At 62.2% G+C, this 48820-nt stretch carries 39 protein-coding genes, 1 tRNA gene and 1 pseudogene; 30 read left to right on the top strand and 11 right to left on the bottom strand.

Annotation, left to right across the window (positions count from 1 at the left end):
* The 12 genes from QGG57_05540 to QGG57_05595 all read left to right on the top strand — a co-directional run.
* Positions 1-1258 (top strand): 2-oxoacid:acceptor oxidoreductase subunit alpha (locus QGG57_05540; protein MDP7007630.1); only part of this gene is annotated, 1258 nt, incomplete at its 5' end.
* On the top strand, positions 1258-2283 hold the full coding sequence (locus QGG57_05545; GenBank protein MDP7007631.1) for a 2-oxoacid:ferredoxin oxidoreductase subunit beta: 1026 nt from the start codon (positions 1258-1260) through the stop codon (positions 2281-2283). The genes QGG57_05540 and QGG57_05545, both read left to right, overlap by 1 nt.
* 108 nt (positions 2284-2391) lie before the next feature.
* Positions 2392-3684 carry a M14 family zinc carboxypeptidase gene (locus tag QGG57_05550; protein MDP7007632.1) on the top strand — a complete coding sequence of 431 codons (1293 nt, stop codon included), beginning with the start codon at positions 2392-2394 and terminating at the stop codon, positions 3682-3684.
* 140 nt (positions 3685-3824) lie between these two features.
* Positions 3825-4115, top strand: a complete 291-nt coding sequence (locus QGG57_05555; protein MDP7007633.1) for a 4Fe-4S dicluster domain-containing protein — start codon at positions 3825-3827, stop codon at positions 4113-4115.
* On the top strand, positions 4115-5272 hold the full coding sequence (locus tag QGG57_05560) for a 2-oxoacid:acceptor oxidoreductase subunit alpha (GenBank protein MDP7007634.1): 1158 nt from the start codon (positions 4115-4117) through the stop codon (positions 5270-5272). The genes QGG57_05555 and QGG57_05560 overlap by 1 nt, the downstream gene beginning before the upstream one ends.
* Entirely contained in the window at positions 5272-6171 is a 900-nt protein-coding gene (locus QGG57_05565) for a thiamine pyrophosphate-dependent enzyme (protein ID MDP7007635.1), read from the top strand. Before QGG57_05560 ends, QGG57_05565 begins: the two co-directional genes overlap by 1 nt.
* The gene (locus QGG57_05570; GenBank protein MDP7007636.1) at positions 6168-6713 is read left to right on the top strand and encodes a 2-oxoacid:acceptor oxidoreductase family protein; all 546 of its coding nucleotides are present in this window, start codon (positions 6168-6170) and stop codon (positions 6711-6713) included. The genes QGG57_05565 and QGG57_05570 overlap by 4 nt, the downstream gene beginning before the upstream one ends.
* Positions 6713-10141: a hydrogenase iron-sulfur subunit gene (locus tag QGG57_05575; GenBank protein ID MDP7007637.1), complete on the top strand. Its 3429-nt coding sequence runs from the start codon at positions 6713-6715 to the stop codon at positions 10139-10141. The genes QGG57_05570 and QGG57_05575 overlap by 1 nt, the downstream gene beginning before the upstream one ends.
* On the top strand, positions 10138-11298 hold the full coding sequence (locus QGG57_05580; protein MDP7007638.1) for a (Fe-S)-binding protein: 1161 nt from the start codon (positions 10138-10140) through the stop codon (positions 11296-11298). Before QGG57_05575 ends, QGG57_05580 begins: the two co-directional genes overlap by 4 nt.
* Complete coding sequence (locus QGG57_05585; GenBank protein MDP7007639.1) at positions 11298-12299, top strand: electron transfer flavoprotein subunit alpha/FixB family protein; 1002 nt, start codon at positions 11298-11300, stop codon at positions 12297-12299. The genes QGG57_05580 and QGG57_05585 overlap by 1 nt, the downstream gene beginning before the upstream one ends.
* Positions 12296-13090 (top strand): electron transfer flavoprotein subunit beta/FixA family protein, encoded by a 795-nt coding sequence (locus tag QGG57_05590; GenBank protein MDP7007640.1) that lies wholly within the window; start codon positions 12296-12298, stop codon positions 13088-13090. The genes QGG57_05585 and QGG57_05590 overlap by 4 nt, the downstream gene beginning before the upstream one ends.
* Before the next feature lie 56 nt (positions 13091-13146).
* Entirely contained in the window at positions 13147-13305 is a 159-nt protein-coding gene (locus tag QGG57_05595) for a hypothetical protein (protein ID MDP7007641.1), read from the top strand.
* Here the strand turns inward: QGG57_05595 and QGG57_05600 are convergent.
* A complete protein-coding gene (locus QGG57_05600; protein ID MDP7007642.1) occupies positions 13302-14210 on the bottom strand; it encodes a DMT family transporter in 909 nt (302 codons plus the stop codon). The two genes, QGG57_05595 and QGG57_05600, sit on opposite strands and share 4 nt — an antisense overlap.
* A gap of 67 nt (positions 14211-14277) precedes the next feature.
* Here QGG57_05600 and folE point away from each other — a divergent pair, with 67 nt between their 5' ends.
* From folE to QGG57_05620, 4 genes are read left to right on the top strand one after another with little or no spacing between them, the layout of a single operon-like run.
* Complete coding sequence (folE, locus tag QGG57_05605; protein MDP7007643.1) at positions 14278-14835, top strand: GTP cyclohydrolase I; 558 nt, start codon at positions 14278-14280, stop codon at positions 14833-14835.
* The gene (gene msrA / locus QGG57_05610; GenBank protein ID MDP7007644.1) at positions 14825-15298 is read left to right on the top strand and encodes a peptide-methionine (S)-S-oxide reductase MsrA; all 474 of its coding nucleotides are present in this window, start codon (positions 14825-14827) and stop codon (positions 15296-15298) included. The genes folE and msrA overlap by 11 nt, the downstream gene beginning before the upstream one ends.
* Before the next feature lie 40 nt (positions 15299-15338).
* Entirely contained in the window at positions 15339-16958 is a 1620-nt protein-coding gene (pruA, locus tag QGG57_05615) for an L-glutamate gamma-semialdehyde dehydrogenase (GenBank protein ID MDP7007645.1), read from the top strand.
* A 5-nt stretch (positions 16959-16963) separates the two neighbouring features.
* Positions 16964-17602, top strand: a complete 639-nt coding sequence (locus QGG57_05620; GenBank protein ID MDP7007646.1) for a LysE family transporter — start codon at positions 16964-16966, stop codon at positions 17600-17602.
* 7 nt (positions 17603-17609) lie between these two features.
* Here QGG57_05620 and QGG57_05625 read toward each other — a convergent pair whose 3' ends face one another.
* The 6 genes from QGG57_05625 to QGG57_05650 all read right to left on the bottom strand — a co-directional run bounded on the left by QGG57_05625 (position 17610) and on the right by QGG57_05650 (position 25193).
* Entirely contained in the window at positions 17610-18524 is a 915-nt protein-coding gene (locus QGG57_05625) for a DMT family transporter (GenBank protein MDP7007647.1), read from the bottom strand.
* A gap of 72 nt (positions 18525-18596) precedes the next feature.
* The gene (gene fsa / locus QGG57_05630; GenBank protein MDP7007648.1) at positions 18597-19241 is read right to left on the bottom strand and encodes a fructose-6-phosphate aldolase; all 645 of its coding nucleotides are present in this window, start codon (positions 19239-19241) and stop codon (positions 18597-18599) included.
* Positions 19242-19303: 62 nt separating this feature from the next.
* Complete coding sequence (locus QGG57_05635; protein ID MDP7007649.1) at positions 19304-20023, bottom strand: ABC transporter ATP-binding protein; 720 nt, start codon at positions 20021-20023, stop codon at positions 19304-19306.
* Positions 20020-20799, bottom strand: a complete 780-nt coding sequence (locus tag QGG57_05640; GenBank protein MDP7007650.1) for an ABC transporter ATP-binding protein — start codon at positions 20797-20799, stop codon at positions 20020-20022. The genes QGG57_05635 and QGG57_05640 overlap by 4 nt, the downstream gene beginning before the upstream one ends.
* A complete protein-coding gene (locus QGG57_05645; protein MDP7007651.1) occupies positions 20796-23915 on the bottom strand; it encodes an ABC transporter permease in 3120 nt (1039 codons plus the stop codon). Before QGG57_05645 ends, QGG57_05640 begins: the two co-directional genes overlap by 4 nt.
* 129 nt (positions 23916-24044) lie before the next feature.
* The gene (locus tag QGG57_05650) at positions 24045-25193 is read right to left on the bottom strand and encodes an ABC transporter substrate-binding protein (protein MDP7007652.1); all 1149 of its coding nucleotides are present in this window, start codon (positions 25191-25193) and stop codon (positions 24045-24047) included.
* A gap of 222 nt (positions 25194-25415) precedes the next feature.
* Here QGG57_05650 and QGG57_05655 point away from each other — a divergent pair, with 222 nt between their 5' ends.
* The 12 genes from QGG57_05655 (at position 25416) to QGG57_05710 (ending at position 43235) form a co-directional block, all read left to right on the top strand.
* A complete protein-coding gene (locus QGG57_05655; GenBank protein MDP7007653.1) occupies positions 25416-25961 on the top strand; it encodes a YkgJ family cysteine cluster protein in 546 nt (181 codons plus the stop codon).
* Positions 25958-26638 carry a DUF120 domain-containing protein gene (locus QGG57_05660; protein MDP7007654.1) on the top strand — a complete coding sequence of 227 codons (681 nt, stop codon included), beginning with the start codon at positions 25958-25960 and terminating at the stop codon, positions 26636-26638. The genes QGG57_05655 and QGG57_05660 overlap by 4 nt, the downstream gene beginning before the upstream one ends.
* A 38-nt stretch (positions 26639-26676) precedes the next feature.
* Positions 26677-28677: a (Fe-S)-binding protein gene (locus QGG57_05665; GenBank protein MDP7007655.1), complete on the top strand. Its 2001-nt coding sequence runs from the start codon at positions 26677-26679 to the stop codon at positions 28675-28677.
* A gap of 26 nt (positions 28678-28703) precedes the next feature.
* Complete coding sequence (locus QGG57_05670; GenBank protein ID MDP7007656.1) at positions 28704-29465, top strand: electron transfer flavoprotein subunit beta/FixA family protein; 762 nt, start codon at positions 28704-28706, stop codon at positions 29463-29465.
* Positions 29462-30367 carry an electron transfer flavoprotein subunit alpha/FixB family protein gene (locus QGG57_05675; GenBank protein ID MDP7007657.1) on the top strand — a complete coding sequence of 302 codons (906 nt, stop codon included), beginning with the start codon at positions 29462-29464 and terminating at the stop codon, positions 30365-30367. Before QGG57_05670 ends, QGG57_05675 begins: the two co-directional genes overlap by 4 nt.
* Positions 30368-30404: 37 nt before the next feature.
* On the top strand, positions 30405-30596 hold the full coding sequence (locus tag QGG57_05680) for a hypothetical protein (GenBank protein MDP7007658.1): 192 nt from the start codon (positions 30405-30407) through the stop codon (positions 30594-30596).
* A gap of 46 nt (positions 30597-30642) precedes the next feature.
* Positions 30643-30720: transfer RNA gene (locus QGG57_05685), tRNA-Asp, on the top strand.
* 44 nt (positions 30721-30764) lie between these two features.
* On the top strand, positions 30765-38747 hold the full coding sequence (locus QGG57_05690; GenBank protein ID MDP7007659.1) for a transglutaminase domain-containing protein: 7983 nt from the start codon (positions 30765-30767) through the stop codon (positions 38745-38747).
* Entirely contained in the window at positions 38735-40003 is a 1269-nt protein-coding gene (locus QGG57_05695) for a DUF4350 domain-containing protein (protein MDP7007660.1), read from the top strand. The genes QGG57_05690 and QGG57_05695 overlap by 13 nt, the downstream gene beginning before the upstream one ends.
* Positions 40004-40059: 56 nt before the next feature.
* On the top strand, positions 40060-41028 hold the full coding sequence (locus QGG57_05700) for a MoxR family ATPase (protein ID MDP7007661.1): 969 nt from the start codon (positions 40060-40062) through the stop codon (positions 41026-41028).
* Positions 41029-42279 carry a DUF58 domain-containing protein gene (locus tag QGG57_05705; protein ID MDP7007662.1) on the top strand — a complete coding sequence of 417 codons (1251 nt, stop codon included), beginning with the start codon at positions 41029-41031 and terminating at the stop codon, positions 42277-42279. It abuts the gene before it with no gap.
* Positions 42276-43235 (top strand): hypothetical protein, encoded by a 960-nt coding sequence (locus QGG57_05710; protein MDP7007663.1) that lies wholly within the window; start codon positions 42276-42278, stop codon positions 43233-43235. Before QGG57_05705 ends, QGG57_05710 begins: the two co-directional genes overlap by 4 nt.
* Here QGG57_05710 and QGG57_05715 read toward each other — a convergent pair.
* The 4 genes from QGG57_05715 to QGG57_05730 form a co-directional block, all read right to left on the bottom strand.
* The gene (locus QGG57_05715) at positions 43214-44458 is read right to left on the bottom strand and encodes an MBL fold metallo-hydrolase (protein MDP7007664.1); all 1245 of its coding nucleotides are present in this window, start codon (positions 44456-44458) and stop codon (positions 43214-43216) included. The two genes, QGG57_05710 and QGG57_05715, sit on opposite strands and share 22 nt — an antisense overlap.
* 4 nt (positions 44459-44462) lie before the next feature.
* Positions 44463-47096 carry a hypothetical protein gene (locus QGG57_05720; protein ID MDP7007665.1) on the bottom strand — a complete coding sequence of 878 codons (2634 nt, stop codon included), beginning with the start codon at positions 47094-47096 and terminating at the stop codon, positions 44463-44465.
* A gap of 49 nt (positions 47097-47145) precedes the next feature.
* Positions 47146-47433, bottom strand: a complete 288-nt coding sequence (locus QGG57_05725) for a UPF0147 family protein (GenBank protein ID MDP7007666.1) — start codon at positions 47431-47433, stop codon at positions 47146-47148.
* A gap of 73 nt (positions 47434-47506) precedes the next feature.
* Positions 47507-47968: a pantetheine-phosphate adenylyltransferase gene (locus QGG57_05730; GenBank protein ID MDP7007667.1), complete on the bottom strand. Its 462-nt coding sequence runs from the start codon at positions 47966-47968 to the stop codon at positions 47507-47509.
* Positions 47969-48039: 71 nt separating this feature from the next.
* Here QGG57_05730 and QGG57_05735 point away from each other — a divergent pair.
* Both QGG57_05735 and QGG57_05740 read left to right on the top strand, forming a co-directional pair.
* Positions 48040-48222 (top strand): annotated as a pseudogene (locus QGG57_05735) (heavy metal-associated domain-containing protein).
* Between the two features lie 114 nt (positions 48223-48336).
* On the top strand, positions 48337-48762 hold the full coding sequence (locus tag QGG57_05740; GenBank protein ID MDP7007668.1) for a DUF4396 domain-containing protein: 426 nt from the start codon (positions 48337-48339) through the stop codon (positions 48760-48762).
* Positions 48763-48820 lie beyond the last annotated feature (58 nt).

The raw sequence follows: 48820 nt of genomic DNA on the forward strand, positions 1-48820 counted from the left end.
GGGTCGCGAACATGTGCGCGAGAAACTCGAGAAGCGCGACCCCTATCGCGTCGAGCCACTGGAACGGGACGAAACAAAATTCCTGATCGAGGGTAACGACGCGGTCGCGCTCGGCTCACTCTATGGTGGCGTCGCGATGGTCTCGTGGTACCCGATTACGCCCTCGTCGTCGCTCGCTGAGACAATCGAGAACTACCTGCCGCAGCTGCGTACGGGTGATGACGGTGCAACCTGTGCAGTCATCCAGGCCGAGGACGAGATTGCCGCAATCGGGATGGTCGTCGGTGCCGGCTGGGCTGGTGTACGCGCAATGACCTGCACCTCCGGACCGGGGATTTCACTCATGTCAGAGATCATCGGGCTCGCCTACTACGTCGAGGTGCCGGCGGTTATCTGGGATGTGAACCGCGTCGGCCCATCGACCGGGATGCCGACACGTACCCAGCAGAGTGACGTTATCAGTCTCTATAGGGCAAGCCATGGCGACACACAGCACCCGGTGCTAATTCCCGGCACCGCTGAGGAGTGCTTCGAGTTCGGCTGGCGCGCTCTTGACTGTGCCGAGCGGCTCCAGACGGTGGTCTTCGGCTTCAGTGACCTTGACTTGGGAATGAACCACTGGGTTTGCTCCAACTTCACGTATCCAGAAAAGCTGGACCGCGGCAAGGTGGTGCGGACGCAGGAACAGCTTGACGCCTTCGAGGAGTACGGGCGATATCTCGACGTCGATGGCGACGGCATCTGCTGGCGCACTCTCCCCGGTAGCGGGCTGGCCCCCTACCTCGCCCGCGGTACTGGCCGCAATGAGAAAGGCGTCTACTCCGAACGGCCTGAGGACTACCGCAAGAACATGGTGAGGCTGAAACGCAAGATCGAAGGGGCTCGTGACACGTTGCCGAAACCTGTCCTGCGGGAAGAGCCAGAACTGCAGCTAGGTATCATCTACTACGGGTCAATGGAGAACAGCATCCAGGAGATTGATGCCATGCTCGAGGCTGATGGCCTAAAAGTGAGCCAGTGCCGCGTCCGCGCACTGCCACTGCACTCCGAGGTGGAAGAATTCGTAAGGCGACACGAAATGATTATAGTACTTGAGATCAACCGAGATGGGCAAATGTACAAACTCATGCGTGCCGAGCTGCCGAGCGAGCTGGTGCCACGTCTGCGCTCGGTCGCCTACAGCGACGGCATCCCGCCGCGCGCGCAGGTCTACACTGACGCAATCTGCGCTGAGATACAGAAATTCGAGGCGGCTTGATGGTAAAACTCAACGTGCTTGGCCGGCCTCTCGACGACTACCGCGGATTCAAGTCGACACTCTGCTCCGGCTGCGGCCACGACGCCGTCTCGAGTGCGATAATCTCTGCAGCATGGGCCAACGGGCTGCCGCCCGAGTCGCTGGCCAAGATGTCCGGCATTGGCTGTTCATCGAAGACGTCAGCCTATATCCTGGGGCGGAGCCACGGCTTCAACACCGTCCACGGACGGATGCCATCGGTAACGACTGGCGCGGCCATGGCGAACCGTGACCTCAGCTTCATCGCTGTCTCAGGAGATGGGGATACCGCTGCAATCGGCATCGGCCAGTTCATCCACGCCATCCGGCGCAACCTGAACATGGTTTACATCGTCGAGAACAACGGCGTTTACGGCCTGACGAAAGGGCAGTATTCGGCAACCGCCGAGGAAGGCTCGCAAAAGCGCAAGTCGCCGCCGAACCAGACACAGCCGATTGACCTTTGCAAGCTCGCGATTACGCTCGGCTGCTCGTTCGTCGCACGCTCGTTTTCGGGCTCGCGCCAGCAGCTGGTGTCTCTAGTGCGCGCCGCACTGTCACACCGCGGGATGGCGGTGATAGACGTTATCTCGCCCTGCGTGACATTCAACAATAATGAGGAGTCGCTCAAATCCTACGGCTACGTCAAGTCGCACGACGAGGAACTGCACATCGTCGACTACATTCCGCACTTCGAGCCGATAACAGAGGTAGATGTACCGGCGGGCGAATTCCGTAAGGTGCAGCTGCACGACGGCTCGTTCATCCGGCTCGAGACAATTGATGAGGCACACGACCCTGCCAGCGAGATAGCTGCACTCAATGCACTCCACCGCGCCGAGAACGCGCAGAAGCACGTCACCGGGCTGCTCTATTTCAATCCCGGCAAGCCGACACTCGACGAGACGCTCAACTTGGTCGAGACTCCACTGGCTGACCTACCGGACAAAATGTTGAGACCTCCCAAGAAAACCCTGGATGAACTATTAGCTAATTTCAGGGCTTGATCTACTCTCAACACTCATGTCTTTTTATGAAATGAACCCCTGACTTTATCTATCCCTATTATCTCAATCCAACAGGCAGAAATGAACCGAATTATTCCGATTGGACTGATGATTGTGCTGGCTACAACCGGATGTACCGGTCCCGGGGGATTGTTTGGCGATGATGAGGAAAGAGACGAACCTTTTGTTTATGACCTGACCATTGATGACCTCTGGGCCGATATTCCTGGAAATATGACCCCGGCTTCTGATATTGTCAATATGACTTATGGACTTGAGAAAAGTCCAAGAGTAACGAACTTCACTGAGATTGGATACAGTATCAACGGCCAGCCATTGTTATTGCTTGAATTTGGGGATTATGATCCCTCAGTTCCAACTGTCTATTTCGTTGCCGCCCAGCATGGAAACGAGCCAGCATCAGTTGATTCAGCCTATCTTATGGTTCGCCATTTTGCAAGAGGAATACCTGAAGAGATAGACCCAATTCTGGATGAGATTAATCTGGCAATCCTGGTAATGGTCAACCCCGACGGACGTGATAATGGAACACGAGGAAATGCGAACGGTACTGACCTGAACCGTGATCACATGAAATTGATGGAACCAGAGGGAAAGGCAATGCATCGTGCATTTGACAGTGTGCATCCCTCGGTCACAGTGGATATGCATGAATTCGGAGGAGCTGGAACGGTCATTTTCCAGGTAGCTGCTCCCCAGAATCCAGCAACCCATCACGATGTTATTTTCGCTTCCTACAACTTGGAAACGACTGTCATAGACTCGATCAGTGAGGAATGGGGAATTGGTAGCGTTACGAATTATCCGCCCACAACCAGTTCACAGGATTCCAGTATCCATCGTAATCACTTTGCGGTACACGGTTCTACAAGTTTACTTTTTGAATCTGCAGTCTCCGAGGAATACTCGGAAAGAGTCAGGCTCCAGGCCTGGGCTGCACTGGCTGTGATCGGTGAAGTGGCTGAAAACCCAGATTACTATCTGGAGGCGCGTGAATCTTCAGATGAGGAAGGTCAAGAAGGAAATAATTTTGTTTATGCCTATCTCTTTGAATGCAGCGATCCTGCAGCTGTGGAGACAATCCGGATCCTGAAGGATCATGGATTCTATCTGGGTGTAAAGTCAGATAACGAAGGGGTTTCCTCAATCCATTATGAGACCTTCGTGCCAAGGAGCAATTTTCCAAATGGCACTATCGTAGTTCCCATGAACCAGATTGGATGGAGGTCCCTTAGTGAACTGATGGAATATACTTCAGAAAAAGACCAGCATTATACCAATTCACCCAAAGATAGAGGAATGGACGCTTGGCGTGCCCTCAACTCCGTGGAATTCAATGTCCAGACAGTGTCCTGTCTGAACCCCGAGAAACTCCTTTAATGGGTGGTGAAATACCTATAGTAATGGTACGACATATCAGTTTGTTTCACATGTTTGCCTCCCGGGCCGAGTGGGTTATTTCCCTGTATCCTGGAGAGACTGTAACATGGCTTGCTCACAACCCACATGGATGTGCCTGATTGTCAACCCTGCGTACCCCTCTCGACCGGAAGCAGGTCCGGCTACCTCTGGGACAAGTGCATATCATCTCCGAGCGCTGCAAGGAGTGTGAATTCTGCTGGGAATACTGCCCCAAGGGTGTGCTCGAACCCTCGACTCGCCGCAACGCCAAGGGTTACCACTATCCCCAAATCGTAGAGGGTAAACTCTGCGTCGATTGTGGTATGTGCAATGTAATCTGTCCCGAATTTGCCATCTACACTGTTGAGACTAGCGATGAATTGGCCGAAGCTACTCAGGAATCAGCCTAATGGTCATCGGCGCCGAAACGGGAGCAGTGCTCACTGGCACCCACTTCCTGAAGGGTGACTACGCTGCCGCCGAGGGTGCTATTGCCTCCGGTTGCCGCTTCTTTGCCGGCTATCCCATCACTCCCGCCACCGAGGTCGCTTCGCGCATGGCTGCGCGACTCGACCAGCTGGGGGGCAACTACATCCAGATGGAAGATGAACTGGCATCGATGGCCGCCCTGCTCGGTGCTTCCAACGCCGGTGTTAAGTCCATGACTGCCACCAGTGGCCCAGGACTCTCACTAATGCTTGAGAACATTGGCCTTGGCTTCATGACCGAAACACCCTGCGTAATCATCAACGTACAGCGTGGGGGGCCGTCGACGGGACTGCCCACGCTGGTGGGTCAGCAGGATATGCTTCAGGCACGCTGGGGCAGCCACGGCGACTATGAGACCGTGGCCTATGTCCCTGCCAGTGTACAGGAAATGTTCGACCTGACGGTGAAAGCCTTCAACACATCCGAGGCACTGCGGCTGCCAGTCTTTGTGCTCGCCGACCAGGCCGTAGGTCACATGACAGGGCGCTTGGTCATACCGCCCGCCGATGATGTAGAAGTGGTGAATCGCGCCACACCTACTGGCAAATCCAACCGTGACTTCAAACCTTTCGACGCCAGCCAAGGCGACATACCACCTATGGCCCACGCCGGCGAGGGGTACGGGATCCACGTCACCGGACTCACTCATGATGAGCGTGGTTACCCCGCAATCACCTCCACAGCGCAAGCACGCTTGCAGCAGCGACTGCTGGGCAAGGTGCGTAACCGTGTCGACGAACTGGTAATGGTCGAGGAGATACAGACAGACGATGCAAAGCTCATCGTAATTGCCTATGGCTCGCTTTCACGCTCGGTGCTCCAAGCTATCAACATTGTGCGCGAAGAAGGACTTAAGGTTGGGATGTTGAGACTCATCGCCGCCTGGCCTTTCCCCAGTGCCATCGTCCGCGCCGCTGCCGAGCGGGCACAATCGCTGCTGGTGGCCGAGATCAATATGGGGCAGATGATACATCCAGTACGTGAGGTTACTAGCTGTCCGGTCCATTCCTATCACCACGCCGGAGGTGAGCTATCGACGCCACAGGAACTGGTTGCGCGTATCCGGGAGGTGTACTAGTGGACACCAGTCCCAACCAGCTTGCCCACGCACTCGAGACCCACCACCATCCTGTCGATGAGGTGTTGCGCAAGGAGCGTATACCCCACATCTGGTGTCCTGGCTGCGGCCTGGGTCCCGTCACCAGCGCTTTCACACGCGCCCTCGAACAGGCAGACACCCCTCCGTCAAAACAAGTAGTAGTCTCAGGCATCGGTTGCAGCGGACGCACCGCCGGCTACGTCAACATCGACTCCTACCATACCACCCACGGCCGTGCAGTGGCTTTTGCCACCGGCCTCAAGCTCGCCAAGCCGGAGCTTGGCGTCACGGTTTTTTCAGGTGACGGCGACCTCTTCAGTATAGGTGGCAACCATATCATCCATGCCGCACGACGCAACCTGGACCTCACTATCCTCTGCAACAACAACTTCATCTATGGCATGACTGGAGGCCAGATGGCAGCAACAACTCCCCACGAGGCACGCTCGACCACCTCACCTCTGGGGAACTTCGAATATCCCTTCAACCTACCCCAGATCATGTCTGCTCTGGGTGCCACCATGGTCAGCCGCTGGACCTCACTTCATGTCCGGCAGCTTACCGACGCTATGGTCAGTGCCCTCAACCACGACGGCCTCGCATTCGTCGAGATCGTTTCACCCTGCCCCTCGGGCTACGGCAAGCGCAACGAATTTGTCGACGGCCTGAGCCATATGCGCCACTTCCGCGAGTATGCGCATGTCGACCATGATGCCGATTTATCAACCATCGACCTCGACTTCGCCTCCGACAAGCCAGTGGTACTGGGCAATTTCGTCAAGCTCGATAAGCCGTCGTACCTTGTCGTAAAAAACCGCATGCTCGAGGAACAGGGCATTGACAGACAGACTTCCTCGCGATTGCGAGAATCTGCATGACTCGGCACGAACTACGATGGAGTGGCTACGGTGGCCAGGGAATTGTCACAATGGGTCTCGTTTTTGGCCGTGCCGCCGTAATGGAGGCGCAGTGGGACGCGGTGATGACCGAAGCCTATGGTCCTGAAATTACTGGTGGGTGGTCACGCGCCGATCTTGTCATGAGCTCTGATACAGTCGAGTACCCATTAGTGACGCGCCCCGAGGCGCTGGTAGTGATGTCACAGGACGGCCTCGCGCGCTTTACCGATGAAGTGCGTGATGACGGGCTGATCCTGGGTGAGATTGATCTGGTAAAGTGTGATGATCCACGCTACCACCCGGTACGCGCGTTATCACTCGCAGAAGAACTTGGTAAACGCGTGGTGGCCAATTCGATTATGATTGGTGCGCTGGCAGCAGCGCTGCCCATCCTGCCCCTTGAATATGTGCGTACCGAACTTTTGGCAGGGGTACCTCCAAAGACCGTCGAGCTGAATGAAAAAGCCTTTGAAGAAGGTGTTGCGCAGGGAGAGGCCATCCGGGCCAAGCTGGAGGCCTGATGCCTGTAGCGCGTTCCACCGTGATGGTGATTGGCGGCGGTATCGCCGGCATCCAGGCTGCTCTTGACTGTGCCGAAGCCGGGGCCAAAGTGGTGATGGTCGAGAAGTTCGCCTCTATCGGCGGCAAGATGGCTGCTCTTGACAAGAACTTCCCGACACTTGACTGTTCAGTCTGTATCGAAGCCCCTCGCATGTCTGAGGTGGCTGAACATCCACATATCGAAATCTTGGCACAGGCCGAACTAGTAAAACTCAAGGGCGAGGCGGGGCACTTTACCGCTACCGTCCGCCAGCATGCCAGTTATGTCACAGACGCCTGCACACGCTGTGACGACTGCTCAGATGCCTGCCCTGAAGCCCAGCCCAACCTCTTCGACGAAGGACTTGCTACGCGCAAGGCGATTTACACTCCATTCCCCCAGGCGGTACCAACACCCTACGTCGTCGATATGGAAAGCTGTCTCAACGCTCCACCCAACTACCTACCGTGTGACCGCTGCATGCGCGCCTGCGAGGCAGACGCCATTGACTTCAGCATGCCCGCAGGGCGCGTGGTACAGCGCCAGATAGCATCAGTGATCGTGGCAACTGGCTTCGCCATGCAGGACCCCCGGGCGGTGGACGAGTACAGCTATGGCAGTCATCCCGACATCCTGACTGCGATGGAGTTCGAGCGACTCGTAAGCGCTGCCGGACCCACCGAAGGCGAAATTCTGCGGCTGTCAGACATGCAGCACCCCAAATCACTTGCCTTCATCTACTGTGTGGGCTCGCGCTCGACCAGGCATGCTGCCTACTGTTCGCGAGTCTGCTGCATGTACTCCACAAAGCAGGCTATTCAGGCCCTCGATCATGGCGTAGCCAATGTCACAGCCTACTACATGGACATTCGCGCCTTTGGCAAGGAATTCGATGAATTTCACCAGCGCGCCATCGAGATGGGGGCGCACTATATCCGCGGCCGGCCAGCACGCGTTTATCACGACGGAAAGAAGCTGAAAGTACGTTACGAAGATACCGAAACTGGCCGTGTCACCGAAGCAAACCATGATCTGGTGGTGCTCGCCAACGCACTGGTTCCGCCAGCAGGGCTCGAAGAGCTTGCCACAGTACTCGGGCTGGAGCTGGGTGACGATGGTTTCCTGGCGACTCCCGAACAATGGGGCGATCATGTGCTGAGCCTGCGCGACGGGATCTACTTTGCTGGCTGCGCCACAGGTCCACGTGACATCCCTGATTCGGTAGCCGAAGGGTCAGCGGCAGCGGCAGCGGCGCTGGCACATCTTGGTAAACGGATCTGGCCAGTGGAAGAAGAAGTAGAGCCCATCCCGGCCGATGGCGAGCTGCGCACAGGCGTCTTTGTCTGCGACTGCGGTTCCAATATCGCTGGTGTGGTTGACGTGCCGACGGTGGTCGACTACGCCTCCGGACTTCCAAACGTGGTCCACGCCGAGGAGGTCATGTTCGCCTGTGCCGGAAATACTCAGGGTGACATCACCAACCGTGTCAAGGAACTTGGACTCAATAGACTCGTTGTAGCGGCCTGTTCGCCTAAAACTCACAATAATACTTTCGAAAAGGTCTGCTCCAGGGCAGGTCTCAACCCCTACCTGCTCGAGATGGCAAATGTTCGCAATCACAATTCCTGGGTTCATAAGAAGGAGCCGGAGGCCGCCACTGCCAAGGCCCAGGACCAGGTGCTCATGGCAGTACACAAGGCCAAGGAGCTCAGGCCCCTCGAGCCGTCCAATCACAACGTCACCCAGACTGCTGTGGTCATCGGTGGCGGTATTGCCGGCATGACTGCTGCCACAGCCCTGGCGAAACAGGGGCACGAAGTGCATCTTATCGAGCGTGAGAGTGCCTTGGGTGGGAGACTGCAGCAACTTGATCGAATTGCTCCCGCAGACCTGCCAGCGTCGGAGCTGCTGGCGCGCCAGCAGCGCGCGCTGTCCGATGCCGGTGTAGAGATCCATCTCTCCACCACTGTGTCCGGAGTCGATGGTTTCATCGGCAATTTCGATGTTACCCTCAGCGACGGTGTCACGCTTCCAGCCGGCGCCATCATACTCGCTATGGGCGCCCGCGTCCATCAACCTGCCAGCTTCGGTTACGGCGATGACCCCAAGGTCATCACGACCCTCGAACTAGAGGACGGGCTCGAACAGCGGAAGGAGGAGCGGATCACCTTCATCGCTTGCGTTGGGTCACGTAATGAAGAGCGTGGGTGCTCACGCTTCTGCTGCACCGCCATGGTACATCAGGCACTGCGGCTGAGGCGACTTGGCAAGCAAGTGCGCATACTCTACCGCGACCTACGTACTTTCACTCGCCAAGGAGAGGAGCTCTACGCCGAAGCCTGTAGCGCCGGTGTCCAGTTCTTCCAGTGGCCCCAGTCCACCATCACCGAGGAGGCGGTGCGCTGGGAGCGGAATGAAGCAATCTTCTACGATGAACTTGTGGGTCACGAGGTGGCACTGCCCACCGACCTGCTGGTGCTCGCTGTAGGCTTGGTACCTGACACCTACTCCGAGGCACAGATGGTAAAGGTGGCCACATCACAGGACGGTTTCCTGCTCGAATTGCATCCCAAACTGGGACCGGTCGAAACCCAGGTACAGGGCGTCTATCTCTGTGGCACAGCCCAGTACCCCAACGACGTGCGTGGTACCGTAGCTCAAGGGCTGGGTGCCGCCGCCCGTGCAGGAACGCTGCTCGCTCGCGATGCCATCCAGGCCGAGCCCTACACCGCACGTATCGTTACAGATCGCTGTACAGGCTGTACGCTCTGTGAACGCGTCTGTCCTTACACTGCCATCGAGATGGTACCATGGGAGGAGAACCGCGCCGGCAAGGTGGCACACGTCATCGAGGCTGCCTGCACCGGTTGCGGTGCCTGCGCTGGCGGCTGCCCTGTCGGTACTATCGACATGCCTGGTTTCACCGATGAACAGATTATGGCACAGGTCGATGCCGCCACCGCCACGCATCCCGAAGAGAAGGTGGTTACCTTTGCATGCAACTGGTGCTCCTATGGCGGTGCTGACACAGCAGGTATCGCCAAGCTTCAGTACCCCCCCTCATCGCGGCTTATCCGTACCATGTGCTCGGGGCGCGTCGCTGAAAAATTTGTCATGCGTGCCTTTGAACGTGGCACTGCGGCAGTACTGATCACCGGATGCCACCTCAGCGATTGCCACTACATCAATGCCAATCACCAGACGGACAAGCGAATAAAAATATGGAGACGCAAACTCGAACGCAGGGGTATCGACCCCCAGCGGCTCCAGCTCAAGTGGATCAGTGCCTCCGAGGGACCGCAATTTGCCGCCAAGATGCGTGAGATAGATGACTTCATCCATACCCTGGATGCCTCCGAACTCGACTCAACACAGGAGAAAATGGGTGGAGGGAAGACGGCCGCATGAGTGAGGGTACACCTCTCCGACTCGATGACCAGCTCTGGGAGCAACTCAACGCTGTCACCGATGGTGCAGCCAACGCCTGCTACCAGTGCGGGACCTGTACTGCCACCTGCCCCTGGCCTGAGCTTAGCCAGGTCAATCTTTCAGTGCGCTACCACCTGCGCCGCGCCCATCTCGGACTCACTACGGGAGGTGAAGGGCTCTGGCGCTGCACAGCATGCAAGGAATGTGAGGCAGGCTGTCCCCGTGAGGTCCCAATCGTCGACGTCCTGCGTGGATTGCGGGGCCTCGACCTGCATAATCGCCAAGCCCCGTCCGTGCTGGTTGACTCACTCTGGTCCATCTATGAGAACTACAATCCATATGGCCAGCCACGACTGGAACGCCATGCCTGGGCAAAAGGGCTGGACGTGCCCATCCTGGACGCAGGTGAGACCATCCCCGTACTCTACTATGTCGGGTGTGCTGCCTCCTACGACAGGCGACTGCAGGCGCTACCTCGCGCTGTCGCACGCCTGCTCAATGCCAGCGGTATCGAGTGGGCCACCCTCGGTCCTCGCGAGCGCCATGACGGCGACCTCATCGCCAGTACCGGGGATGACGCATTCTTCGACTGGTATGCCCAGCGCAACATCTCACTGCTGGAAGCCACCGGCGCCAAGGTCATTGTAGCCACTTCACCCCACACCGTCGAAGCCCTCAAGCGCTACCCCTGGAAGAAACGACCAGAGATAATGCATTACACTAAATTCCTTAAAATACAGGTCGACGACAAAAAACTCGAGTTCAAAACTGGCGGCGGCCCTCTTGTCACCTATCACGATCCCTGCTATCTGGGGCGCTGGAACCAGGACTACGATGCCCCGCGCGAACTACTCGCTGCAGCAGGGCTCCAGCTGCGAGAGATGGAGCACACCCGTGGTGATGCACTCTGCTGTGGTGGTGGCGGCGGCCGCATATTCCAGGATTCCCTGCCCGGAGAGCGCTTCAGTGAACCGCGCATGGCTGAAGCTGCCACGACCGGGGCAGAAGTGATGGTCACCACCTGTCCATTCTGCATCCAGAACTTCGAGGATAGCGGTCGCACCCACGCACCTGACATGCAGGTGCGGGACCTGGCCGAGATACTCGCAGAAGCGCTTCCGCTAGGAGAAGCCTGATGGCCCATGAATCTTCATGTGATGGTGACCTGTGGGTCTATCTCGAACGGACACCCCAGGGCACACTGGCCCCAGTGTCGCTCGAACTGCTGGGTCGAGGTCGCGAGCTGGCGGCCGAGCTCGACTGTGGCGTAGCAGGGGTCCTGCTCGGGTGCGATAAACTGGAACCACTGACCAAACAGGCAATTGCAGGAGGTGCCGACACCGTCTTCGTCGCCACCCACGAACTGCTTGCAGAGTATTCCACTGATGCCTGGACCATGGTCCTTGACAACCTGCTGGGCGAACATCGTCCCGCTATCCTGCTTATTGGTGCCACTTTCAACGGCCGTGACCTGGCCGGGCGACTCGCCGTACGCACTCATACCGGGCTGACGGCAGACGTAGTACGCCTCGAGATCGACCCTAAAACAAAACTGCTGCTCTCTGGTGTTCCGGGCTTTGGCGGCTCGATTATAGCTATGATCCTCTGCCCTGAGCACCGCCCTCAGATGGCCACCGTGCGTCCCGGCATCTTCTCTGCCCGTGACCCTGAACCCCGGCGCAAAGGCGACATTGTTCCGGTGCAGGTGGAGCTCCTTCCGGACAAGATCCATACCACCCTGCGCCAGCGCGAACTGCAAGAGACCATTGACATCACCACCGCCGACCGTGTGGTGGCAACTGGAGTGGGAGTTGCAGGACGCTTTGCACAATGGCAGGAACTGGCGGAACAGCTTGGCGCTGCGGTAGGTGCCACGCGACCGCTGGCTGACGAGGGTATCGTTGACCGTGCGCAGCAGATTGGCTCCACGGGCGTCTCGATAAAGCCTGAACTGCTGATCTGCGCCGGCATCTCAGGCGCGGCCCACTTCACTGCAGGAATTGCTGACGCTGGCACGGTAGTGGCCATCAACACCGACCCTGATGCTCCGATATTCGAACATGCGGACTACTGCTTGGTGGGCGATGCCGACGAAATACTGCCGCCATTGCTCGCAGCGCTGACGGAGGACGCGTGAAGCAGATCGTGGTCTGTTTGAAAGTGGTGCCCAAGCCGGGCGAGGTCAAGTATGACCAGGAGACCAACACGCTTGACCGCTCCGCTGCTGAGAATCAGGTCAATCTCTCAGACAAACACGCCCTCGAGGCGGCTCTGACGCTCAAGGCTGTCGAGGATGCAGATGTGACCGTGATCTCGATGGGGCCTCCAATGATCGACTCCGAGCTCAAGCTGATGCTGGCCATGGGCGCTGACCGCACCATCTTACTCTCCGACCGCGCCTTCGCCGGCGCAGATACCTACCCCACCTCACGCACCCTCGCTGCTGCTATCGGCAAGCTCGCACCGGTGGACCTGGTGCTCTGTGGTGAGGAGTCTTCCGACAGCAGTACCGGACAGGTGCCTCCCGGCATCGCCGAATGGCTCGACTGGCCCCAGATTACCTACGCCACGACCCTGGCTGTGGAGGCGAATGACCTGGTCGCGACACGGGAGATCGAGGGAGGGCATGAGATCCTGGCTGCGCCGCTGCCTGCTGTAGCGTCAGTGGTGCAGGGTTCGCAGCAGGTGCGCTTCCCTGACTTTGGGCGATTCGCTGAACTGGAGAGTCATGATATCGAGATATGGTCGGCAGCTGACCTGAAACTCAAAACAGAAGAGGTGGGACTTCCCGGTTCCTGTACTACTGTTGGAGATCTTGTGGAGACCGCCCCCCCAGAACGGAAACGGGAGTTCATCACTGGCAGTCCGCCGGAGATGGTGTCTCAACTGGTGGAAAGACTGGCCGGACTTTTTGCCCCGCGAGTGTAGTAACCCATACTCATACTAGTGGTAAATGTTAAATAATGGTGGAATTCGGGCCCGGCATGGCCGATATCAACTGCGATATCGAAATCCTTCGCACCGGAGGCGAGTTTGAGGCACGCATCGAGGGCGCCATGCCCAACATCATCTCGCTCAAGAGCGACAACCTGGAGGAGCTGCTCGAGCAGCTCTCGCTCGAGCTGGAAGACAAGCTCGTCTAGGAAAGACCGCTCTCTTCCGCATCGTCGCGGTAGGAAAGGGCAGTCAGCGCAATCCCGCCCAGGATGAGCGCCGCCGCGAGCAGTAGCCGCGGCGACAGCACGTCGCGGCCGACGGCGATGCTGGTCGAGGTCGCAATCAGCGGCTGCAGGTAGATGAACAGCGCCACCTGCGATGATGGCACCCTACCGAGCGCGTAGTAGTTGAGGCTGTAGGTAACGACGGTCGCGAGGATGATGGTGTAGACGGCCGCGAGCAGCACATGCTGCGGCAGCGCAGTCCACGCGTCAGCATGCGTGACGCCGCTCCAGAGTGCCAAGGGAGCCATGGCAACCGCGCTGCCACCCATCACCAGCGCCGTGAGGCCCATTGCACCGTGGCGGTCGACCGCTTGGCGGGAGAGCGCAAGGAACAGCGCGAATGAGGTGGCGTTGATGAACACCAGCAAGTCCCCGATAAGGTATGCTCCCGTAAGGCGGAAGCGGTCCGCCTCGAGAAGCACCAGCGCTCCCGCCAGCGCCAGGCACAGCGCTGCCTGCTTGGCGCGGCTGGCGCGCTCATATCCAAGCGCGATGGCGAAGGTGAGCGTCAGCACCGGTACCATGCACATGATGAGCGCGCCATGCGCCGGGGTAGTGCGCTCCATACCCATCGCGAAGAATACCATGTTGACGACTACGCCGAGCGCCGCCAGCAGGGCGACCTGCCGCCATTCGGCGCCGACCGGCCAATGCATGATGCGGTGACGGTGCAGCAGCAGCAGGATTACCCCGGCGATAGAGATACGCACCGCCGCCCACTCAACCGGGTTGATGCGCTCGACCACCAGCTGCGTCGTCAGGTAGTGCAGCCCGAACAGCAGCTGGACCAGCAGCAGTGCACCGTAGACGCGCAGCAGCGGAGCCATTGGGCGGCGATGGGGCGGGGTTATGAAGGGGGCCGGCGAGGCTAATATATCGGCGACGCTCCGCGCCGTGGACCGCAAAGCCCTGGAGCAGGCCGTCGCCGACTTCCTGAAGGCAACCGGAGTCCCGCCGGAGGAGCACCATCCCGAGACGCCGGTGCTGGTCGCCGAGGCGTGGGAGCAGGAACTGCTCGCTGGCTACGCGCAGTCGCCCGCGGAGGCGCTGGGCGAGCCTATTGGCTCTGCAGAAGAGGAGTTGGTGCTGCTGAAAGGCGTCGAATTCCACTCAATGTGCGCGCACCACCTGCTGCCGTTCCGCGGCACCACGCACGTCGGCTACCTGCCCGGCCCGAGCGGAATAGTTGGCATCGGTGCACTGGCGCGGCTGGTCGAGTGCTTCGCGCGCCGGCTCCAGACGCAGGAGCGGCTGACGGCGCAAATCGTCGACGCGCTCGAAACGCATCTCGCCCCGAAGGGCACCGCCGTTGTCATCGAGGCGGACCACGCCTGCATGCAGGCGCGCGGTCCGCGGTCGGCGGCGACGACCATCACGTCGCAGTTCCGCGGCGAATTGCAGGCGCGCAGCGGCGAGTTCCTGACGCTGGCGGGGGTCGGCGATGGCGACTGAAACCGCCATATTCGCCGCCGGCTGCTTCTGGGGCATCGAGGCGCACTTCGGCGCGCTGGCGGGCGTCACGGCGACCGAAGTCGGCTACAGTGGCGGGGAGACGCGCCAGCCGACCTACCGGCAGGTTTGCACCGGCGCGACCGGCCACGCCGAGGTGGTGCGGGTCGCGTTCGACCCCGTGGCCATCGGCTACGGTGAGCTGCTCGCCGCCTTCTGGGAGTGCCACGACCCGACGCAGCTGAACCGGCAGGGGCCCGATTCCGGGACGCAATACCGCTCGGCCATCTTCTGCCACGGCAAGCAGCAGCTCGCCGCCGCGAGTGCGTCGCTCGCGGCGGCGCAGCCGCGCTTCGGCGGGCGCATCGCCACGCAGGTCGAGCCGGCGGGCGAGTTCTGGCGCGCCGAGGAGTATCACCAGCGCTATTTCGAGAAGAACCCGGCGGCGGCCGCCTGCCACACCTGAGCCTGCAAAACGCTATTCATAGGCCTTCGCTGGGGCCGCCATGAGCGGCCATCCGGCTAACGAGCCGATACTCGACTACGCCCCCGGCAGCGACGAGCGCGCGGCGCTGCAGGCGGAGCTGGAGCGACAGCTGGCGACGGTGGTCGAGGTGCCGTGCATCGTCGACGGCGAAGCGGTCCTGACGGGAAACACCGTCGAGCAGGTCGTCCCGCACGACCACGGCCACGTGCTGGCGCGGGTGCACCTGGCTGGCAAGGCCGAAATCGAGCGCGCCTGCACGGCGGCGGTCGCGGCGCAGGGGGACTGGATTGCGCTCGGGCTCGAGGCGCGTGCGGCGATTTTCGAGCGCTGCGCCGACCTGCTCGCGGGCGACTGGCGCTACCGCGTCAACGCCGCGACAATGCTGAACCAGTCGAAAACGGTGTTCCAGGCCGAAGTTGACGCAGCGTGCGAGCTCATCGATTTCTGGCGCTTCAACGCCCACTACGCGCGCGAATTTCACGACCAGCTCCAGCCGCTCGTTTCCCCGGAGGGGGTCGAGAACAGCACCGAAATTCGCCCGCTGGAAGGCTTCGTGCTGGCAATCACACCGTTCAACTTCACCAGCATCGCCGGCAACCTGCCGAGCGCGCCAGCACTCGTGGGCTGCACCGCAATCTGGAAGCCGAGCCGCAACTGCTACTACTCCAACTACGTCCTGATGCAGCTGATGCTCGAGGCGGGGCTGCCGCCCGGCATCATTAATTTCCTGCCGGGGTCAGGAGCCGAAATCTCCGACGTGGCGCTCGCGAATCCCGACTTCGCAGGGCTGCACTTCACCGGCTCGACGCCCACGTTCCAGGGCTTGTGGCAGCGCATCGCCGATGCGCTGCCAGGATTGCGCAGCTACCCCCGTATCGTTGGCGAGACCGGCGGCAAGGATTTTGTTGTGGCGCACCCCGAGTGCGACGAGCGGGGGCTGCTCGTAGCGCTGCTACGGGGTGCGTTCGAATACCAGGGGCAGAAGTGCAGCGCGGCGAGTCGCGCCTACATTCCGCGCTCGGTCTGGGCCCGCATCGGCCAGCCGCTCTGCGACGAGGTTGCCAAGATTGCGATGGGCGACGCGCGTGACTTCTCGAACTTCATGACCGCGGTAATCGACCAGCGCGCCTTCGACAAGATTACCGGCTACATTGAACGTGCGAAAGCGAGCGATACCTGCGAGGTCGTCGTTGGTGGCAGTAGCGATGACTCGGAGGGCTGGTTTATCGAACCAACTATCATTGTCACCAGCGACCCGAAGGCGGAATCGATGGTCGAGGAAATCTTCGGTCCGGTGCTGACCGTCTTCCTCTACGAAAACGATGACTTCAAGGGCGCGCTGGAAATGTGTGACGAGGGGAGCCTCTACGCGCTCACGGGCTCCATTTTCGCGACGAAAGAAGCGGATATCCAGACGGCCTGCGATGCACTTCGTTTCACCGCCGGCAACTTCTACATCAACGACAAACCGACCGGTGCCGTCGTCGCCCAGCAGCCGTTCGGCGGCGCGCGGGCGTCGGGCACGAACGACAAGGCGGGCGGCCCGCTCAACCTGCTGCGCTGGATTTCGCCGCGCTCAATCAAGCGCGCGCTCGACATCCCGCAGGAATGGGGCTATCCCTTCATGGCACCCGACTAACAGGGATGGCGGCTGAACTGATAATTTCGCTCGCGGCGATAGGGGCGACGCTCGGCATCATCGAGGGGGTGAAGCCGGGGCCGCTGCTGACGGTGGCAATTCGCGAAACGCTCTCGGGCGGCCTGCGGGCAGGTGCCCGGGCAGCCGCGGCGCCCATCTTCAGCGACGGCCCGCTGATTGTCGCCAGCCTGCTGGCGGCGGGCTGGATTGCGACACAGCCGGCGGTGTTGTTGCTGATTTCGGTGCTCGGGGCACTGTTTCTGGTGAAGATGGGGGGCGAGTGCTTCTCAATCGAGCCGCCCGAAGTCGAACTTTCCGGGGCGGAGGCGACCGGCTCGTTCCGGCGTGGCGTCCTGACCAACCTGCTCAACCCCAATGTCTACGTCTTCTGGTTCCTGATTGGCGGGCCGCTAATGGCTTCTGCCGCGGCGGAGGAGCCGCTGGCGCCGGTCGCCTACGCGCTGGCGTTCCTGTTGACAATAATCATGGTCAAGGTTGCCATTGCGTGGCTCTTCGACTGGTCGCGCGGCCAGCTCTCGACGCGGGGCTACCGCCTGGCGCTGGGCGGCTGCGGCATCGCGATGCTGGTGTTCGCGGCCGGCTTCGCGTACCGGGCGTTCCTGCTCTACCCGCAGGTCGCCTGACGGGGAGTCAGTCTATTCCTTCGGGCGGCTGCGTGTTGACCAGCCTGACGCCGGCGTAGACCAGCGCGAAACTGGCGACGTGCGCCAGGCCGAATTGCTCGTCGAGCGCCGGCCAGAGGACCGCGGTGGCGATGCCGAAAATCGGGACGAGGTTGATGAAGCTCGCCGTGCGGGGGGCGCCGATAGCGGCGACGCCCATGGCGAAGAAGGCGTAGCAGACGACGGTTGAGAGCACGCCGAGGTAAGCGAGGAACGCCCATTCGGCGGTCGTCCAGTCGTGCTGCCACGGCTGCTCGGCCAGCATCGGCGGCAGCAGCAGCAGCGTCCCGATGAGCGACGCCCAGGTCAGCGCGCCGAGCGGCGACTGCGAGCCGCCGCGCAGCAGGTAACCGCGCAGCGTGACGGTGTAGATGCTGTAGGCGGCTGCGCCGAAGAGAATCAGGCCGTTGCCGTAGAGCCGCTGCTCGAAGGGAATATGCTCGTTGGGCGACGCGAGAAAAATCAGCGCCACGCCCGCAAAGCCGCTCGCCAGCCCGATGCTCGCGTTGCGCGTCAGGCGGTAGCCGAGCAAGGGCACGGAGAGCAGCGCGACCATCACCGGGTTGAGCGCAATCACCAGCGACGCGTCGGAAGCGACGGTCTCGCGCATGCCGAAGATGAAGCCGACCTGATAGAGCACGACTGACGTAATACCCATCAGCGCCAGCGCGCGCCATTCGCTGCGCGGCGGGAGCCGCACGCCTTCCGCGAAGTGGAGCCACGCGAAGAGCAGCGGAACCGCGAAGCAGTAGCGCAGCGCCATCGCCGACCACGGCGGCGCAGCCAGCGCCAGCGCGCGGCCGACCGGCCACGCCGCACCCCATGTGACGGCGACAATTAGCAGCATCGTGTAGGTCGTCCAGACCGGCCGCTGCTGCTCCATGCCGCGCCAGCCTGCCGGGGGATTAACCGCTGCCGCCCGATGGGAGCGTCAGGGAGCTTCAGTCCCCACCGCTCACTGCTTGCGCTTTTCCCAGTCGGCGAGGAATTTCGCGAGCCCGATGTCGGTCAGCGGATGCTTCACCAGCTGGTTAAAGACGCTGAAGGGGATGGTCGCGACGTCCGCGCCGGCAAGGGCGGACTCGAGCACATGCACCGGGTTGCGAATCGAGGCGGCCAGGATTTGCGTCCGGAAGCCGTAGTTGTCGAAAATCAGCCGCATGTCCCGAATCAGGTCCATCCCCACTTCGGAGATGTCGTCGAGCCGCCCGATGAAGGGCGAGACGTAGCTCGCTCCCGCCTTCGCTGCCAGCAGCGCCTGGTTGGCCGAGAAGCAGAGCGTGACGTTGGTGCGTGTGCCCTTCCCTTCGAGGGTCTTGCACGCCTTGAGCCCGTCGGGCGTCAGCGGCAGCTTGATGACCGCGTTCTCGCCCCAGCTCGCCAGCTCCGCCGCTTCGGCCAGCATTCCGGCCGTGTCGAGCGCGGTGACTTCAAGCGAGACAGGGCCGTCCACCAGCTCAAGGATTTCGCGCGCGACTTCCTCGAAGTCGCACCCGCTCTTCGCTACGAGCGAGGGATTGGTCGTGACGCCGTCGAGGATGCCCAGCGCCTGCGCTTCGCGGATTTCCGCCACGTCGGCGGTGTCGATGAAGAACTGCATGCGGCCCGCAGCAGGGGCGGATTAAAGGCAGGTTGGTCGAAACCGGGCGTCGCAGAAACGGATCAGTCGTGCAGGGTGCCGAGGAAGTATTCGTTTATATGTGGGTCGTCGAGAATCTCGGAGGCTAGTGCGGTGTGGACTACTTCGCCATTGGCAAGGATGTAGCCGCGGTCGGAGCGCGCCAGCGAGAGCCGCGCGTTCTGCTCCACGATGAGGATGGTGATGCCCTTCTCACGTAGCGAGTCGATACGCTCGATAATCTGTTCCTGGTAGAGCGGGCTGAGCGCCGCGGTGGGCTCGTCCAGCAGCAGGAAGGTTGGGTTCGAAATTAGGGCTCGTGAGATGGCGAGCATCTGGCGCTCGCCGCCGGACAGTGATGCCGCTAGGTCATGCACCCTGTTGCGCAGGTCGGGGAACATCTCCAGCGCGCGCGAGATGCGCTCTTCCAGCAGGCTCGGCGGCAGCCGCACGCCGCCCATCTCGAGGTTTTCACGCACGTTCAGCCCGGGAAAGACGTTGTCGACCTGCGGCACGTAGGCGATGCCGCGCTGCACCAGCTGGTCGGTGCGCCAGCCGGCGATGCTCTCGCCGCGGTGCTGGACCGTGCCGCGGTAGTGCGTCGCGATGCCGAAGATTACCTTGATGAAAGTGGACTTGCCGCAGCCGTTGGGGCCGATGATGGTGACAAACTCGCCTTTGTCAACGTGGAGCGAGATGTCCTTCAGGATTTGCACCGAGCCGTAGCCGCCGTCGAGCCCCGCGACGTCGAGCACCCGGCTCATCCAGCGCCTCCGGCGCGGCCGCCGAGGTAGGCCTCGATTACCTCGGAGCTCGCCTTGACCTCGTTGGGGGTGCCCTCCATCAGCACCCGGCCGCGGTCCATCACCACGATACGGTCAACTCCCTGCCGCAGGATGAAGTCCATGTTATGCTCGATGATTACCACCGAGATGCCGGTCTCGTTGACGATGCGGTGCAGGTCGTTGAAAATCTTGTCGGCCAGCGGCCCCGCGACGCCTGCGACCGGCTCGTCGAGCAACAGCAGCTGCGGTTCGCCCATCAGCGCGCGCCCGATATCGACCAGCTTCGACTGCCCGCCCGAGAGCTCGCTGGTCAGGTTGTGCGCCATGTGCCGTATCTGCAGCTGGTCCAGCACCTCGTAGGCGCGCCGCACTCGAGCCCGCTCCTCCTCCCGGCGCCAGGGTGTCAGCAGCGCCCGCAGCGGGTCGAGCCCGAACTGGTTTCGCGGCGGAATCAACAGGTTCTCGATGGCAGTCATCTCGCGCCAGAGCCGCGTGTGCTGGAAGGTGCGCGTCAGCCCCAGCTGCTGAATCTGGTCGGGGCGCAAGCGTCCCGCCGGCTGGCCGAATATCTCGACGTCGCCGCCCGTGGCGTCCAGCAACCCGGAAATGCAGTTGAACGTCGTCGTCTTGCCGCAGCCGTTCGGGCCAATCAGGCCGACGAACTCGCCGGCGCCCACCTCGAGCGAGAAATCATCGACCGCACGCAGCCCGCCGAACTCCTTCGAGAGGTTGCTAACGCGCAGGACCGTACTCATTCCGCCTCGCCTCCCGGTTCCGTGCCGCTGCTGGTTGCTCCAGCAGGCTCACCCGCAAGGCCACCAGCCGGGTCTTCCGGCCGGCTCGGGACCTCCGGTAGCAGCCCCTTGGCCGAGAACTGGAGCGAGACCACAATGACCAGCCCCACCAGCGCCAGCTTGATGTAGGCGAAGCCGGCCGCGCCGAGCGCGACCGAATCACCGAAGACCTCGCTAATCGCCAAGTCGCTAGTGAATATGCCCATAACGTCGGTTATCCACCACGCAAAGCCCCCCTCCATCCACATTGCCTCGTCGTGGAAAGCGGCCGAAGTGTCGCCCTGCGCGGCAACCATGGCGTTGAAGAGCAGGTCCACCAGCACGATGATGAAGGCACCAATAATCATCCCGCGATTATTGGCGCGGCCGCCGACGATAAACGCCGCCCAGACCAGGAAGGTGGACTTGACGGGGCTGATGAACTCGGGGAACACGGCGCCGTTCAGCCAGACCCACAACCCCCCTGCCAAGCCGGCGATGCCGGCGCCCAGCGCCAGCGAGTAGGCCTTGTTGCGCAGGACATCGTGGCCGTGGTGCTTGGCGACCTCCTCGTCCTCGCGGATGGCGCGCAGCACGCGCCCCCACGGTGCGTTGAGCATCGTCTCGAGCAGCAACCACACCAACAACAGCGCCGCCAGCGCCAGCGCCGCCAGCAGCAGGTGGTAGGCGGCCGGTTCCCCCAGTCCCAGCCAACCGCCGACCGTCGCGCTCGCGCCGCCATCCCACCAGCCCTCGAGCGGCAGGTCGTAGTTAGAGATGCCGACCGCCGAAGTGGGGGTCCCGGCGGCGAGCATCGGCTCGGCCAGCAGCGAGACCCGCAGCACCTCCCCCAACGAGATGGTGACAATCGCGAAATAGTCCATCCGTAACCGCGCGGTGGGATACGCCAGCAGGTAGCCCGCAGCGGCTGCGAGCAGGATGCCGAACAGCAGCGCCGCGAAGGGAGACCAGCCGTGGCCGCCCGGACGGTCATCCGGAACAGAAAGCAGCGCGACCGAAATCCCACCCAGCCCGACGAAGAAAATCACTCCGAAATTGGTCATTCCCGTAATTCCGGTGTGCAGGTTGAGCGAGAACGCCATCAGCCCGAAAATCGAGACCAGCACGACCAGTCGCGCCACCTGCATCGACTTGGAGAAGGTGGTGACGCTCGGCAGCGACCAGCCAATCCAGAGCAGCAGCAGCAGCATGATGGCGAACGCGACCCACGACCCCCGCTCACTTTCACGTCCGTAAGGCGCGAACTCCCGCCAGAACCGCCCCGGCGCAGCGACCGCGTCGTACACCCCGTCCGGAATCGAGCCGGCTGCGCTGGCGCGCGCGCCTGCCAGCAGGCCGGTCATGCGCACCGCAAGCGCCCCCGCACGGCGATATACCGCCGAGAGCGACCGGTCGAGCGCGGCCAACGCCCCCTGCCGGACAGCGTGCAGCCCGTCGAACAGCCCGGCTGGAACCAGCGACAGCTGCCGCCCGGAGGTCGCCTCGCCCCTGAGCGGCCACCACGTCGCCAGCCCCAGCAGGCTCACGCCGCCCAGCAGCAACAGCCAGAGCACCGGCCGCGGATAGCTCCGGTCGGGGTAGAGCGCCGAGAGCGCCAGCAGCAGCATAATCGCGCTGCACGCCACGAAGGTGAACTGCATCGGGCCCATGCCACTCGCCTGCTCGCCCCGCTCGGCGCGTCGGCGATGGCGCTCGATAGTCCATTTTTCCAGAGCGTCTCCAAGGCCTTGCGGCATCACCATCAGCACGCCAATCAAGAAAATGTAGGGCACGATTTCGCCGAACGCCGAGAAGGAGGCGCGGTCGAGCGGGTTGCCGATGCCGACCAGCACCGGCTCCGACGAGGCGCGGACGAAGCCTATGATAATCGCGGCAATCATCGCCCCGCGCACCGAGCCCATCGTCCCGAGCACGACCACCGCGAAGGAGGGGAGCAGAATACTGAGCCCCACCTCGGGGTTGACGCGCGTCACCATCGCAAACAGCACGCCGCCCAGCCCCGAGATGCCGGCCGAAAGGAACGCGCTGGTGGCATGGATGCGCTCGACGTGAATTCCCGATGAGGCTGCCAGGTCGGGGTTGTCGGCCACCGCGCGCATCTGCCGCCCCAGCCGGGTGCGGTTCAGCAGCAGCAGCAGCAGCAGCACCGCGCTGAAGACGCCGATAATCAGCAGCGCCTTGCTGTAGACCAGCGCGTAGAGGTAGGGATCCCCGTTAGTCTTGACGGTTACCCACTCATAGAACGGGATTTGGTCGCGCAGCCCAAAGTGGAACTTGAGCAGCGCCGTGTCGAACTGGAACGATGACGTTACCAGCCGCCAGTCGCGGTCCGGCACGAAGAGCCGCATCTTGGCTCCGTAGCGCAGGTAGAGCAGCGCGCGCAGGACCATCGAGACGCCCAGCGACGCAATCATCATCACCTGCGGAATTGCGTGCTTACTCCGGAAGCGACGGTAGACCAGCCGATCTATCAGCACCCCCAGCAACCCCGTCAGGAAGAAAGCGGCGACACAGGCCCAGATAAGCAATTCCCAGGCCAGCTCCCCGTCCTTGACCGCGTCAACGCCCGCTTCGAAGGGGACGCTCCACATCAGCGTAATCGCGACGAACGCACCGAAGAGCATCATCTCCGCCTGCGCGAAGTTGCCGAACCGCTGCACCTTGTAGGTCAGCGTGAGCCCGGCCGCAATCGAAAGGTAAGCGGCTGCCCAGTAGAGGCCGGTGAAACTGAACGAGGTCAGGTTGAATATGACATTGGCCGTGTCGTCACGGCCCCTGAACAGCAGCTCAAAACAGGCGCCGAGAACCAGCAGGATAATGAGTGGGATTGCTGTGATTACGGCAGTGCGGTAATTCCCGGTCAGCCGCTCGACCACAGCGTGCAGCAGCAGCAGCCCGCCGATAATGAACTCGACCGACTGCGAGAGCCAGAGCAGGTCGCCGCCAATCCCGAGGTCGAGCAGGCTACTGCCGTAGAGCAAGCCGATGCCGCCATCCAGTAGCATCAGCGTCGCAAGCACTCCGCGGCGCGTAGCCGCTGGCAGTGCCTGCCACTTCTGCCACTGTTCCTCCAGCATCGAGTGCAAGTGTTGACCGTTAACCCCAACAGGGCCCAAGCTGGGAGTGCAGGGGGCTGCCTATAACCAGCAGCCCTGCGGACCGTGAGGCGGCTGCGCCGCCCTCAGCCCTTGTCAGTGTTTGCCGGTCTAGCCCTGAAGGCCGTCAGCCAGATTCCAGGTTTGGTCGCAGCTGAATGATACTGCGCTTCCGTCGTAGGAGAAAGCACAGACAAGGTAGCCACTGCCGACCACATCACCGCTTGACATGAACGTGTGTGTTCCGCTCGCGCCTGCGTAGTTAGTCCCAACCGTTGCAAGGTCATCGCGCAGGTCGCTATTGTTGTCGGCCATAGCCGCCAGACCAATGATCATTACTGCGTCGTAGGTCTCGGCAGTGTAGATACCACTGGGGTCACCACCAGCTGCTGCATAGGCTGCCTCGAAGGCTGTCTTCTCAGCTGAGTCACCGCCGGGTGAAGGCTTGGTCGCCATGATACCGGCAACCGCGCTCGAGTCACTGAACTCGTCTACGAACGGAAGGTCAGCAATACCGTCAGCGCCCAGAATCGGGACATCGACGCCTTGTGCCGACATTTCCTCAACGATACCAGCGCCATCGGTGGCGTAAGTTACCATCACTACTGAACCGCAGCTGCCCGCCTGTTCGACGATTGTGCTGAAGTCAGTCACGTCCGCGTCGTAGCCGACCTTGACACAGAAAGATTCATTGTCACCGAGCCAGCTGCCCTCAAAGGCGTCCGCCAGGCCCGCGCCGTAGTCGTTGGTCATGTAGATCAACGCTACATTGCTGAAGCTCTCAGCTGCAGCTACCGCTGCCATCGCCTGACCCTGCTGGGCGTCGCTCGGGACTACCCGGAACAGGTATCCGTCATCAGCGTGGGCGGTGATGGCGGGGGAAGTCGAGGCGTAGGAAACCATCGGGGTCGAGGCCGCCTTAGCTACCTCGATTGCGCCAAGGGTCGCGCCGGAGCACGCTGCGCCAGCAATGCCGGCAACGCCTGCGTCAACCAGCGTCTGTGCAGCTGAAGCGGCAGTCGTGCCGTCACAGCCTGAGTCGCCCACTACAAGTTCGAACTCGTAGTCGTCGTTCGCGGCATTCAACTCTGCAATCGCGACATTAGCCGCATCCGAGAAGCCGGGCGCGTAGACCGCTATGGGTCCGGTTATGGGAGACAGGAGACCGATTTTCACCGTGGTGGTTGTCGGTTCCGGCTCGGGCTCCGGCTCTTCGTCATCGCCAAGGCAGCCGACGAATGCGCTAAGGACCAAGAGCATGCTCAAGGCCATTATCTGTGCTTTGGAAGTTCTCATATGGAATTCACCGTCGCGGCCACGCAGAAGGCGGTTAATAAGGACAGAGGTATTGTACGCGTACGATAGAAAACCATCCTGCCATCACACTCCTCCCCGGCCATAGTCACACGTGCCTGTACGTATGGATGGCGACCGGCTGCCCATCACCCATAAATCCGGCGCTGGACTCGGCGGCGCAGAAACATGGCCGAGCCGCCGAAATTCATCTACGACTGCGTCCGCTGCGGGCAGTACTGCTCCAGCGTTGACGGCGTGCCCGTCACGCTACAGGACCTGCTGCGCTGGCAGGCCAGCGGCGAGCTGGGGAGGCTGGTGAGCCAGCTCGGGCTGGAAAGCGGCTCCGGCTTCCCGCGGCTGGTGCTGAAGCCGCCGGAAGGGGAGGAACAGGGGTGCCCGGTCTACGACGTCAAGACGAAGGATTGCGGGCTCTACGATGACCTGCCGCTCAACTGCCAGGCGTACCCGCTGGGCTACAACAGCCAGAAATATTATGTTGTCGACCAGGCGTGCCAGGGGCTGGGCGAGGGCGAGATGACCACCGACAGGTTGCGCGCGCAGCGGGACTGCGCGCGCAACGAATACGAAGCTCGCTCGAGCAGCGCGGCGACGCTCCCGGTCATGTACGGGCTGGTGATGCGCGAACTGATGGACCAGTCCCGCCAGGCGATGGAGAGCCTGACGCCCGAGCAGAAAGCGGAGCTGGAGCGCCGTTTCAGGGGTGGCGCATGAAGCCACCCCTGCTGGCAACACTGAAGTGGCTCGCGCTGCGTGGCGCGGTGCGGCGGCCAGTGCACGTCTCGTCTGGCCAGCTCGCCGGGGAGCTGGGAGTCGGCCAGCAGTCGGGCGCGCGCTACCTGCTCGAGCTGGCCGACCTCGGGCTGGTCGAGAGGCGGCTGGTGCGCGGCGGGCAGATGGTGGCGCTGCTGCCGCCGGCGCGCGACCTGCTGCGACGCGAGTTCGCCGACTACAACCTGATTTTCGACGCACAGCCCGAGGTGACGCTGGCAGGCATGCTCGAGACCGGGCTCGGCGAGGGAGGCTACTATATTTCGCGCGACGGCTATACTGCACAGTTCGAGGCACTGCTGGGCTGGACGCCCTACAAAGGGACGCTGAACCTGCGTGTCGGCGAGGCGGGGGTGCCCGAGCTGGAGGCGATACGCGCCGCCGAAGGGATGCTGGTCGACGGTTTCGAGGGGGGGGGGCGCACCTTCGGGCGCGCCTGGCTCTTCCCCACCAGCGTCAGCAACGGCGGCCGCAGCGAATCGCGCTGCGCGCTGATTACACCCAAGCGCACCCACTACCGACGCGTCATCGAGCTGATTTCGCCGGAATACCTGCGTGACCGGCTGGACGCCGAGGACGGGCAGGAACTCTCAGTAACGGTGCGGCTGGCGCGGGACTGACAGGGTTTTAACGGTCGGCGGGCCATGCCGGCGCGGCGATGGACCCCTACCACGACTACTTCGGAATCGAGTGGTACTGGCTACTCGGAGCATGGGCGGCACTCTCGATTGGAGCGCACTTCTGGCAGGTGGGCTACATCGTGCAGCTTATCCGACTCGGGAAGCCGGACGACCGTTTCAACGCGTGGCCGGTGCGGCTGCGCGAGTTCCTGCGCGACTGGCTCGGCCAGCGCAAGGTGGTCGAGGACCGCCTGGCAGGCGGCGCGCACGCGCTGATTTTCTGGGGATTCCTGCTGCTGGTGAGCGACGTGCTCGATTTGGGAACGGGCGGAATGCTGGCAGGATTTCTCGAAGATATATATTTAAAAGATTTCTGGAACCTGATTGTCGATATTGGCTACGCCATGGCTGGCGTCGGTATCGCCGTCGCGCTCTTCCGACGTGTAGTACTGCGACCCGCCAAGTTGCGCGGCGCGAGCATCGAGGGCGAGCTAATCCTGCTTGCCATCATGGGCATCGTCCTGACCGCGTTCCTGCTCGAGGGGGCAGCGATGCTCGGCCCCGCAGGCGACTCGCAGGCGCGCGACGGCTGGGAGCCGGTCGGCGCGCTCTTCGCCAGCTTCATGGCGGGGATGGCGCCCGCCACGCTGCAGGCGGTGGTCGACGCCAGCTACTGGCTGCACATGCTGCTGATTGGCGGCTTTCTCATCGAAATCCCGCAGTCGAAGCACTCGCACCTGCTCGGGACGATCCCCAACGTGCTGTTCCAGGACCACGCCCCGCTCGGGAAGCAGCAGCCGCTGCAAATGGCCCCGGATGGCCGTGCGGTGAGCACTGACGAGCTGGACATCGAAAATCTCACGCTCGGCGCCAGCAACTACGCGGACTTCAGCTGGCGCCAGCTCTCCGACGGCTGGGCCTGCACGGCGTGCGCGCGGTGCCAGAATGCCTGCCCGGCATTCGCGAGCGGCAAGGGGCTGAACCCGATGCAAATCGTGACGGACGTCAAGGATTACGGCTGGGAACACGGGCGGCAGCTGCTCGCGGGCGAAACCCCGCAGGAGAGCATGATTGACCGCTTCACCGAAGAGGCAGTCTGGGCCTGCACCACCTGCTTTGCGTGCGTTGACGCCTGCCCGGTGCACATCGAGCACGTACCGAAGCTGACCGACGCGCGGCGGCACCTGGTGATGGAGGCCGCGCAGTTCCCGGAGGAATTGCAAGGCGTCTTTGAAAATCTGGAGCGCAACTCCAACCCGTGGGGCTTCGGCGCGCACACGCGTGGCGACTGGGCCGAAGGCCTTGGCCTCAAGGTGGGCGAGCCGGCCGAGTACCTCTTCTACGTCGGCTGCGCAGGGTCGTTCGACAACCGCAACAAGCAGGTCTCGCGCACGCTGGCGCAGCTTATGCAGCAGGCGGGCGTCGACTTCTCGATACTGGGCGAAGCCGAGATGTGTAACGGCGACCTTGCCCGCCGCAGCGGTAACGAGTTCCTGTTCCAGATGCTGGCGGAGATGAACGTAGCCACACTACAGGAGGCCGGCGTGAAGAAAATCGTGACTGCCTGCCCCCACTGCTTCCACACGCTCGGCAAGGAGTATGGCGATTACGGCGGCGACTTTGAAGTCATCCACCACACCCAGCTGCTGGCCGAGCTACGCGAGCAGGGCAAGTTGCAGGTTGGCGACCGCGGTACTACCCTGACCTACCACGACCCGTGCTACATGGGACGCATCGACGGCAGCCACGACGCTCCCCGGCAGGCGCTCGGTGGCGAAATCCTGGAGATGCACCGCTGTCGCGACAAGACATTCTGCTGCGGCGCCGGCGGGGCACGCATGTGGGTCGAGGAGGATGCTGACAAGCGGGTCAACCTGATACGTGCGCAGGAAGCGCTGGAAACCGGCGCCGACGAGGTCGGCACCGGCTGCCCCTTCTGCATGACCATGCTGACCGACGGGATGAAGACTTTGGGCTCCGAAATGGTGGTGCGCGACGTTTCGGAAATCATGGCTGAGCAGCTCGAGCGTGATAACTAATACAGCGGCCTGACTGTGCGCGGCGCATGAACATCGCCGTGCTGGTGAAGATGGTGCCCGACACCGAGTCGCGACTCGAGGTGCGCGACGGAGTGCTCGACGAATCGGGCTTCAAGTACATGGTCAACCCCTACGACGAGTTCGCGGTCGAGCAGGCGGTGCAGTTCCGGGAGGCCGGCGGCGGCAAGGTGACGCTGGTCGCGCTCTTTTCCGAGGCGAGCAGCATCGACACCGACCTGCGCAAGATGCTCGCCATCGGCTGCGACGAGGTGCTGGCGCTACGCCAGCCGGGCTACCGCGGCGACCGGCCGGCCGCCAACGCGACGGCGCTGGCCGCGGCGCTCGAGGCGCTGGCGCCCGATATCGTGCTCTGCGGCGTGCAGGGCATCGACTTTTACCAGAGCGCAACGGGGCCGATGGTCGCGCACCGGCTGGGGATGCCGCACGTCGCGTCGGTGACCCGGCTCGAGCTGGCTGATGGCAAGCTCAGGGCGTGGCGGCAGGTCGAGGGCGGCCTGCAGGTAATCGAAACGCCAACGCCAGCGCTCGTCACCTGCCAGAAGGACCTGAACAAGGTGCGCTTCCCCGCCCTGAAGGATATCATGTTCTCGAAACGGAAGCCGTTCGAGAACCGCCCCGTCCCCGCTGCCGCAGGGCCGGACCTGCCCTGCGCTGCGGCATCGCTCCCGCCGGCGCGCGGAGGCGGCGAAATCATCGACGGCGAGACGCCCGACGCGAAGGTTGCGACGCTGCTCGGCAAGCTGCGCACGGAGGCGAAAGTGCTGTGAGCGTCATCGTCATCGGCGAGGCCGACGGCGCTGCCATCAAGCCGGCGTCGCAACAGGCCGCTGCCTTGGCGGCGCAACTGGGCGACACCGTCGGGCTGGTCTTCGGGTCGAGCGGCGCGGCGAGCCAGCTCGCCGCGCCACGTGTCGTCAGCGCCAGCGCGCTCGAGAGCTACGATGCACTGCAATTCACAGCGGTCGCGGCACGAGTGGCGCGTGACGCCGGCGCGACCGCGGTCGTGATGGGCGCAACCGCGATGGGCAAGGACCTTGGCCCGCGGCTCGCGGCGGAGCTGGGGTGGGGCTACATCGCCGACGCACTCGAATACGATAGCGGGGCGTGGACGCGCCCCAACTACGCCGGCAAGGTGCTGGCGCGGCTGGAGCCCGACGGTCCCTTCGTCGCGACCCTGCGGCCCAACGCGTTCCCGGCCAGCGACGGGGGGGCCGGCGCAGTCGAGGAATTCGGCGGCGAGGCTCCCGGAACGCCCGCAACGACCGTTGCCCTGGAGTCGGCTGGCTCCAACGTGGTCGAGCTGACTGAAGCCGCCATCGTGGTCAGCGGCGGCCGCGGACTGGAGGAGGCGGAGAATTACGACAAGCTGATTCGGCCGCTCAGTGCAGCGCTGGACGCGGCTTGCGGCGCAAGCCGCGCCATCGTCGACGCTGGCTGGGTGCCCCACTCGCATCAGGTCGGGCAGACCGGCAAGACCGTTACCCCGGAGCTATACCTGGCGGTCGGGATTTCGGGCGCCATCCAGCATCTGGGCGGCATGTCCGGCTCGAAATGCATCGTTGCCATCAACAAGGATGCCGAGGCACCGATTTTCAAGGTCGCCGACTACGGAATCGTGCATGACCTGTTCGAAATCATCCCGGCGCTGATGGCTGCGCTGGACAACTGAGGATACTGTTAAGTAGCAGGCAAACCTGTCCCGAAACGTGCCAGAACAGCCTGATGAAATTGCCAAGCTTCACCAGACCATCCACGAGTTGCAGGTCGAGGTACGGCTGCTACAGGAAGCGGTCGGTTCACTGCTGGCGCTGGCTGACGACGAGGATTTCGGCGACGACCGCTGGTTCGCCGGCGGGGAGAGCGGTGGTCCCGCCTTCCGGCTGAACATGGGGATGTAGGCTCGAGGCTACAAACTTTAAGCACCCCCCTCAGGTGCCGCGTCGCGCTCGAGTGGTGTAGCCTGGCCTATCATCTCAGCCTGTCGAGCTGAGGACTCGGGTTCAAATCCCGGCTCGGGCGCCATTGCACATGGACAGTTTTATGGGCTGCCCCACATCTGCAAGTCGATGCGGGGCGGTCGCTACCAGGCGCTGATTGTCGTAATCCTGCTGCTGACGGCGTTGCCGTACACCCCGCTGATGAACATCCAGAGCGCACAACACGCCGACCCTGCCACGCAGGAACGCGACCCTTCATTCCCCGAAATGGACAGCGACGGGGACGGGCTCAACGACTCCTACGAAATGGAGCTGGGCTTCGACCCGTTTGATTTCGACTCTGACGGCGACGGCTTCCCCGACGGCATCGAGCGCGAGATGCTGGAGGACCTGGCCGGTTCGGGGCTGGTGCCTCCCAATATCGAGGACCTGATTGGTCCCGATGGGGATCTGGACGGCGACGGAATTCCCAATTACCTCGACGACGATATGGACGGCGACGGCATCCTCGACTCTATGGAGTGTAATCAGGATTTCAACGGCGACGGGTTTATCGATGAGGCGGACCGCGAGCACGACAGCAATGGCGACGGCATCAGCGACTGCCTCGAGCAGATGCTGACGCCCAACGGCATCGGCGACTCGGCACCGGTCGACGGATTTTACGGCATGAACGAGCAGAACCTGGCGGCGCCAATTTTCGTTGTCGACCCGGTCTACAATCCGCGCTACTGGCGCGCCGCCGCCTTCGACGAGTATACCGGCGCGCAGTGGCGCACCTCTGCTGAGTACAACCCCGACCCCGGCTGGTGGCACAACGGCCAGTCGCCCTACGATTTTACCGACGAAGTAAATCACCCCGGCGTCACAAGCAGCGAAACGAGCTACACCATCAGCTTCCTCGCCCCGACCAACGGACATGTCCCGACCGCGCTCTACGCCACCTCGGTCGCCATGGCGCCGTCGTGGGAGCAGGGAGTGCGCATGGATTCTGAGCAGAGCTTCGTCGCCGACGGGCAGTTCCAGGCCTACACCTTCACCGTCACCGAGTTCAGCTATCCCACTGAAATCATGAATGCCAGCGTCGGTGCGCCCGGGTCCCAGTACCTGGCGTTGCCGGACCTCCCGCAGCGGCCCGGCAGCGACAACGACATCTACGACCTCGCACCAGTCCTGGCCGAAGGCGCCGATTCCGACTACGATATCGCGCAGGCCATCGTCAGGCACCTGCGCGAGAATTACCAGTATGACCTCAACATGGAGGATTCCGCCGAGGGTGAGGACCCGATTGACCGCTTCCTGTTCGACACTCGGCGCGGCAAGTGCACCAATTTTGCCTCTGCTTTCGTGGCACTGGCGCGGCTCAACGACCTCCCGAGCCGGTTCGTCGTCGGCTTTGCGCTGGGCGAACTGACCGAGTGGGAGGGCGAGACCGTGCGTGTTATCACCGCCGGCAACGCGCACGCCTGGGTCGAGGTCTACTTCGACCAGTTCGGCTGGGTCACCTTCGAGCCGACCAGCTCGCAAGTCGCCCCCGGCGGCAGCGACCTCGGCACCAACACCACCGGCGAGGACGAGACGGTGCAGGGCAACGGCACCCAGCCCGGCACCGACAACGAGCAGCTCGACAGCGACGATGACGGCCTTACGGATGACCAGGAGCTCGAACTCGGAACCGACCCGCTCGACCCAGATAGCGACGATGACTTGCTGCTCGACGGAGTCGAAACCCTCACCGGCATTTTCGTCGCAGAATACGATACCGGCAGTGACCCGCTCAACCCCGATACCGACGGCGACGGGCTTGCCGACGGCGACGAAGTACTGAACGTCCTCACCATCTACGGAATCCGTTTCTTCAGTGACCCCAACGACCGCGACACCGATGACGACGGGCTGACCGACGGCGAAGAATATGAAGGAGCATTCTATGGCGGGGGGACAGTCTACACCTTCCCCAATTCAAACGACACCGATCAGGACGGACTCCACGACGGACTCGAGCTGGGACTCACGGCCCCACACGGCGGTAACCACACCGGCCCCGGCTGGACCCCCGACCTGGACCCGGCCAACCGCACGAATCCGGTCAGCGACGACACCGACCGTGACGGCCTGCTTGACGGGGAGGAAGACGCTAACCATGACGGTCGAGTTGACACAGGGCCATGGCTGGGGCTCGGCAACCTTTCGGGCGGCGAGACCGACCCGTTGCTCGAAGATACCGATGGTGGCTCGCGCACCGACTACGAGGAAATCTTCGTAGACGAGACCAACCCACTAGATTATGACGATGAACTGAGGGATTCTGACCATGATGGACTGCTCGACGAAGTCGAAATCGAAGTTCATGGTACCGACCCGTTCAACCCCGACAGTGACTACGACGGGCTTACTGATGGCAATGAGCTGCTGGTCTACCTGACCGACCCGCTTGACAGCGACAGTGATGACGATGGACTCGAGGATGGTAAAGAAGTGAAGGAGTTAGACACGGACCCCCTTGATGAGGACAGTGATAATGGGGGTGTTATTGACGGCATCGAGGTTGAAGTTGACTTTACTGACCCCCTCAACGGCAGTGATGACAGGCTGGATGAACAGGATGATGACGGGGACGGACTGACCAACAGCGAAGAGACACTTTACGGAACCGACCGCGACAACCCCGACAGTGACGGGGACGGACTTTCCGATGGAGATGAAGTTCATATCTACTCTACGGACCCGGCACAGGCTGACAGTGATGGTGATCTACTCGATGATGGAGACGAGATTATGAACTGGAGCACCGACCCAAACCATCCTGACACGGACCGGGATGGACTGGATGACGGAGAAGAAATCCTCGCTTACGGTACCAACGCCACACGGGAAGACACCGACGGGGACGGGCTCTTGGATGGTGAAGAAGTCAACGAACAGAACACCGACCCGCTGGTCAAGGATACGGACGAAGGGGGAATATCCGACGGAGTCGAAGTGCTGGTTGACGGCACGGATCCGCTAAATGGCAGTGATGATCTGGACCCCACGGGTGACCGGGATGGTGACGGGCTGACTAATGGCGAGGAACAGGTACTGGGAACAGACCCGGACAACCCTGATTCGGACGATGACGGGCTTGCCGACGGATTTGAAGTCAACACTCTGGGGACCGACCCGCTCGATAGCGACAGTGATGGCGACGGGCTTGACGACTATCAGGAAAATAACGTAACCGGGACCGACCCGCTCGATAACGACAGTGACAATGACGGGCTGGAGGATGGTGACGAGCTGAATGAGCATGGAACCGACCCGCTCGATAACGACAGTGATGACGATGGTCTGAACGACGGACAGGAGGTGAAAAATTATGGGACCGACCCGCTAGATTCAGACTCGGATGATGACGGCCTCAGTGATGGACAGGAGGTTCTGGTCCATAACACTAACCCCAACGACTCCGATTCGGATGATGATGGCCTCATCGATGGAGGGGAAATCGCGGCAGGGAGCGACCCCCTCGATGAGGATAGCGATGACGAAGGATTGCTGGACGGGGCTGAGGTACTACAGTATCTGACCGACCCTACCAAGCCTGACACGGATGGTGACGGACTGGATGACAGGGAAGAAATCGAGGACTACGGGACCAATCCGAATAGCCAGGATTCTGATAACGACGACCTCGACGATTATGCGGAGCTCTTCGATTACGGCACCAATCCACTGGATTCGGATTCGGATGACGACGGGCTGAAGGACGGCGAAGAGATTAACGAGTACGAAACCGAACCACTGGACTACGATACCGATGACGGAGGGGTTGGTGATGGTGTCGAAGTGCTCGACCATGAAACCGATCCGCTCGATGGGGATGATGACCGGACCGATCTGGAAGACGAGGACGGGGATGGATTAACGAACGGACAGGAGACTATCTATGGTACCAATGCTACTAATCCTGACACGGACGGGGATGGACTAAATGACGGGTTCGAAATCCTCACGCTGGGCACCAACGCAACCAACCCGGATACAGATGGTGACGGACTGGGCGACTGGTGGGAGAACAACGTCACGGGTACTAACCCGAATGATGCTGACAGTGACGATGATGGACTCGATGACTGGTGGGAGAATAACGTCACGGGTACTAACCCGAACATGTGGGATACTGACAGTGACGGCCTGAGTGACGGATTCGAAATCCTCACGCTGGGTACCAACGCAACCAACCCGGATACGGATGGTGACAGACTGGAAGACGGGGAAGAATTCAATAATCTGGGAAGCGACCCCCTCAACAACGAAACTGATGGTGATGGACTCTATGACGGAGATGAGGTGCTGGACTATGGAACGGACCCCACAGACATGGATACCGATGATGATGGGCTTGATGATGGTGACGAAATCCAAATCCATGGCACAGACCCCACCGACAGTGACACCGATAGCGACTATCTAAGTGATGGACTCGAGGTGCTGACCCACGGTACCGACCCGCTCGACCCCGATTCAGATGATGATGGTATGGAGGATGGGCTGGAAGTAGCGCAGGGCAGCAACCCGCTGGACCCCGATACGGACGACGATGGCCTGATTGACGGCTGGGAATTCCAGAGACTCATCGAGGGATATGCATTCTCACCCACCAATAATGACACTGATGACGACGGAATCGAGGATGGGGATGAGGACCCGGACGGGGACGGCCTCGGCGTGCTGAAGGAGATGAACACACACTTCACTGACCCACTAAACCGTGACTCGGATGGCGACGGACTCTGGGATGGTGACGAAATCGACCCGTGGAATATTCAGCTAGACCCTGTCAGCAACAGCCGCAACTACGATTCATGGCCCAACTCCACTGACTCTGACGGTGACGGGGTAGGCGACTACGCAGAGGTGGTACCCTCCAACGACACCTACGGCTCGCGCACCGACCCCCTGCGTGCCGACACCGACTCGGACGGGCTGGACGACGCGTTCGAGTTGAGCTACTACTGGAACGTTACCGGCGACAACAACACCGCCCGACTCTGGTATGACGTGGAGGGCTGGGAGACCTCCGACCCGACAGACCCAAACACTGACGGTGACGCCTGGGATGACGGTGACGACGAAAATCCGGTTTACGGAGATTTTGACGAGGATGACCCTGGCTGGGGTTTCTCGCCGCCAGCACGCGGCCCGCAGGTCAGGCCAGACAGCGTCAACAAGACCGAACTCTTTGTCTGGACGGGGCGCCTGTTAAACACCACGACAGGCACGGGCTACGTCGGTGTGTCAATCCACGCCTACCTGAACCGTACCATCTATACTACAGGCTCGATTATCGGGCAGAACGTTACTGACGCGGACGGGTACTTCAGCATAGACTGTATCGTGCCGGAAAGCCACGTAGCGGGCGACTGGCTAATTCGTTTCTATACCCCACGTACGCAGATAAACACCACCACTGTCCTGAAGGAGGGCTACTCGCCCGCTTTTCCGCTGACGGTCCATGGCTACAGCAACCTGACGCTGAACGTACCGCCCACCTCTCCGCTTAACGGTACCACTGTCATCAGCGGCCAGCTGCGTGAACAAGGCAGCCTCGCCGTAACGGGCGCGGTCGTGAATCTGAGCTGGCAGGGAATGCTGCTCAACACAACCACCGGTAGCGACGGCACATTTACCTTCACAATCGAACTCCCGGGCACACCGGGAAACTACTCACTCACCACCAGCTGGAACGGGACGCCATTCCTCACGCCAGCCGGCTCAAGCGGTTGGACCGAAGTAATCGATGGGGATGTCGAGCTGATGGCGAACCTGCCTGAAATCCTCCTCGCTAACGCCAGCTACCTTGTAACTGGTACATTACAAGGCAACGAAACTGTCCAGCCCACTGGCACGCTCACGCTGTCTCTGGGAGGGCAGCCATTCACGGTGATGCCCGTGACAGGTAATGGTGGCTGGCAGGCACAGTTCAACATTTCAAACAACGCCACGCCAGGCAGCACCTCGCTTACTATGACCTACTCGGGCGACAGCTACCATCCTTCGGCCGTACTGAGCCGGTCCGTGACCATCCGCGGCTGGACCTCGCTGACGCTCGAGACGCACAGCGCCAGCCGCGACGGCGGGGCGGCGCTGCGCGGTAACCTGACCGACAACCGGGGTCTTCCCGTTGAAGGTGTCGAGGTGGTGCTGCAGTGGGACTCGCGCTGGACGGGGACGGTCATCACCGACTTGAACGGCCAGTACCTGCTGCTGCTTGACATCAGCGATGCGGACAACGGTGCGCACGCCGCAAAGGCAGTTTTCAACACTACACTGGCGCTCAACGGAAGTTATGCGGTGGCTCAAATCCTAATCGAGACCGATACCTTCCTCACATTCCCGGACTGCATGCAGAACGGCACGGTGTGGGAATGCAACGGCGTCAGGGGTGAGAACTTCACGCTGGCGGGGCGCCTCGTCGATGACCGGGGCGAGGGACTCCCCTTCGCCGAACTGGAGGTGCTGTGGGACGACGTGTCGCTGCCAGTCATCTACGCCGATGCCGGAGGCAACTTCTCACTCGAGATGCCGATTGCCGCCGAAACGGCGCAGCCGTTCGACGTGCTGGTAACGCATCCGCAGCGAGGCTACCTGCACGGCTCCGCAGGCGAGGTACTGATGGTGCCGCAATCATCGGTGAATATCATGCTGCTGGCGACCGACGCAATGCGCGGCTACGACATGGCGGTGGGCGGGGTAATCCGCGACCTGCTCGACGTCCCCGTCGCCGGTGCGGAGCTGCTGCTGGAACTGCGCGACCCGACTGGTGCGATATGGCTCACGCAACCGGTCATGAGCGACGGAAACGGCTTCTTCACATTCACGACGCAGGTGCCGGCCGACGTGGCGGCCGGCAACGGCAGCGTCTTCGCTGACTACGCGGGAGCGCGATTCTACCTCGCCAACCACACCAGCGCACCGTCTTCATTCCGCATCAGTGGCGCTTCGCAGTTCAGCGGCCTGAACGCCAGCAGCGACGGGGGGATGCTGCTGCGCGGCCACGCAGTCAGCTTTACGGGGATGCTGACCGACGAGCTGGGTAACCCCCTCAACGGGAACATCTCGGCGCAGCTCGACATGCATGACCTCACAGTCGCTGCGCTGGGCGGCGGCAGCTACCGCGCCAACGGCACCGTGCCGGCGCATTACCGGCTGAACCACACCCTCACATTCGCCTGGCCGGGCGACGAGTTCCACACCGGCGCCAGCGGCAGCCTCGAGGTTATGGTCTACGTCGCAACGCAATTGCTGCTGGCGGCCGACCCGGCAGTCGCGCGGCCGGGCGACAACGTGACGCTGGTGGCGACGCTACAGGAGGACGACGGGTCGCCGCTCACGGGCCAGACCGTGACGCTGAAATTCGTGCTGTTCGACCAGCTGGGACAGGTCATCGACCAGCGGAACGTGACGCGCGTGACGGGCGCTGACGGGAGTGTAAGCGAAGTAATCGAGTTCGTCCCGGGAACGGAATACCTGCGTATTTCTGGCGGCTATAGCGGCTCGGGAACCTGGGTGGCGACGGAAAGCTCGACCAGTATCGAGCGTAAAGTGGTGGTTGTTCCCGGCACAGACTGGTCGCAATACCTGCCGTTGCTGGCGGGCATCCCCGCGGCACTGATGGTCTCGGGCTACTACCTCTACTGGCTGCAGCGGCACAAGTACGAAGTGCGCAACCTCATCCGGGACATGCAGGCGCAGATGAACGAGGAGGAGGATTACCGCCGCATCATCATCCAGTCCTACTTCCAGCTCACCAGCATCCTCGAGCGCTATGGCTTCCTGCGGCGGCCGACGCAGACCGCGCGCGAGTTCCGTGAGGTACTCGCGCGCGCGCTGCCGATTTCGCCCGAGGGTGTCGGCCTGATGACGCAACTGTTCGAGATTGCGCGCTACTCGGGAGTCCAGCCGCAGGTGGTTGACGAATTCGGGATGACCTGGAGCGATGGCTCCTACAACCTCTGGTGCGGCGAGGCGCTGGAGACGCTGCGCACCATCGAGCTCGACCTCGAAGGGGGGCTCGAGCAGGACTTCCTCAGCCGCATGGGGCGCAAGTTCCGGAGGTGGGCGACCTGAAGCTGTGGTGGGACCGCTACGGCCTCAAGCTGACAGCGCTCGTCGCGGCGGCGCTGATTATCGGCGCAATCTACCCGCAGCTGGCGAGCCGCTCGCAGAACCCGTCGCAGCTCTCGGCATGGGACTCCGACTGGAACGACCTCTCCCGCTTCGCAGACGACATGGAGGCGCGCGGCTACACGACGCAGTCGCTGCTCTCGAGCCCGCAGGCGCTGGGGGAGCTTACGGGCGAGCAGCGCAACTCGACCGTGCTGGTCATCCTGGGCGTCGAGCGCGCCTACACCGAGCCGGAGGCGAAGGCGATTCACGAGTTCGTCAAGCAGGGTGGGCGGGTGCTGCTGGCGGACGATTTCGGCCACGGCAATTCGGCTGTTTCGGGGCTTTACTCTGTCGGCGCCAGCTTCTTCGGAAACCGGCTCTACGACCGCAACCACTGGGAGGAAGCCTACCACCCCCACAACTCATCCTACGTCATCGTTGATGCCGCCATCACGCATTACGGCTTCAGCGGACAGCTGCTGCTCTCGGAGCCGACCGCGCTGACGATTGCCGAAGGAGGCAAGGCGATTCCGCTGGCGCGCTCCTCAGTGCAGGCGTTCGTCGACCTGGATGGCGACGGGATTGGCGACAGCGACGAGGGCGCGTTCTCCATTGGCGGCGCGGTGGTGATGGCGGAAGTGGAAATCGGCAGCGGCCGTATGGTGATGCTCTCCGACCCGAGCCTCTTCATCAATTCGCTCTATGACGAACTCGATAACCGCGAATTCGCGCGGGCACTTATTGACAGCCTGGCGCAGGGGAGCAACGCGACGCTACTCTTCGATGAGAGTCGCCACCTGCAACCCGATTTCCTCTCACTGGTCTACGTCCAGCTCTTCGGCTACGTCGTCTTCGCCGGCAGCAACGAGGTGGCGCGCATCATCTTCCTCGCCGCCATCCTGCTCGGTGCCGAAGTGGCGCTGATGCGCACGCGCAACCCGCTGGCGTGGCGCCACCTGCACAACCTCTACCGCGGGCGCAGCACCAACTATCGCGTGCCGCACGCGCACTACGTCCACCCCGATACCATTCGCGAGGTGTTCCTCAACCGGGTGCGGATTGAACATGGCTACTCACGCGAGGAGTTCGACATGCTCTCCGGAACACGGCTGGAAGAGCTGCTGGGTGACGAAACGCTAGTGCGGTTTATTGTAAATAGGGATGCAAAGCTGCGACAGGAGCAGGTGCTGAAAGCAATCAGCAGGTGGAGCAAATGAGCGAAGATTCTGAAACCGGGGAAGAACAGGATAATTCAGTCAGCCAGACTTACCTCATGGACGAGGAACTGCGCGAGACGCAGGAGCTGGCCGAGGGACTACTGGGCGAAGTGGAGAAAGTAGTCATGGGCAAGCGGCCGGTGCTGGAACTGGTGATGACCGGTATCCTGGCTGGCGGTAACATCCTCTTCGAGGATAATCCCGGCCTCGCGAAAACCCTGCTCGCCAATACTTTTGCGCAGGGGCTTGGCTGCGAATTCAAGCGGGTGCAGTTCACACCGGACCTGCTGCCGGCCGACATCACCGGCATCTACATTTTCGACCGCAAGCAGAACGAGTTCGACTTCCGTCCGGGGCCGCTCTTCTGCAACATCCTGCTCGCGGACGAAATCAACCGCGCGCCGCCCAAGACGCAGGCCGCATTGCTGGAGGCAATGCAGGAGCACCAAGTCACCATCGAGGGGCATACGCACAAGCTGCCGCAGCCGTTCGTGACTGTCGCGACGCAGAACCCCATCGAGTCGGAAGGCACCTACCCGCTGCCCGACGCGCAGCTGGACCGCTTCATGATGAAGCTCTCGGTCGGCTATCCCGGCCGGCCCATCGAGCGCGCGATTATCGTCAAGCGTATGCAGCGCCAGAAAGACGACCACGACGTCAAGGCACTGGCATCGCCGGAAAAACTGCAGCAGATGCAGGCGTCACTCGAGAAGGTGAAGGTGGACGAGGCAATTATCGAATATATCGTCGAAATCGTCACACGCACGCGCGAAGACCCGCGGGTGGCGGTCGGCTCGAGCCCGCGCGGGACGCAATCGCTTTTCAAACTCTCGCGGGCGCTGGCGGTGATGAACGGACGCGACTATGTCGTGCCGGACGACATCAAGCGGCTCGCCATCTACACGCTGCGCCACCGCATTATCCTGAAGCCGGAGCCACGCATCAAAGGCGTCCAGACCGAGGAAATCATATCGCAAATCCTACAGGAAGTCGAGGTTCCCACGACGCAGGGCTACACCGATTGAATGTGGAGCAGGAAGGCGACGGCGCTCGCCGGGTGCGGCGCCTTTCTGGCGCTCTCGGGGCTGGTGCTGCTGAACTACCTCTTCATCAGCGTCGGCATCGTAATGCTCAGCTTCCTCTTTCTCGCCAGCTTCTTGAACCTCTGGATGCCGCGCGTCACTGTCGAGCGCACCACCAGCTCGGATAACATCTTCGAGGATGGCGAGCTGGAAGTGAGCTTCACGCTGCGCAACCGTGGCCTGCTCGGTGGCTTCGTCGAAATCTACGACGAGGTGCCGCCACAGGCGCGACTGGCGCGCGGCTCCAACTACACGCTGCTTTACCTGAAGGGACGGCAGGAGGTGAGCTTCGCCTATACCGTACGGATGCCACTGCGCGGCCACTATCATCTCGGGCCGGTGCGGCTGCGGGTCAAGGACGCGTTTGACCTGTTCTACAGCGAGCGCCACGAGCCGGCGCTGGAGCCTTTCTCGGTCTTCCCGCGCATTGAGCCGCTCGAGTCGGAAATCCTGGGGGGCAATAATCCCAGGCTCTATCAAGGGTCGATGCCGATTTACTCGATTGGCGAAGGGAGCCAGTTCTACTCGCTGCGTGAATTCCTGCCAGGCGACTCGATGCGCAAGGTGAACTGGAAGGCGATGGCGCGCACCGGCCAGATGATGGTCAACGAGACTGAAACCGAAAATATCCTCGACATCTACATGCTGCTCGACGCACGGGGCGTCAGCGGCGTCGGGACGCCCACTGACAATCCGCTCGAAATGAGCTGTCGCGCCGCCGCGACCTTTGCCGACCAGCTGCTACAGACGCGCAATAACGTCGGGCTGACGGTATACGGCAGCCGCACTGCGACGGTACACCTCGGCCGGGGCGAGACGCAACTGTTCCGCATCCTGACCGCACTGGCCGACGCGAAAGCCGAAGGCGAATTGCCGCTGAAGCTGGTCATCCAGGACCTGCTGCCCTACATCCCGTCCGGGTCGCCGATTATCCTTTTCAGTGCGCTCGACAACGACACTTTGCTGGCCGAGGCGTTCACGCTGGCGCTGACGCGCGGCTACGCGCTAACCGTGGTTTCTCCGTCGAGCATCGACCTTGAGGCGGCGACCGGGCGCATCCCGGCCGGGCCGGAAACAGTGGCGCGCATGGAGCGCGAAAACATGGTCACCGAACTGCGCGGCTGGGGCGTACACATCGGCGACTGGAAACCGGGTGAGCCGGTCAATCTGGCGCTGGCGGGGGCGCAACGATGAACCTGGTAGAGCGGTTGCCGCGGCTCGAGCAGGTCATCAACTACCGCGACCTCGTCGGGGAATATCCGCTGCTGCTCGCCGTGCGGGTGCTCGCGTCGGCGGGGCTGCTCTGGATGGGGACGCTCTGGTTCGGGTTCCACGACCCGCAGCAGTCGCTGATTACCGAATATGCGCGAGGCTACTATCCTGCCTTCGACCCGGCAGCGTATGACTATGTGGCTGGCGGCTTCCTCGCTGGATTCGGGCTTTACCTCTACACGCTGCTGCTGCGGCCGTGGAATCGCGTGCTGCTGTTCGGAATCGTGGTGTGGATGGGGTGGTATTTCTTCGGCCCCTACCTCGAGTTCCAGACCGAGAACTACGTGCGTTACGCTGACCCGTGGCTGGCGCAGGAGCGCGCGTCGCTCTGGTTCGGCCACGCGACGATGCTGGTCTTCGGCTCGTCGCTGGCGCTCGGCGCGTACGGCATCTGGCAGCGGCGGACGCTGCCGATTACGCTCTCGGTCATTCTGGCGATTGCAATCGGCTACCTGCACACCGGCGAAAGCGTCCAGAGCCTCGAGGGCGGCGTACGCTACGGCCTCGGTTTCCTGGTCTACATCGAGCTTTCGCTGGCGGCGCTGAAATATGAGGCGTACGTCCTCCAGTTCCAGCCCGCCGGCGCCAGCGGCAGCCTGCTTTCGGAGGGCGAAGTGGGGCGGGTTCGCGCGACGCTGGCGTCGCTGATGGGGCATTACGGAATGCATCTCGCAGTCATGCTCGGGCTGACCGCGCTTTTAGGAGGTATTATCCTCGAAATCAACACCTGGGTTGCGCGCTACACCAGCGGCCGCATCGCCGAGTCGTTCGAGCTAGACTCGCTCTACGGCATCGTCTTCACTGCGATGGTCGCCTTCCTGCTGCTGGGAGTGCTACGGATGTTTGCCGGGCCGGACTACGAACTCGACGAGAGCTGAATCGGCACGCCCTCTTCGGGCAGGATGACCTCGCAGTCGATGTCATCCGCCAGTGGCTGCCGGTCATCGCCGTGGTAGAGAATCACGCGCTCGGGGTCGCAAGCGCGGATGAACTCGAGCAGCTGCGCGTGCCCCGCATGGCCACTCAGGGAGAACTGCGCCACCTCGCAATCGACGCGGAAGGCGGGCGATTCCGGGTCGCGCTCCATGCGCATCCTGCCGGTCTCGAGCAGGTGGTGGCCGTTGGTGCCGGGGACCTGGAAGCCGGTCAGGAACAGCGCCGATTTCTCGTCGTGGCGCAACTCCTGCATGTAGTACATCACCGGCCCGCCGCTGAGCATCCCCGCGGTCGTCACAATCACGTCGCCACGCAGCGCCTGCTCGCGCATGCGCCAGTGGCGCACGAAGCGTGTCTGCTTCAGCGCGTGGTTCAGCCCGCCGACGTTGCGCAGCGCGCCGGGGTGCTTCTGCAAGATGCGCGCGATGTCGCGCCCCATCCCGTCGAGCCACACTTCGTAGCCCTGCCCGGCGAGCAGCATCAGCAGCTCCTGACTGCGCCCCAGCCCGAAGGCGGGCAGGATGACGCGGCCGCCACGGCTGACGATGGCGTCAATCGCGGAGAGTAAATCGTCGATGAGCTCCTCGCGCTCGGGGTGCTCACGCCCGGAATAGGTTGACTCGATGGCGAGCGTGCGGCACCGGACCGGCCGCGCGGCGCGCGTCAGCCCCGTATCAACGGTGTGGATGTCGCCGGTGAAAAGGAAACCGAGCTCGGGGAAGTGAAACATCCCGGCGCCCGGGATGTGACCGGCGTTGCGGATGTTGAACTCGAAGCCGCCGTGGAACGCGCTGCGTCCCGGCACCAGCGAGCGGTGCTGCCGCAGCAGCTCGCCAATCGCCCCCTTCGGGAACGGCGCCGGATACCCCTCGCTCTCGGAGACGCGCAGCGTGTCCTCCGCCATCCGCACCGCTAGGTCGCGCGTCGCCGGCGTCGAAATAATCGGCGTCCCGCGGTTCGCCACCTCAGGCGCCAGCCCGCAATGATCGAGGTGCGCGTGCGTCAGCAACAGCGCGTCGATGTCGGGCGCCGGCGACGGGAAACGTGGCGGGTCGTCCGGCTGGATTCCATAGTCAAGCAGCAGCCGGCCGGCGTCGCCCTCAAGCAGCACGCCGACGCGGCCGACCTCGCTTGCGCCGCCCAGAAATGTAAGTGTAGCTTCCACGCGATCAGTCCCAGTCGTCCCAGTCGTCGCCCGAGGATTCGGCGGTGGGGGACGGCGACGCAGACGCGGAGGCCGACTCGTCGCCCTCTTCGTCCTCCCACTCCTCATCATCCCACTCTTCTGAGCGGTAGTACATCGCAGCGCCGACCGCCATCACCAGCCCCAGCAGGACAAAGACGAACCAGAGGTCGCCGAGCGTGGTCGTGAGGCGACCGCCGAAGCCCTGTTCGACCTCGAGCGTGAGGGTCTTCTCGACCCGGTGAGAGGTAACGGAACTGGTAATAGTAACCAGAATTTTCTCGCTGTCGCCGTGCCGCACCTCGTCGCTGGCGGTGACGCGCACCGTGGCGTCACCGCTGCGGCCGGCGCCGACCTCAATCGAGTTCCCGTCAGGGAACGAGACCTGCCACCCCTGCGGCACCGAAGGCGCCTGCAACAGGTAGGTGTCGTCGGCATTGAGCGGGTTGTGCAGCTCGAGTGTGAACTCATAGCTGCCGCCCGGCTCAATCGCGGCGCGATACTTCGCGGCGGTGACCTGAAACAGGTCGTCCTGCAAAGCGAGGTTGAAAGTCAGTTCCTGGCGGCCGCGCGGCGGCGGTGAGTCATGCAAATCTTCGGCAACGGCCACGACGGGGTAGCCCCCCTCCTGGTAGGTGGCGGAGTTGCCAGCGGTGACCAGCAGGTCCAGCGGCATACTCTCATCCTCGCTGATGGTGACCTGCGTCACCGTCTCACCGCCATCCTTGTACTGCGCCGACCACCCCGAAGGGAGGTCCTCGACGTAGAGCTGGACGTCGCGGTCGCCCTCGACCGCCGAGTAGAGCGAGAGGTGCACCGTCTGCGTCCCGCCCGGCTGCAGGTTGGCGTAAATCGTCGAGCCGCCGCCCGCGACGTTGAGCGAGAGGCCGAAGGTGCGGCTCACCTCGAGGGTCGCCGTGGAGGTTTTCGTGGCGTTGCCTTGCGAAGTGCCCTTGAGCTGGATGGTCGAAGTGTCGACGTCGCCGCCCTCGGCCGGGCGCACCCAGACGGTGACGTTGGCGACATGTTCACCATCCTCCTCGCGCGGCAGCCCGTTGATGGTGATACCCGAATCGCGGTCGCCGTCATACTCGAACTCGACGTCCCAGTCGGGGAGCATGCCGGACGCGCTCATGTCGATTGAGTCAGTCGCCTGCCCCAGATTGGCGACGCGCAATCCGAAATCGTTCCAGTTACCAGCGACGGCATCAACCTCGGACGAGGTGACATGCTGCGTCCCCTCCACGAAGTAGAGTCCCACCATGAACTCGGCGCCGACGACCGTCTTGGTCTCGAGGTCGAAGGTCTGCTTCTGTGAAGAAGGCGAGTTCTGCGAAGTAGCGAGGATGCTGACGGTCGCGTAACGGCCGACCATCTCAGTCGAGTCCGCCACGGAGACGCTGAAGGTCACGGTCTCGGTCCCGCCCGGCACGAGGCTGCCGCTGCTCCATGATTGCGGCTCGACGGTCCAGTTGGACGAGGTGTCGCTCGGCTGGAGGTCGAAGCTGTCGGAGCTGTCGCCGCTGTTGCGCACCGTCAACTGGTAGCTGACCGAGCCGCCGACCGCGACCGACTGCTGTCGCTCGTCAGTCCAGAGGTAGACGCCATACTCGTCCATCTCGACCTGTAGCTCGACCCAGTAGCCGTGGCCCTGCTGGTCGACCGCCGAAACGCGCACGGTGTAGGCGCCCGAGCCGGTATGCTGCGCGCCCGGCTGCTCGGGGTCGTTGTAATTCCAGGTAATATCGTCGAACTCGACCGTGCCGCTCGCGTCACCGCGGTCGGTCGGCGCCAGCTCGCTGTCGAACAGCTCCTCGCCGTCCGGGTCGTCAACCTGAACGCGAATAGAAGCGACGTCGTAGGCACCGAAAGCGTTGAGCGCGGTCCCGGAGAAGAACGCCCGCGCCAGCTCGGCCGGCAGGTTGGGCTCGAAGTGGTCGGTCGCCTGCCGGTCGTCGTCATCCGAAGTCTCGAGATTGAATGCCTCGGTCAGGACTGTGATGTCGCGCACCGGGTTGGTCTTCACGACCAGCCTGGAGGGGGTATCACCGTCGGTACCGGTATCGAGCCCGAGGTTGACGTCGCTGCCGCCGTCGTTCTCAAGCTCGACGACGATGTAGTGGCCCGAGGCGAAAGTGTAGCTGGGGCCGAGCGAATCCTCCCAGTAGAGCTCCTCGTCCTCCTGGTCATCGCTGCCGGGGTTCCCGATACCGCCGGAGACGTCCATCTCGCCACTGGCGAGGATCGCACCCCCCGTCGGCGACGTGCCGTCGCGCACCTTGATGTTCAGGTGACTCGACTGAAATACCGCCGTGTTGACATAGAGTTCGATGAAAAAGCCACGTTCGGGAGCGTTGTAGGAATCGACGGGGAGGTCTGTCCGCAGTGGCTGGTGCAGCGCGAAGAAGAGGTTGCTACCGCTGGGAATGCTGACCGTCGTGCCGTCGCTGCCGTGGTCGCCGGTGGTCCAGGTGTGGAGCTTGCCCTCGCCGCTCTCCGACCAGAGATAGAGCCCCACCTCGTGTGCCTGCCCCCCGATTTCCTCGGCGGAAGCGGGTAGCCAGACGGCTGCCTGAAGCAGCATGAGGCCCGCGACCAGAAAGGCAATGGCACGGTTCACGGGAAGTTTCGACCCGTTCCGGCGATAAATAGGTATCCCTCCCCGATTTTCAGGCGCCGCCATTGGTCTCCCACTTGCGGACCACACCCTCAAGGTCGCGGATAAACTCGAAGAGTCGCGTGCGGGCGTGCGACGGGATGTTGGTATCATTTATCTGCTCCTCGAGGATTGAAATCGTCGAGTAAATTCGCAGGTCCAGTTCATCGCCCTTGTTCAGGAGGTAGGTCTCGAGCGCACCGCTTACGTTGCTGCGCACATTACGCGGGACTGAGGAGTCTTCGGTAATCGCCTGGCGGATATCCTGCGACAGGCTGTTAATCGTTTCTTCCGTGGCCATGGGAGTGCCTCCATACGAATTGGCGTCGCCACCTTGGGCGCCGCTATAAGAGTGACGTCATCGACGGACGGCGTCACCGCCGCCGCCCCTCCGCGTCAACCTCGCCGGCGCGGATGCGCGACGCGCTCAACGGCAGCCCATCCGCCGCCAGCAGGTGCGGGACCGTGACGACTTCCAGCGGTGCCAGCCCGCGCGCGAGGCGGCGCGCGTTGAGCCGCGCCGCCGCCTCGCGCGTCCCTTCGGAGACGACGATACCGTCGATGTCGGCGCCCTCGGCCGCCGGTCCCCACTCCTCGGCCAGCGAAACTATTTCGACACGCTCGAGCGCGTCGCGCGCCGTGAACCAGTCGCGCAGTGCCGCCTCGCGCGCGCCGTACAGCGCCAGCTCGCGGTCCGGGGGACGCCGGCCGGCGGCGAACTCGTCGCTGGCGAGGCCGATTACGAGCGCCTTGCCCGCTGCGAGCGCCGCCTCCAGCAGCCGCGCGTGGCCGGCGTGCAGGATGTCGAAAGTGCCGCCGAGGCAGACGCGCTTCATCGGTGCGGCAGGCGACCGTTCCTAATAACCGCTGGCGGCACCCTTATCCCCGCGCCGGATTCGCGCGTCGCATGAGCGAAACGACGACCACGCTCGCCGTCGGCGGAATGACCTGCGGCGGCTGCGCCAACAACGTGCAGCGCGCGCTGGAAGGCGTCGCGGGAGTGACGTCGGCCGCGGTGGACCATGTCGCCGGCAACGCCAATATCGCGCACTCAGGCATCGATAGAGGTGAACTCGAGGCGGCTGTCACCAGTGCAGGATATTCCGTAGGAGAAACGACTGGAGCTAGTGGACTTCACCAGCTTGGCAGTCCGCCCACGGGAACTGCTACAGCCGCTGCTGGTTTTAACTGGAGCGATGGGGACATCTGGTGGCAATCAGCTCATAACACTAAATGGTGCCTGATTGGGTGTTCAATTGGCGAATTCGGAACTCTCGCCTATTACTCATTTTCAGGCATTACTGCCGATCTCGTGCTGTACTCTAACATGTGGTATTTCTTTGCAATCCTGCCGCTCATCAACGGTCTTGCTACCAGCGTGATGCTTGAAACAATATTGCTTATGCAAGGTCAGATGGATTTCAGTAATGCGCTGTCAACGGCAATGGGAATGTCTTTCATTTCAATGCTGATGATGGAGATAGCAATGGAGATTACCGACCTTCTCTTTACTAGTGGTGAACTCGGACTCATGTACATCGCAATCCCATTCATGCTCATTGTCGGCTTCCTGACACCGTGGCCCTACAACTACTGGCGGCTGAAGAAGTTCGGTCAAGCTTGTCACTAAAGACTGTATTCGAGTTTATCAGACCTGCTCATGAGGTCCCTAAGACAATCTGGAGTTC

The organism is Candidatus Poseidoniia archaeon, from assembly GCA_030748895.1.
GTDB lineage: Archaea > Thermoplasmatota > Poseidoniia > MGIII > CG-Epi1 > UBA8886.

Bases quoted from the DNA above. Each gene is read 5' to 3' on its own strand.
- QGG57_05575 (MDP7007637.1), top strand. From the start codon at position 6,713: ATGCCTGTAGCGCGTTCCACCGTGATGGTGATTGGCGGCGGTATCGCC.
- QGG57_05670 (MDP7007656.1), top strand. From the start codon at position 28,704: ATGAACATCGCCGTGCTGGTGAAGATGGTGCCCGACACCGAGTCGCGA.
- QGG57_05545 (MDP7007631.1), top strand. From the start codon at position 1,258: ATGGTAAAACTCAACGTGCTTGGCCGGCCTCTCGACGACTACCGCGGA.
- QGG57_05700 (MDP7007661.1), top strand. From the start codon at position 40,060: ATGGACGAGGAACTGCGCGAGACGCAGGAGCTGGCCGAGGGACTACTG.
- QGG57_05730 (MDP7007667.1), bottom strand. From the start codon at position 47,968: ATGAAGCGCGTCTGCCTCGGCGGCACTTTCGACATCCTGCACGCCGGC.
- QGG57_05625 (MDP7007647.1), bottom strand. From the start codon at position 18,524: ATGGAGCAGCAGCGGCCGGTCTGGACGACCTACACGATGCTGCTAATT.
- QGG57_05725 (MDP7007666.1), bottom strand. From the start codon at position 47,433: ATGGCCACGGAAGAAACGATTAACAGCCTGTCGCAGGATATCCGCCAG.
- QGG57_05710 (MDP7007663.1), top strand. From the start codon at position 42,276: ATGAACCTGGTAGAGCGGTTGCCGCGGCTCGAGCAGGTCATCAACTAC.
- QGG57_05645 (MDP7007651.1), bottom strand. From the start codon at position 23,915: ATGCTGGAGGAACAGTGGCAGAAGTGGCAGGCACTGCCAGCGGCTACG.
- QGG57_05585 (MDP7007639.1), top strand. From the start codon at position 11,298: ATGGCCCATGAATCTTCATGTGATGGTGACCTGTGGGTCTATCTCGAA.
- QGG57_05665 (MDP7007655.1), top strand. From the start codon at position 26,677: ATGGACCCCTACCACGACTACTTCGGAATCGAGTGGTACTGGCTACTC.
- QGG57_05580 (MDP7007638.1), top strand. From the start codon at position 10,138: ATGAGTGAGGGTACACCTCTCCGACTCGATGACCAGCTCTGGGAGCAA.
- QGG57_05640 (MDP7007650.1), bottom strand. From the start codon at position 20,799: ATGAGTACGGTCCTGCGCGTTAGCAACCTCTCGAAGGAGTTCGGCGGG.
- QGG57_05650 (MDP7007652.1), bottom strand. From the start codon at position 25,193: ATGCTCTTGGTCCTTAGCGCATTCGTCGGCTGCCTTGGCGATGACGAA.
- QGG57_05705 (MDP7007662.1), top strand. From the start codon at position 41,029: ATGTGGAGCAGGAAGGCGACGGCGCTCGCCGGGTGCGGCGCCTTTCTG.
- QGG57_05595 (MDP7007641.1), top strand. From the start codon at position 13,147: ATGGCCGATATCAACTGCGATATCGAAATCCTTCGCACCGGAGGCGAG.
- QGG57_05600 (MDP7007642.1), bottom strand. From the start codon at position 14,210: ATGGCTCCGCTGCTGCGCGTCTACGGTGCACTGCTGCTGGTCCAGCTG.
- QGG57_05620 (MDP7007646.1), top strand. From the start codon at position 16,964: ATGGCGGCTGAACTGATAATTTCGCTCGCGGCGATAGGGGCGACGCTC.
- QGG57_05690 (MDP7007659.1), top strand. From the start codon at position 30,765: ATGCGGGGCGGTCGCTACCAGGCGCTGATTGTCGTAATCCTGCTGCTG.
- QGG57_05660 (MDP7007654.1), top strand. From the start codon at position 25,958: ATGAAGCCACCCCTGCTGGCAACACTGAAGTGGCTCGCGCTGCGTGGC.
- QGG57_05550 (MDP7007632.1), top strand. From the start codon at position 2,392: ATGATTGTGCTGGCTACAACCGGATGTACCGGTCCCGGGGGATTGTTT.
- QGG57_05570 (MDP7007636.1), top strand. From the start codon at position 6,168: ATGACTCGGCACGAACTACGATGGAGTGGCTACGGTGGCCAGGGAATT.
- msrA (MDP7007644.1), top strand. From the start codon at position 14,825: ATGGCGACTGAAACCGCCATATTCGCCGCCGGCTGCTTCTGGGGCATC.
- pruA (MDP7007645.1), top strand. From the start codon at position 15,339: ATGAGCGGCCATCCGGCTAACGAGCCGATACTCGACTACGCCCCCGGC.
- QGG57_05655 (MDP7007653.1), top strand. From the start codon at position 25,416: ATGGCCGAGCCGCCGAAATTCATCTACGACTGCGTCCGCTGCGGGCAG.
- QGG57_05560 (MDP7007634.1), top strand. From the start codon at position 4,115: ATGGTCATCGGCGCCGAAACGGGAGCAGTGCTCACTGGCACCCACTTC.
- fsa (MDP7007648.1), bottom strand. From the start codon at position 19,241: ATGCAGTTCTTCATCGACACCGCCGACGTGGCGGAAATCCGCGAAGCG.
- QGG57_05635 (MDP7007649.1), bottom strand. From the start codon at position 20,023: ATGAGCCGGGTGCTCGACGTCGCGGGGCTCGACGGCGGCTACGGCTCG.